This is a genomic window from Gimesia fumaroli, from assembly GCF_007754425.1.
In the GTDB taxonomy this organism is placed as follows: Bacteria; Planctomycetota; Planctomycetia; order Planctomycetales; family Planctomycetaceae; genus Gimesia; species Gimesia fumaroli.
This window is the reverse complement of record NZ_CP037452.1, coordinates 6,055,164-6,112,834: the sequence shown is the minus strand read 5'-3', so window position 1 is coordinate 6,112,834 and position 57,671 is coordinate 6,055,164. Positions and strand designations below refer to the sequence as shown.

At 48.9% G+C, this 57,671-nt stretch carries 46 protein-coding genes (2 of these 46 cut by a window edge); 26 read left to right on the top strand and 20 right to left on the bottom strand.

Annotation, left to right across the window (positions count from 1 at the left end; genetic code table 11):
* Positions 1-757: the start of a S8 family serine peptidase gene (locus Enr17x_RS23135; protein ID WP_145312048.1), read on the bottom strand. 2,975 nt of this gene lie to the left of the window's left edge; only the first 757 of its 3,732 coding nucleotides appear in the window; it begins with the start codon at positions 755-757; its stop codon lies beyond the left edge, outside the window.
* Between the two features lie 456 nt (positions 758-1,213).
* Between Enr17x_RS23135 and Enr17x_RS23130 the strand changes: the two genes are divergently transcribed.
* The 4 genes from Enr17x_RS23130 (at position 1,214) to Enr17x_RS23115 (ending at position 5,550) form a co-directional block, all read left to right on the top strand.
* A complete protein-coding gene (locus Enr17x_RS23130; RefSeq protein WP_145312047.1) occupies positions 1,214-1,429 on the top strand; it encodes a hypothetical protein in 216 nt (71 codons plus the stop codon).
* 211 nt (positions 1,430-1,640) lie between these two features.
* The gene (locus Enr17x_RS23125) at positions 1,641-3,380 is read left to right on the top strand and encodes a SulP family inorganic anion transporter (RefSeq protein ID WP_145312046.1); all 1,740 of its coding nucleotides are present in this window, start codon (positions 1,641-1,643) and stop codon (positions 3,378-3,380) included.
* Positions 3,380-4,498, top strand: coding sequence for a tRNA-queuosine alpha-mannosyltransferase domain-containing protein (locus Enr17x_RS23120; RefSeq protein WP_145312045.1), 1,119 nt, complete (start codon positions 3,380-3,382; stop codon positions 4,496-4,498). The genes Enr17x_RS23125 and Enr17x_RS23120 overlap by 1 nt, the downstream gene beginning before the upstream one ends.
* Positions 4,499-4,905: 407 nt before the next feature.
* Positions 4,906-5,550 carry a hypothetical protein gene (locus tag Enr17x_RS23115; protein WP_145220234.1) on the top strand — a complete coding sequence of 215 codons (645 nt, stop codon included), beginning with the start codon at positions 4,906-4,908 and terminating at the stop codon, positions 5,548-5,550.
* 35 nt (positions 5,551-5,585) lie between these two features.
* On the opposite strand, the gene Enr17x_RS23110 is transcribed toward Enr17x_RS23115, so the two are convergent.
* Positions 5,586-6,923: a replication-associated recombination protein A gene (locus tag Enr17x_RS23110; protein ID WP_145312044.1), complete on the bottom strand. Its 1,338-nt coding sequence runs from the start codon at positions 6,921-6,923 to the stop codon at positions 5,586-5,588.
* Between the two features lie 281 nt (positions 6,924-7,204).
* A complete protein-coding gene (locus Enr17x_RS23105) occupies positions 7,205-10,549 on the bottom strand; it encodes a PVC-type heme-binding CxxCH protein (RefSeq protein WP_232100827.1) in 3,345 nt (1,114 codons plus the stop codon).
* Positions 10,550-10,868: 319 nt separating this feature from the next.
* Between Enr17x_RS23105 and Enr17x_RS23100 the strand changes: the two genes are divergently transcribed.
* Entirely contained in the window at positions 10,869-12,149 is a 1,281-nt protein-coding gene (locus Enr17x_RS23100) for a glucose-1-phosphate adenylyltransferase (protein ID WP_145312043.1), read from the top strand.
* A 155-nt stretch (positions 12,150-12,304) separates the two neighbouring features.
* A complete protein-coding gene (locus tag Enr17x_RS23095) occupies positions 12,305-13,606 on the top strand; it encodes a PDZ domain-containing protein (protein ID WP_145312042.1) in 1,302 nt (433 codons plus the stop codon).
* 33 nt (positions 13,607-13,639) lie between these two features.
* Here Enr17x_RS23095 and Enr17x_RS23090 read toward each other — a convergent pair whose 3' ends face one another.
* Together Enr17x_RS23090 and Enr17x_RS23085 are read right to left on the bottom strand one after the other, a co-directional pair.
* Positions 13,640-14,188, bottom strand: coding sequence for a hypothetical protein (locus Enr17x_RS23090; RefSeq protein ID WP_145312041.1), 549 nt, complete (start codon positions 14,186-14,188; stop codon positions 13,640-13,642).
* A gap of 44 nt (positions 14,189-14,232) precedes the next feature.
* Positions 14,233-14,643: a hypothetical protein gene (locus Enr17x_RS23085; protein WP_145312040.1), complete on the bottom strand. Its 411-nt coding sequence runs from the start codon at positions 14,641-14,643 to the stop codon at positions 14,233-14,235.
* Positions 14,644-14,737: 94 nt separating this feature from the next.
* Here Enr17x_RS23085 and Enr17x_RS23080 point away from each other — a divergent pair, with 94 nt between their 5' ends.
* Both Enr17x_RS23080 and Enr17x_RS23075 read left to right on the top strand, forming a co-directional pair.
* On the top strand, positions 14,738-15,415 hold the full coding sequence (locus tag Enr17x_RS23080; protein ID WP_145312039.1) for a hypothetical protein: 678 nt from the start codon (positions 14,738-14,740) through the stop codon (positions 15,413-15,415).
* Between the two features lie 165 nt (positions 15,416-15,580).
* Positions 15,581-16,849: a hypothetical protein gene (locus Enr17x_RS23075; RefSeq protein ID WP_145312038.1), complete on the top strand. Its 1,269-nt coding sequence runs from the start codon at positions 15,581-15,583 to the stop codon at positions 16,847-16,849.
* A 343-nt stretch (positions 16,850-17,192) separates the two neighbouring features.
* On the opposite strand, the gene Enr17x_RS23070 is transcribed toward Enr17x_RS23075, so the two are convergent.
* On the bottom strand, positions 17,193-17,999 hold the full coding sequence (locus Enr17x_RS23070) for a GNAT family N-acetyltransferase (protein WP_145312037.1): 807 nt from the start codon (positions 17,997-17,999) through the stop codon (positions 17,193-17,195).
* Positions 18,000-18,139: 140 nt separating this feature from the next.
* Positions 18,140-19,252 carry a PDZ domain-containing protein gene (locus Enr17x_RS23065; protein ID WP_145312036.1) on the bottom strand — a complete coding sequence of 371 codons (1,113 nt, stop codon included), beginning with the start codon at positions 19,250-19,252 and terminating at the stop codon, positions 18,140-18,142.
* Between the two features lie 351 nt (positions 19,253-19,603).
* Between Enr17x_RS23065 and Enr17x_RS23060 the strand changes: the two genes are divergently transcribed.
* From Enr17x_RS23060 to Enr17x_RS30285, 4 genes are all read left to right on the top strand, one after another.
* Positions 19,604-20,608: a 6-bladed beta-propeller gene (locus Enr17x_RS23060; protein WP_145312035.1), complete on the top strand. Its 1,005-nt coding sequence runs from the start codon at positions 19,604-19,606 to the stop codon at positions 20,606-20,608.
* A gap of 107 nt (positions 20,609-20,715) precedes the next feature.
* A complete protein-coding gene (locus Enr17x_RS23055) occupies positions 20,716-21,135 on the top strand; it encodes a hypothetical protein (RefSeq protein ID WP_145312034.1) in 420 nt (139 codons plus the stop codon).
* Between the two features lie 59 nt (positions 21,136-21,194).
* Positions 21,195-22,226: a transglutaminase-like domain-containing protein gene (locus tag Enr17x_RS23050; protein WP_145312033.1), complete on the top strand. Its 1,032-nt coding sequence runs from the start codon at positions 21,195-21,197 to the stop codon at positions 22,224-22,226.
* A 77-nt stretch (positions 22,227-22,303) separates the two neighbouring features.
* The gene (locus Enr17x_RS30285) at positions 22,304-22,696 is read left to right on the top strand and encodes a phosphopantetheine-binding protein (RefSeq protein WP_145312032.1); all 393 of its coding nucleotides are present in this window, start codon (positions 22,304-22,306) and stop codon (positions 22,694-22,696) included.
* 596 nt (positions 22,697-23,292) lie between these two features.
* On the opposite strand, the gene Enr17x_RS23040 is transcribed toward Enr17x_RS30285, so the two are convergent.
* The gene (locus Enr17x_RS23040; RefSeq protein WP_145312031.1) at positions 23,293-24,069 is read right to left on the bottom strand and encodes a BPL-N domain-containing protein; all 777 of its coding nucleotides are present in this window, start codon (positions 24,067-24,069) and stop codon (positions 23,293-23,295) included.
* A gap of 31 nt (positions 24,070-24,100) precedes the next feature.
* Complete coding sequence (locus Enr17x_RS23035; RefSeq protein ID WP_145312030.1) at positions 24,101-25,399, bottom strand: carcinine hydrolase/isopenicillin-N N-acyltransferase family protein; 1,299 nt, start codon at positions 25,397-25,399, stop codon at positions 24,101-24,103.
* Between the two features lie 305 nt (positions 25,400-25,704).
* On the opposite strand from Enr17x_RS23035, the gene Enr17x_RS23030 reads away from it, so the two are divergent.
* The 6 genes from Enr17x_RS23030 to Enr17x_RS23005 all read left to right on the top strand — a co-directional run bounded on the left by Enr17x_RS23030 (position 25,705) and on the right by Enr17x_RS23005 (position 29,996).
* On the top strand, positions 25,705-26,517 hold the full coding sequence (locus tag Enr17x_RS23030; RefSeq protein ID WP_145312029.1) for a hypothetical protein: 813 nt from the start codon (positions 25,705-25,707) through the stop codon (positions 26,515-26,517).
* An 11-nt stretch (positions 26,518-26,528) separates the two neighbouring features.
* The gene (locus tag Enr17x_RS23025; RefSeq protein WP_145312028.1) at positions 26,529-27,350 is read left to right on the top strand and encodes a hypothetical protein; all 822 of its coding nucleotides are present in this window, start codon (positions 26,529-26,531) and stop codon (positions 27,348-27,350) included.
* Positions 27,351-27,372: 22 nt separating this feature from the next.
* Entirely contained in the window at positions 27,373-27,864 is a 492-nt protein-coding gene (locus Enr17x_RS23020; RefSeq protein ID WP_145312027.1) for a hypothetical protein, read from the top strand.
* 25 nt (positions 27,865-27,889) lie between these two features.
* On the top strand, positions 27,890-28,282 hold the full coding sequence (locus Enr17x_RS23015) for a HEAT repeat domain-containing protein (protein WP_145312026.1): 393 nt from the start codon (positions 27,890-27,892) through the stop codon (positions 28,280-28,282).
* Between the two features lie 34 nt (positions 28,283-28,316).
* Positions 28,317-29,039 carry an SDR family oxidoreductase gene (locus Enr17x_RS23010; protein ID WP_145312025.1) on the top strand — a complete coding sequence of 241 codons (723 nt, stop codon included), beginning with the start codon at positions 28,317-28,319 and terminating at the stop codon, positions 29,037-29,039.
* Positions 29,040-29,252: 213 nt separating this feature from the next.
* Positions 29,253-29,996, top strand: a complete 744-nt coding sequence (locus Enr17x_RS23005) for an SDR family oxidoreductase (protein ID WP_145312024.1) — start codon at positions 29,253-29,255, stop codon at positions 29,994-29,996.
* Positions 29,997-30,012: 16 nt separating this feature from the next.
* Here the strand turns inward: Enr17x_RS23005 and Enr17x_RS23000 are convergent, their stop codons facing one another.
* The 8 genes from Enr17x_RS23000 to asnB all read right to left on the bottom strand — a co-directional run bounded on the left by Enr17x_RS23000 (position 30,013) and on the right by asnB (position 39,348).
* A complete protein-coding gene (locus Enr17x_RS23000) occupies positions 30,013-31,488 on the bottom strand; it encodes a sulfatase family protein (RefSeq protein ID WP_232100826.1) in 1,476 nt (491 codons plus the stop codon).
* Between the two features lie 65 nt (positions 31,489-31,553).
* Complete coding sequence (locus Enr17x_RS22995) at positions 31,554-32,168, bottom strand: adenylate kinase family protein (protein ID WP_145220194.1); 615 nt, start codon at positions 32,166-32,168, stop codon at positions 31,554-31,556.
* 219 nt (positions 32,169-32,387) lie between these two features.
* Positions 32,388-32,993, bottom strand: a complete 606-nt coding sequence (gene rpsD, locus Enr17x_RS22990; protein ID WP_145312023.1) for a 30S ribosomal protein S4 — start codon at positions 32,991-32,993, stop codon at positions 32,388-32,390.
* Between the two features lie 350 nt (positions 32,994-33,343).
* Complete coding sequence (locus Enr17x_RS22985) at positions 33,344-34,342, bottom strand: polysaccharide deacetylase family protein (protein WP_232100825.1); 999 nt, start codon at positions 34,340-34,342, stop codon at positions 33,344-33,346.
* Positions 34,343-34,384: 42 nt separating this feature from the next.
* Complete coding sequence (gene nadE, locus Enr17x_RS22980) at positions 34,385-35,386, bottom strand: NAD(+) synthase (protein WP_145312022.1); 1,002 nt, start codon at positions 35,384-35,386, stop codon at positions 34,385-34,387.
* 89 nt (positions 35,387-35,475) lie between these two features.
* Positions 35,476-37,032, bottom strand: coding sequence for a class I adenylate-forming enzyme family protein (locus Enr17x_RS22975; RefSeq protein ID WP_232100824.1), 1,557 nt, complete (start codon positions 37,030-37,032; stop codon positions 35,476-35,478).
* Positions 37,033-37,051: 19 nt separating this feature from the next.
* Positions 37,052-37,318 carry an acyl carrier protein gene (locus Enr17x_RS22970; RefSeq protein WP_145312021.1) on the bottom strand — a complete coding sequence of 89 codons (267 nt, stop codon included), beginning with the start codon at positions 37,316-37,318 and terminating at the stop codon, positions 37,052-37,054.
* 56 nt (positions 37,319-37,374) lie between these two features.
* On the bottom strand, positions 37,375-39,348 hold the full coding sequence (asnB, locus tag Enr17x_RS22965) for an asparagine synthase (glutamine-hydrolyzing) (protein ID WP_145312020.1): 1,974 nt from the start codon (positions 39,346-39,348) through the stop codon (positions 37,375-37,377).
* A gap of 449 nt (positions 39,349-39,797) precedes the next feature.
* On the opposite strand from asnB, the gene Enr17x_RS22960 reads away from it, so the two are divergent.
* Positions 39,798-41,390 carry a P-loop NTPase family protein gene (locus tag Enr17x_RS22960; RefSeq protein ID WP_145312019.1) on the top strand — a complete coding sequence of 531 codons (1,593 nt, stop codon included), beginning with the start codon at positions 39,798-39,800 and terminating at the stop codon, positions 41,388-41,390.
* Between the two features lie 20 nt (positions 41,391-41,410).
* Here Enr17x_RS22960 and Enr17x_RS22955 read toward each other — a convergent pair whose 3' ends face one another.
* Positions 41,411-41,734 carry a hypothetical protein gene (locus tag Enr17x_RS22955; RefSeq protein WP_145312018.1) on the bottom strand — a complete coding sequence of 108 codons (324 nt, stop codon included), beginning with the start codon at positions 41,732-41,734 and terminating at the stop codon, positions 41,411-41,413.
* Positions 41,735-42,098: 364 nt separating this feature from the next.
* On the opposite strand from Enr17x_RS22955, the gene Enr17x_RS22950 reads away from it, so the two are divergent.
* Positions 42,099-43,166, top strand: coding sequence for a lysylphosphatidylglycerol synthase transmembrane domain-containing protein (locus tag Enr17x_RS22950; protein ID WP_198000755.1), 1,068 nt, complete (start codon positions 42,099-42,101; stop codon positions 43,164-43,166).
* A gap of 4 nt (positions 43,167-43,170) precedes the next feature.
* On the opposite strand, the gene Enr17x_RS22945 is transcribed toward Enr17x_RS22950, so the two are convergent.
* Both Enr17x_RS22945 and Enr17x_RS22940 read right to left on the bottom strand, forming a co-directional pair.
* Positions 43,171-44,055 (bottom strand): right-handed parallel beta-helix repeat-containing protein, encoded by an 885-nt coding sequence (locus Enr17x_RS22945; RefSeq protein WP_145312016.1) that lies wholly within the window; start codon positions 44,053-44,055, stop codon positions 43,171-43,173.
* A 102-nt stretch (positions 44,056-44,157) separates the two neighbouring features.
* Positions 44,158-45,306, bottom strand: a complete 1,149-nt coding sequence (locus Enr17x_RS22940; protein WP_145312015.1) for a citrate synthase — start codon at positions 45,304-45,306, stop codon at positions 44,158-44,160.
* A gap of 604 nt (positions 45,307-45,910) precedes the next feature.
* Between Enr17x_RS22940 and Enr17x_RS22935 the strand changes: the two genes are divergently transcribed.
* The 6 genes from Enr17x_RS22935 to Enr17x_RS22910 all read left to right on the top strand — a co-directional run.
* The gene (locus tag Enr17x_RS22935; RefSeq protein ID WP_145312014.1) at positions 45,911-46,174 is read left to right on the top strand and encodes a hypothetical protein; all 264 of its coding nucleotides are present in this window, start codon (positions 45,911-45,913) and stop codon (positions 46,172-46,174) included.
* 194 nt (positions 46,175-46,368) lie between these two features.
* Entirely contained in the window at positions 46,369-48,135 is a 1,767-nt protein-coding gene (locus Enr17x_RS22930) for a sigma-70 family RNA polymerase sigma factor (protein ID WP_145312013.1), read from the top strand.
* 199 nt (positions 48,136-48,334) lie between these two features.
* Positions 48,335-49,156 carry an enoyl-ACP reductase FabI gene (locus Enr17x_RS22925; RefSeq protein ID WP_145312012.1) on the top strand — a complete coding sequence of 274 codons (822 nt, stop codon included), beginning with the start codon at positions 48,335-48,337 and terminating at the stop codon, positions 49,154-49,156.
* Positions 49,157-49,550: 394 nt separating this feature from the next.
* Positions 49,551-50,171, top strand: a complete 621-nt coding sequence (locus Enr17x_RS22920) for a hypothetical protein (protein WP_145312011.1) — start codon at positions 49,551-49,553, stop codon at positions 50,169-50,171.
* Positions 50,172-50,175: 4 nt separating this feature from the next.
* The gene (locus Enr17x_RS22915) at positions 50,176-52,329 is read left to right on the top strand and encodes a flotillin family protein (protein WP_198000754.1); all 2,154 of its coding nucleotides are present in this window, start codon (positions 50,176-50,178) and stop codon (positions 52,327-52,329) included.
* A gap of 151 nt (positions 52,330-52,480) precedes the next feature.
* Positions 52,481-57,671, top strand: the 5' portion of a protein-coding gene (locus tag Enr17x_RS22910) for a DNA repair ATPase (protein WP_145312010.1). 140 nt of this gene lie beyond the right edge of the window; 5,191 of the gene's 5,331 nt are visible here — the first part of the coding sequence; it begins with the start codon at positions 52,481-52,483; the stop codon falls past the right edge of the window.

The window sequence follows — 57,671 nt, the reverse complement described above, 5'->3', positions numbered from 1 at the left end:
AGATATCGCCTTGTTGGAAGCCGAGTTTTTTCTCGTCGATATAGCCGGCAAAGACATATTCGTTTTCTTTGATCGTTTCGGGAAGTGCAATGAACTTATCGTGTTCCAGTTCGAATTTCCCATCCCGCTGTCTGACTTTGGTTAATTTCGTTCGTCCTTCGCCTGTGGCATCATTCCAGAAAATCACTCGGTCTTGAAAGACGGGGTGACTGGTGTCAATGCCGGTGTCGATAATGGCGACAATGGTACCTTCGCCGAGACCTTTGCCGGCCACTCGTTTTCGCAGTGCGGGAACCTTGATGTCATCCAGGGGAACGTATAGTGAATCAAAGTCGGGTTCGGGGGCTGCCTGAGGCTCGACTACATTGGCCCCGTTTGCAGCAGGTTCAGGGGCTGCCTGGGGCGTAATTTTACCGGGCTGAATTTCTTCCATCACGCCGGAAGGAAGCTTCAGAGAATCAATGAATTTTTTATCGTTCAATTTGCTCGGAGGAAGATTCACAACCAGGAAGGGAATGTCATTGCCAATGCCCAGGTTGGGATCGTAGACAATCTTTCCTCCCGCTTTCGTTACCAGCTTGGCGGTTCGCCGGACATCGTTCACTCGCAGCAGGAGCGTCAATTCGGGTGAGCAATCACATAATTCCTCTTTGAGTGATTGTGCAGCAACTCGATCCGTTGATTGGAAGATGCTGCAGACAATGACTGCCACGATCAGAGAACAACGTGTGCGACTTTGACGATTCAAAATATTCATCAGACCCTCAAGCTTTCGGGAATCAGGGCAATGGGCCCTGGTTTAATCTTTAATGTGATCAGTTTTTTAGACAGTGAGGCAGGAATCGATGCCAAGCAAAGTTCAACAGCGAGAATACGATAAGCGGTAATTCTTTCCTATCAGACCATGCTTTAATATAAGACACATTTTGTAGAAGTTGTTTATATTCTCACATGAACATCACTGAATGTGAATACCAGAGAACAAGGAAAATACGATTTAGTAATGACTTGGAAAGTACTTAGGCCTTTTACCTCTGAGGTATTTCTCTGGGCATTTCCTTATTCTAGGTTAGTTCACAAACCGGTCATTGACAAAGTAAGAAACATAAAATACGATCTATATATGCTCCAGTACTCCCGCCAATCTCTGATGTTCATTTTTTGTACAGTGTTCCTGCTGGACATCGCATTTCTATTGGCTGGACCGGTTCTCATGGATTCAATGGAATCCAATGCTGACTGGCTCTATTCTGAATTTGAGCTGGAAGAAAATGAAGAGAGCGGTGAAGAGGAGACTTTGATTCAGGACGCTGAATTCCTGATTACCTTTTCGACCTCGAATTCCGTGGTTCATTGCGTTGAATTCAGTGTCAAAGAATCTGACTACAATGAGATTCACGCTTCACGTGGCCCGCCTCGCGCCTGCTAATTAATGCTCGGCCTCTTTCCGGCATTCTCCTGCTTTTTATTTTCGTTTTTTGCTGCGCTCGCAAACCACCGTTGTTGATCAATGCTGTACTGGTATTGGCAAAATGACTGGTTCACCGTGTGTTGTTCGCGTAGCTCTTTCGAGAATGCTGCTTCTCATTCATTCTTCCTGAGAGTTATTAATCAGGCACATTAGATAATGGATCTCGTTCATGTCTCAAATTGATTCGAATCAACCCAAGTTTAACCTTAAAAGTTATCTTAACGATTTTAACCCCTGGCATAACATCAAGATTATGCATACCAATGTGCCGAACGATATCCTGGCTGGTATCACGGTTGCCGTAATCGCCATGCCACTGGCTCTGGCATTTGGTGTGGCTTCCGGGCTGGGAGCAGAAGCAGGGATGTGGGCGGCCATCTGTGGTGGAATTCTGGTGGGGCTGTTTGGAGGTTCCAATACCGGGGTCAGTGGTCCGACCGGACCGAAAGTGGTTCAGCTGGCGGCGATTATCGCTGCCACCAAGCTGGCAAGCGGGGAACCGGATATTGTATTTGCCATGTCGATGGTCTTCCTGAGCGGTCTGGTCTGTATTGTGTTGGCGCTGATGAAAATCGGTCGGTTCATATATTACACGCCTTATTCGGTCGTTTCTGGTTTCATGTGCGGGATCGGCGTGATTATCATTCTGCTCGAAATTCCGCCGATGCTCGGCTTTGCGACACCCAACTCGGTGGTGGGGGCGATCAAGCAAATTCCCTATGACATCATGCATGAGAAACCACATGCGTTGATTGTTTCACTGGCGACATTCTTCACGATTTTGCTCTGGCCTCGTGTGACAAAGAAAGAGTGGCTCCCCGCGCCATTGATGGGGTTGATTGTGGGAACCAGCATTGCGCATCTCTTTACGTTTAAAGATATCGAATACATTGGATCAATGCCCGTTGGTCTGCCTCACCTGTACTGGCCTGATTTTACTCGCTTTGGAGATATGGTGGGGGGGGCCTTCGCATTGGCGGGGCTTTGTATTTTCGATTCACTGCTGACCTGTCTGGTCGCAGACAATATGACAAACGAACGGCATAACAGTGACCGTGAAATCTTCGGACAGGGAATTGCCAACCTGGGTTGTGGGATTGTGGGTGGAGTAACCACAGCAACCGCCACCATGCGAACTGTTGCCAATATCAAGTGTGGCGGTAAAACCGGTTTGGCTTCCATTACACATGGTCTGGTTCTGCTGGCATTGATGCTGGGACTGGCGCCGTACGCCAGCTATATTCCGATGGCCTGTCTGGCCGGGATTCTGCTGAAAGTGGGCATGGATATCATCGATTACCGCGTCTTGCCTGTCTTGCATCGCATGCCTTTCATGGACTCGATCTGTTTCTGGGCCGTGCTGATTTTGACCATTTCTGTCGACTTGCTGGTCGCGATGGGCGTGGGCATTACGATTGCCTTCGTACGAATCGTGCAGGAGCTGGGACAGGCATACGAACAGAATGTTGTGAGCCTGAATGACATGGATCGAAAGTTACCAGCCGACGTTTCCATGCCGGAAGAACTGAAAGAAAAAGTTCTTAAACTGCGTTTGGAAGGACCTCTGTTCTTTGGGGTATCTGATACAATCTATCGTGCTTCTTCGGCATTAGTCGATTATAAATATCTGATTGTCCGCATGGCTCGTGTACCGATGGCTGATATGTCGGGTGCCTATCTGTTGGATGATATTATCGAAAAAGCACATAAACAGGGCGCGACTGTATTCTTCACAGGGTTACGACCCCAGGTTGATCGGACTCTGACCCGTTTGCGTGTGATCGAAAAAGTGGGACGGGAACATTGTCTGGAAACATTTAACGATGCCATCCTCAAAATTCAGGAGCTTGAATCCGATCTGGCTTCAGGCAAAACCAACATTGAAGAGGACAATCTGAGTCAAGTTTAATGCGAATTCTGGCAATCAATACGTATCATGGCGGAAGTCATCGTGAATTCCTGGAACAATGGATTTCGCATAGTTGTCACGAATTCAGCCTGCTTTCTCTGCCAGCGCGACATTGGAAATGGAGGATGCAGCATGCGGCTGTGACTCTGGTGTCTGATGTCGAGGCTCGTTTTCAAGCGGGCGAGCGCTATGACGTTTTGTTTGTCACTGATATGTTTGATCTGTCTACTTTTCTGGGGTTCGTGCGAGCGGAAATCGCGGCACTGCCCCGGATTGTTTATTTTCACGAAAATCAGTGGACGTACCCGGTTTCGGAAAATGAAATCCGTGATCTGACATACGGTTTTATAAATCTGAAAACAGCGATTGCCGCCGATGAAATCTGGTTTAATTCCGACTTTCATCGGCGGGAATTCTTTCAGGCCTCTGCTGATTTTCTAAAACGCATGCCCGATTTTTCTCTGCTGGATCTGTTTTCATGTTGTGAGCAGAAATCGTTCGTCGTGCCGCCGGGCATTCAGCAGACCGGGTTTGAAGTCGAACGCCGGAACGAACGGCCGATCCAAATTCTCTGGGTGGCCCGCTGGGAATATGACAAGAATCCGCGCCAGTTCTGTGAAGCGATTTATGAATTGGATCGGCAGGGCATCTCGTTTCGTTTGAGCGTGCTCGGCCAGACATCCCCTGAGGTTCCTGATTGTTTTGAGACGCTATGTGCGGCGTTTCCAGACCGTATCGATCATTGGGGATTTCTGGAGCGGCAATCCGATTATCAACGGGCGCTGCAGCAGGCGGATCTGGTGATTTCGACGGCCTGGCATGAGTTCTTTGGCATCTCCATTCTGGAAGCGGTCAACGCCGGCTGCATTCCGATTCTGCCTTCGCGCCTCGCGTATCCAGAAATTTTTTCAAAAGTGCCGGATTGTTTTTATGACGGCTCCACCGATTCGCTGGTGTCAAAAATCATCCAGTTTTCAAAATCGATACAGGCCGACTCACTCAATCCGGTCTTGCGCGATCAATTACAGCAGATCACGGCTCAATTCCATTGGTCCACACACGTTATGCAGTTGGATCAGGGAGTCAAAAACTGCCGGCGCCGCACTGATGTTTCGTGAAATCTGAACGTGTCGCCACCCTGTCTTTGAGCCGCCTCTACCTCGCAGAATCCGCACGGATGGTTTCAAAATTGCGATAACGCTTATAACAGGTCTAAATTTTGACGAAATGTAACGGTTGTATCAATCAGAGTCAGACTGACGATTACGTGATCTGCACGAACTATGTTTCGGTGAGTAATTTAGGCCCTGTTTTACAGTGCTGACAGAGAGTCATGCACTTTAATCAATCCACTGATTTTCGAAGTATTTTCAAAACTTTTTTATTGTGTTTGGGATACCTCTCTGGCAAAGTAATACCTGTCACTTACCAAGTGTAACTGATTTCATGACGGTGCCTGAAGGCATTTTTTAAAGTACTGCATGAAGCATCTGAGATCTACAACTTTTGCCAAGCGATTATTAACATGCTTACAATTTCCAAAGACATTCTGCCTCAAACGTTTCTGAGTTATATCGCATTCCGGATTGCTTTCATGGACACTCTGGAGCGAATCGCTCTGGCGAAGCAGGTAGGCGACGATCCATTTGACTCATTTGGTTTTCTGACCGAAGTTCCTTTTTTACGGAGCGTGCCACCACACGTTCAACTGGATCTGCTGTCAGTGACCTGGGCCAAGCATCTGGCCAGTGAGCACGTCGAAGGCGATCTCGTTGATGAGAGCGTGGTTTATGCTGTCTGTGAAACAGCGGCCCGCATCATCGACGAACAACCGGATGAAGCACGTCGTTACCTGCAGGGGGGGCCATTAGACGTGCACATCGCCGTTGATCATTTCCTTTCATCGGAAATTCGCAATCTGCATTTGAACCTGTCCAATGAAGGCGACTTTTTACTGATCAGTCAATTTCAGGATATGGCTCCAGAAGAAGCGCTGCCGATGAAAGAAGAATTTGGGATTCAAGAAGAAGCAATTGAGCCCATGTTCGATGTTTTGATGCAATGGTTCATGTCGGTTGATTTCATGCCGAACCTAGAAGGCTTATTGCAGGAACGGGAAGTCGCCAAGGCGATCACAATCGTCGGTTTAAAACAGCAGCCGTTGTGCTAGTAAAGCAAACTGACGACGATGCAACAGAGGGGGGATCAGGAACGGTTGTTATCATCCGTTCCTGTTTTTTTGCGCCGCTGCTTAAAGACTTCCAGCCGCTTGCGAATCGTGGCTTCAAAGCCCCGTTCGACCGGGCGATAGTATTCTTTCTCGACTCCCAGGTAATCCTGGTCGACCCAGCCCTCTTCGGAAGCATGGGCGTACTGATAGCCTTCGCCGTGCCCTAATTTCGCAGCACCGGAATAGTGGCTGTCTTTCAAATGGATGGGGACCGGCAGCAGAGATTTGTTTCGCACATCACTAATCGCTTCATCAATGGCGACATAAGAGGCATTCGATTTTGGTGCGGTGGCGATATAGATCACCGCTTGTGCCAGTAAAATACGACCTTCGGGCATCCCGATTTTTTCGACCGCGTTAAACACCGACATAGCCAAAGTCAGTGCGGTCGGATCGGCGTTGCCGACGTCTTCTGAAGCGGCAATCACAATTCGCCGGGCCAGAAAACGGGGGTCTTCGCCCGCTTCGATCATGCGAGCCAGCCAGTACAGAGCGGCATCAGGATCACTCCCGCGCATGCTTTTGATCAGCGCACTGGCGGAATCGTAATGTGAATCGCCGTCCTGATCGTATTGAATTGCTTTTTTCTGGATCGATTCCTGCGCGACATCGAGATCGAAAACGCGATCACTGCCATGAATCGAAAGCACGCCGATTTCCAACGCGTTCAACGAACGCCGCGCATCGCCGTCGCAGACTTCGATCAGAAAATTCAACGCTTCCGGATCTACTGTCACGTTGTAGCGGCCGAGCCCCCGTTTTTCATCGCTGAGTGCCCTCTGCATCAACGTCAGAATTTCCTCCGCAGTCAACGGCTGAAATTCAAAGATCTGACTGCGGCTGATGAGCGCCGAAACCAGCGAGAAAAACGGATTTGAGGTCGTCGCACCAATTAAGGAAACGACCCCCGATTCGACATCGGGTAACAGGACATCCTGCTGGACTTTACTGAAATGATGCAGCTCGTCGATGAACAAAATCGTCTGTTTTCCGCCGGTGGCCAGTTCGTTGCGTGCCCGGTCGAGGGCGGCGCGGACCTCTTTGATCCCGGCGGATGCGGCGTTCAGTGCTTCAAAACGGCGATGCGACTGGCGGGCGATGAGTTCAGCGAGCGACGTCTTTCCGGTGCCGGGAGAGCCGTAAAAAATCAGTGAGCCAATCCGGTCTGCAGCCAGGATGCGGCGGAGTAACTTTCCTTCACCCAGAAAATGCTGCTGTCCGGCAAATTCTTCCAGCGAAGCGGGACGCATACGGGCTGCCAGCGGCTTGGCTTTTTCCAGATTGCTGGATTCCTGCTGGTCGAATAAGCCCATGAAAAAACCTCCACCAAGTGATTCAGACGCGGGTATATTAGAACCCGTGATTGCAAAGTGGGGACCTGATAACCCGGGTTGTGTGAGCCGGATATACCGGATATACACGCAGCCGAATTTCGGGGGTCCCCAGTTTAATATTTGTAGGGTCAACTCACGATTTTGAATCAACAAGGCAGAGGCTTATTTCTCTGTTTCATTATGTCTTCATTTTAGCCAGCAGTCCCACGCAAAACAAGGAGGCGATTTTATAAATATCTTTCTGCGGAAACAACCAACGATCAACCCTCATGTTTAGTGGAAGTCGCTTTCTTTTTTTGTTTCTGACGACTCAAAAATTCCACCAGATCGCGCAAATCGTCTTTGCTGAGTTGTTTGACAATCTCTTCGGGCATGGCTGACTTTCCCGATGCCCGTTCATCAATGTCTGCTTTCAAGACGCGCGTGATCGTCCCTTTCGCATCCATCAATACGAGTTCTTTATCGTCTTCTTTTCGTACGATTCCCACCAGGACTTTACCGTCCAGCGTTACCAGCATGGTCGTTTCAAAACCTTTGGCAATTGCTTTATTCGGGGCTACGATCGCTTCCAGCAGATAACGCCGATCTTTGTCGATGCCGATCCCGGATAAATCGGGGCCAACTTCACCGCCGTTATTTTTGATCATGTGACAACGACGACACGACGTATCGCTGCGTCCGTAAAAGATCTCACGACCGCGGGCCGCATTCCCGCCGGACAGCGTTTCAATGTAACCTGAAATTGCATCGTCTTTGGGCCGGCTCTGATCGAAGGCCACCAGCAGTTGGTCCAGTTCGGGAGTCTGTTTCTGCCTGGCTGCTTTGAGTAAGTCGAGTTGAATTTCAGCGGGAACCTCGCCTTTGGCAAGTCGCTGCATCCAACGCACTAAAATGTCTGTCGCCGCGGGGAGTTTCATTTCGGCCAAGGTCTCGATGGCGCCCTGTTTTTCGGATGTCTGGCCTTTTTCAATGGCCTGTTCCAATTCTTTGATCGCGGCTTCCGGCTGATGTCGGGTCAGGACGTTTCGGCCTGTCACTCGCAGGGCTGCTTTCTTATCTTTAATTGCGGTCTTGGCGACGTCGGTGATCTGGGGGTATCCCAGCTTATCCAACGCTTTTAGAGAGGCGACACGCACATCCACGGGGCGTTTGGTATCGGCGACCATTTCTGCCAGCATCGGAGCGGCTTCCTTAATGCCGTACTTGGCAGCCAGTCCCGTACCCGCGGTTTTGACCTTCTCGGAACTCTGAAACAGATCCGGCACGATGGGGCCGACGATGCCGGTCAGTTCGATGGGTTTTCGGTTTTCAATCGGCTGCCAGCGTCCCAGTACTCGGTCGAGTGGAGAGGGCTCGTTCCACTGTCTCAGTTCTTCAATCGCTTCCAGTCGCAGTGCTTCAGGCACTTTACTGTCAGCGGCGATTTTTGCGACCGCGGCCGCATTTTCAGCACCACCCAGACGGAAGTTCGCATTCATCACACGACGTAATAACGCCTCGGATTGGTCGGGGTGAATCGAAACGGCTGCCAGATCAGAAACCGCGTCGGGAATGGGGGCGTCGTTGATTGCACGAGCTGCTTCCAACACCACCAGTGGGTCAGAATCCTGCAGGAACAGACCCACCTCTTTGCGTTTCAGCCGGCGGAGCGCTACGACGGCTCCCAGTCGTACGGCCGCTGATTCATTATTCGCGGCGGCAATCAGCTGTTCGGCGTCTCCGATTCGTGCCAACGCTAGAATCGCCGCGTGTCGCAGCATCGGGTCGTCATTGTTATTTTTCTTGAGCAGATCAAATAACGCGGGAATCGCATCGGCGGCTTCGAGATTTCCCAGTGCCACTGTCGCGAAATATTGCACGCGGGCATTCGGATCAGAAACCAGTTCGATGAGAGCCGGCACGGCGGCTTTGAAATCTGCTTCGCCGATCACTTTTGCGGTCTGCCCGCGGACTTCGCCGTCGGCGTCTTTCAGTAGGCTTTGAATGCCGGAAACGGCGGACGACGTTTTGCGACCCAGTTGACCGATGCCCCAGATGGCATGCAGGCGGGCCAGCTGATCTTTCGAATCATAGGCAACACTCTTTAAAGCTTCTAATTTATTTCGGTTGACGAGTTCAAACTGCGCTTCCATGCGAATGCGCTGGTCGGGGTGTGTCAGCAGCTTCGTTAATTCTTTAACGGAACGCTGTGAGAATCCCGCTTTCATCAGTGTGGCGGAGTGAGCGGCTTTCGCAGCTTTGGCATGTTCGGTATCGGTGAACTCATAGATCCGGCCTTTACCCAGGCCGTTCCAGCCGTTCACCCAGTCACTGACATACAGGCTCCCGTCGTAACCGAAGTCGACATCGGTGGCTAGAATCTGCCAGATGAATTCATGGGAATCGGTCAGTTCGAACGACGCCCCTTTCGGTTTCACAGCAAAGGAGCGAATCCCGCTGCGGGAAGGTGTGCCACGGAAGTCGGCCAGAAAAAAATGATCTTTGTAACGATCCGACAGACCAACACCCGGATAATGCACGAGCCCTGAAGGACCGTCGGCGAGATTGATCACGGGGGGCACCATATAAGCGGGCTGTCCTTTGTGGGCCGGGTGCCAGATCTTTTCGCGGTTAAAGGGGCCGCGATCGCTGAGATATTGATAATACATCCGCCAGCCGGTGTCGCCTCCTTCAACGACATAGACCCAGCGGGCTTTGTCGCCGCTGTCGGAATTGTTATCGCCGGTGAAGAGATTGCCATAATCGTCAAACGTCAGTTCCTGCGGATTTCGCAGGCCGTAAGCGAATTCTTCCAGTTCGGTGCCATCCAGATTGCAACGGAAGACAGCTCCCGTATCGGGTCGGAACAGATGCTTGCCTTCTTTGGTTTTGATGTTGTATCCACGGTCGCCGATGCTGAAATAGAGGCGTCCGTCAGGGCCGAGCTTCAAGCCATGCAGGTCATGACCGCGAAAGGCAACCCGGATCCCGTAACCGCTGCTTAGCTTTTCCCGCAGTGTCGCTTTGCCTTCGTTGGCGGTGTCGCTGAGTTTCCAGACATGCGGAATACACGTGTAATAGACGTATCCGCCACGTGCGAGAATTCCCGCACCAGTCCCTTCCAGAATGCCATTGAACCCATCAGCAAAAACACTGGCATGGTCGGCTTTGCCGTCTTGGTCGCGGTCTTCCACCAGACGGATGCGGTCGTGTTCGCGTGCGTATTCTTTGACTCCGTCTTTGAGATGTTTTTTGAAGAAAGCCATGCGATCTTCCAGAGTTTCGGCTGCCAGGTCATCATGTAGCCAGTTCATGTGGCCGCGATTGTCTTCGACGCCTTTTCCCTGTCGAAATGTTTCGGCGACATAAAACCGGCCCTGCTCATCAATACAAAACGCCACCGGGTTTGCCAGCAATGGCTCTGCTGCAAACAGGCTGACCGTCATCCCTTTGGGCACGCGAAATCCTTGAATCGCCTGCGCCCCTTCTTTGGAGGCTTCTGCGATCGCAGGCGTGTAAGGCGTTTCTGCAAAACCAGATTGCATACCGAAAAGCGAGAGCAGACAAACCGCAGCGACAGGGACGCGTATCAGCGACGACAATTTCAGACAGTGGACAGGCAACAAGGTAGCACTCCTCGGCGAGACAAATGATGCATCAAAATGAGTATAGATGGAGAATTTATCATATCTTAACGCTGGCGATAAGCAGTTCACAGCCTGGAATTCTCCTAATTTGCCTGATCAATACAGATTTGATTCCAACCAGGAAATTTCCTGCGCCTGACGAGTACAGCTCTTTATAAACTGGTTTGAACGCTGAAAATTAAGTAACATGAAATAAATACAAAAGGCAATTTCCAACGGGCAAACTGTTCATTAAGTTTGCTTAGAAAAATGTACGAACTCACGTTATCAGTGCGTTGCACTAGAATCAGGTTACTTTATGAAAAATGTCGTCAGCCTCATCCTGGGAGGAGGAAAGGGCACACGTCTGTTTCCGCTCACTCAGTTTCGTTCTAAACCTGCAGTACCTCTGGCGGGAAAATATCGGTTGATTGATATTCCGATTTCGAACTGTATTAACAGCGAACTGAGTCGTATCTACCTGATCACGCAGTTCAACTCGGTCAGTCTGCACCGTCACATTCGCCAGACCTACAAGTTTGATTCTTTCGGTGGCGGCTTTGTGGAAATTCTGGCCGCACAGCAGACGATGGAAGGGACCGACTGGTATCAGGGGACGGCTGACGCGGTGCGCAAAAATATCCGCTGCATCGAACAGTCGGACATTGATTACGTTCTGATCCTTTCCGGCGATCAGCTCTACCGCATGGATTATCTGGAAATGCTGCAGACACACATCAACTCGCAGGCCGATGTGACGATCGCGACGGTGCCCCTCTCCAGCGAGCAGGCTTCCGCATTCGGCATTATGAAAGTCAACGACGAAGGACGCGTGGAAAGCTTCCTGGAAAAACCACAGACAGAAGAAGAACTGGCGATGGTTCGCACACCGTCGGAATGGATTGATCAGCAGGGCATCGAAAGCCGGGGCCGCGACTGTCTGGCCAGCATGGGCATCTATCTGTTCAATCGCGATTTGCTGGTGGATCTGTTGAAGAAAACCGATTACGAAGACTTCGGCAAGGAAATCTTTCCGATGTCGATTCGCACGCACAAGGTTCACGCGCATCTGTTCGACGGCTACTGGGAAGACATCGGGACGATTCGTTCGTTCTTTGATGCGAACCTGGCGCTGACGCATCCCGATCCGCCGTTCGATTTTGTCGTCGAGAAAGCGCCCATCTATTCGCGTCCCCGCTTCCTGCCACCGACGCGCTGCGAAGGCACCAACATCAAACGCAGTCTGATCGCCGATGGTTGTGAAATTGATGAAGGCGCCGTGATTGAAAACAGCGTGATCGGCCTGCGTTGTCGTATCGGCAAGAACGTGACGATTAAAAATTCAATCGTGATGGGAGCCGACTTCTATCAGGACCAGTGTAAAGACACGCCCGATGACAGTCTGCCCCCGTTCGGCATTGATGAAGGTGCCTATATCGATGGTGCGATTGTCGATAAAAACTGCCGCGTCGGAAAAAACGTCCGCATCGAACTCAACGGCCACACCGAACAAGACTTCGACCACACCGACGTGTTGATCCGCGACGGCATCATCGTCGTGCCGAAAGGGACCGTGCTGGCGGATGGATGGAAACTGTAAACGCACCTCCATTTCCTCTTCCTCAGAGAAACAAAAAGCAGCCTTTCGGGGCTGTTTTTTTATTTGGTTGCTTGAAAATTGTTCGTATGTATATATATAGTGGGGTTGTGGATATTTTTTGTTAGTTTCGAGAACTCCCTCTCAGACAGGAGTTGATGATGCGTTATCTGCTGTTATTCGTGATGTTAAATCTCATTTGTCCGACATCTGCTCCTGCAGAGGATCCACCTTCTCAAAACTATATTGAATTAGGTTTTGACACGGTAAAGGTGTTTGATTTCAAGAAATCGCTGCGGGAAGAAGGAAAAGAGGTTCCCCGGTTTCCACTCAAGACGACCAACGCGCTGATTGTCGACGGGATCTATCGAGATTCACGTGCTAAAAAAGCAGGTTTGGAATATCAAGATTTAATTATCGAAATTAATGGGAAAGTACTCAAATCGTTCGATGAGGGCGACAAACTTCTGCAGAAAAATACCTATAAGGACGAGCTGAAATTAAGAGTGATCCGTCGCGAAGATGATAAATGGAATTGGATTGATGTGACGATCAAACCGGTTTCTGAACTTGAGCATCTTCGATCATTATTTACATGGAGATCACTATTAGATGAAAATTATCGAGAGTGTATAAATTCGACACACAATGAGGGACCTCGTTACAAATATACCGATGATAATTTCCGACTCTATCTCAGAGAGCATAATAATGAGCCATTAAAAGTTTACCTTCAGATCGTTAAGTTTCTACCCCGAGTGTCAAACGAGGTAGCTGACAAGTTCGACGAGTTGGGCAAACCAGGTTTTTTAATCCAGACTGACAAAACAAAATACCGCGTTACCGTTTTCAATCCGACTGCTGATCAGTTACGAGAATTGAACCGAAAGATCGAGGACCTGAAGAATCAGTTTGACGCGTCCATAAAAAAAGTAGAAGCTGCTAGAGAAAAGCAAGACGAAGATCAAGCCATCTATCAGAAAACAATCCGGGAATATGATACGATCGCAGCCAAATATAAGAAGATACTGAGCCAAAAGACAAAATTTATGGATAAAGTAATCGTGATAGAAGGAGCTATCGCGAGTGTAAGACGCGAAACGTTGGTGTCTTATTATGAAAGTCTTCCTAAAGGGCTGCAAAAAAAATTTATCAATCTGACGACGAAGCTAAATAAAGAGAATAATTTATCGAATGAATTCCTGTTAAACATGGAGTCATCTTTGGTCCCGAGTGTTTCGGTAGATAGGGAACGTGAAGAACGAGGTTGGAAGCAATACGATGCCCCATTGAGAAAAGAGCAACTGAAAATGATTAAAGATATCGTGAACTCTCAAAGAGTTCTGGTTGCATTCGAAAACGCTCCGGAGAAAACGTTCGAAGTCACGGCCGCACAAAAAGCACGGATGAAAGTGGTACTTGCACTTTTCGAAGCCGAAGGCGGGAAGCTGGGTGAGTAGCGATTCCGGCTGGCCACTTTGTTTTGCAGTTTTTTATGCGCGATTGTGATTAGATCGCACATTTTTCAGCAACTCGGTATGCTTGAAATCAACCGCGTAGCAGCAGGCAATATCTTCGGGAACGGGAAGATTGTTCCAGGCGGAGATGAAATGGAAACTGCTTTCGCTGCCCTTCTCTAGTCGCGGTAGAGATAGCGAAACTCCTTTCTCGCTACTTTCCAGAGGTTCAAAATCGTACTGTTGATTTTCTGGCAGTCGCGCGTTGAGGCACTCTTCGTCTTCGGTGCCGATCATCAGCACCGAATGCTCGTTTCCCCAAGTGTGCGCATACAAATGCTCTCCGCCTTCATAGTAGTGATCAGAATAGTTCCGCTCCAGCAAACGGCATTCGAAGATCAGGTCTTCTATAGCCTCATGACAGCCGACTCGTAATAAAATTCCCAGGCAGCCTTGAACCGACATCCCAGGCGGAAGCGCAGGAGACAGCGGCACCGAATCGAGATGAATCGTAACCGCCGGCGTGACGCCGAATACGAAAAAATTGACTTCACCCAGGGGCGTGTTGATGGTGAGATATTGCATGTTTTCAGATGTTATGGCTGGCTGTATTTTATGTGCGGAATCGATTATTTGTCCTCTACGAACCAGTCGATAAGGAAATGAACAAGCCCTGGAACTTCCGGCCCATATTCCTCAAATTGACCGTGACTCCCGATTGTACCAAACAGCCAGCCTTGTTTCGCATTGTACGCTTCGCAAGTCCCAGAAAAATCGTCGCCGACAATTAATATTCCTTCAAGGCCTTTGGCTGTTTCCTCATCATAGATTTCATCTGGTTCTGTTGGTATGTGGATCATATAGCTTGATGACGCAATAGAGCCATAACCCAGTGTAAGATACAACTCTTTTAAATCTTCCGGCATACGCGGATATTTGTTTTCAATCTCAGCAAGCCACTCCTCCTTAACCTCTAAGATAGAAGAATCTTTTTGGTATTGATTGAGTTGTTCTATTAATCTGGTGACGGATTTCTGCATCGACTTATAATAGGGTGTCATTTCCTAAATTGACAACACCGGACTGTGATACATGAGGTGCATTTTTTTAAAACATCTTTTGGGAAGGAACCGGATGCAATTTTACGAGCAGCATTACGCGCGATATTGTTTGCGAGAATATATTGGAATGTGGTATCCGAATATTCTTGGAGCTGTTCTTTATTGGATTATGATCAAGCTGAATATAAAGCGACTGAAGAGGAAACCATTTCCTGTGTTTCGCTCCGTTCAGGATAATCTGATGGACCTGGATCAGGTGCCAGAGATTTATCAGGCTGAAATTCAAGCAGAACTGAACCTGTTATCCAGGTATGGCTTTGTAGATCCCCTCGTTGGAGGGGTTATTTCTGGTTCCAGTTTAAATGGACTGACACAAACGGGGATTAGTTTGCTTTCACGACATCAGAAGGTAGATTCAGCAGTTTCAGTCATTATTGATTTTCATGAAGGCCAGACAACACGACGGCCTTATTTTATTTTTACATTTATTGAGGACCCACCCAGTGATATCACATCCAGTAACGGTCGATTAATGTGTTATTCAGATCCAGGAGGTGATATCGCATATTATCCAAATATTTGTTTTGAAGAACTCTTACAAGTTCATAATCAGAGAATCATGGGATTAAATAAAACCTGTTTGATAATCAATGATAATGAGGAACTCATACGGTTGTCTGATGAAAGATTGGTGAAAAGCATTGATAAGCTCATCCGTCGTGGGATTCTTGCTCTGGTAGAACCGAAATGAACAATGACAGACGGATGCGTGGTGTGCTATTTCTATTGGACCTTTGAGACGACCTGCAATATTCTATAAAAGTGTGGTAGAAAGGTCCTTATTCAATTCGGAAGGAGTTTTAGAACGTTGTCAAGGGATGTAACTTCCACTTTGTTTATTATTGGGTATTCACTCATGGCGTTTGGCTGGAGTTGGTTGTGGTTTATGGTTAGACACAAAGAAAAGTGGAATATGTTTGTAGATTGTGAAAACGCATTCTGGAGCAGAATTGGTGTATCCGCATCATTCACAGAATGGTGTGTTCAATTTGAAAAGAGTCGGAATTTCAAAATAGTTATCGGTTCAATCTCAGCAGCAGGAACTCTGTTTCTGACGATGTTGTTGCTGACTGGTTGTTCCTCAGAAGAAACAGGCGTACCGACGCCGATCGTTGAAAATCCCCCTCTCAAGCCGAACGTGGATTCGAAGTCATTTACCGAATTAGAGCCATATCGTGATACGACCACTAAGGTGTTTAGTACGGACTTTAAATCCAGTAAGACGATAACAGGAAGCTATATTCCGAACTGGAAGGCATTCTCGAACGAAATAACAAATCAAGCTCCTCCTGATCTACAGGCATGGGCCTGTCTAGTGAGAGCAGAATACCAGGCGAACTATGCGTTTCAGCAGGCCCTTGGAGATTTTGAAGAACGAGCGATAGAAACAGCAGATCAAGCGTATGAAGAGCTAAAACAGGCATTAAAGATCGACTCATCCTGTGTTGATACCAGAGAGTATGTTGCTGTGCGAGTTGTGTTGGCAAATTTGGCGCAACACGCTTCACTGATAAACACTGGACTCTGGAAGAAAATTAATGAATATCCCATCGGAACTCCAAAGACGTCAATTGTCTCAAAGCAAACAATTGCCAGTCTCTCTCATAACTCCAAAAAGTGCATGGATCTGTTGGCTCGGACAGATTTACATATTAGTACAAAAATGAAGGAATATTCAAAAGAAACATTCAGAATTAGTATTCCTGAAAAATTTGAAGAAGCTGGCACAGAGCCAGACTCTGTCTTGTCAAATTCCGATATTAATCTAAATGGATATGATTCAATCATTATTTTGTGTGGTCGAGACGTCAATTTTGAAGTGACAAATCAAATGAAGAGTACGTCACAGCACGAGTTGCTCAATGAAGTTGCAGACAAGCGAATGAAACGAATCGGAGACTCTGTGGTATGTTCCGGTGAGACGACTGTTTGTAATGTTCCTGCCAGGTTTTTTCAGACGCGAAAAATAACAATAGATGGCAGACTATTGTCTTGCCAAATCTACATTTTCATCAAGAACGAAGCCTTATATATAATGAGTTTCCGATGTGATGCAGACCTTTTTGATGAAAAACGTGAAATGTTCTCTCAAGTTCGTGCATCGTTTCAATTTCGAGAAAAATAGACTAAGTCAGCGAAATTTATTTCAATGATTCTACAATTATTCTTAATTCCCATCCTCAATCTTCTACAATGAAACGCAGTTTTAACAACTTTGATTCATCCGGGGGACAGGGTGATACGCTTATGTCTGTGGCAGTTGGCGGGAGTAATGTGCTGTGGTTTGCCTGTTAAGGTGTGGGCGGAGGAAGACGCTCGTTATTTTGTTGAGACACAGGCGACGACTCTGTTTGTGTTTGATGATGTCTCGATAACATTCCTGCACAATCTCAAGCTGGAGATGCGGTTGCCTGAGAGAAATCGAAACATCACTAACTTAAGGTGAATTGGCGGGACATTCTCCAGTGCTATGAAGCATACTCAGCCAGTAGAAACTCGTCGATGGGTTGGAAGCCGAGGGGTTCGTAGACTTTGATGGCGGGTAGGTTGTCGTTTTTGACGAAGAGGAGGGGCTGTTTGCCCAGGTCCAGCCAATGTTGGCAGACTGTGCTGACGGTCTGTTTGGCGTAGCCCTGGTTTTGGTATTGGGGGTGTGTCAGGACGCCGCCGATTTGGGCGTAGTGTTTGGAAACGCCGTGGATATTGGCTTTGGCGATGATCTGCCCCTCTTTTCTGAGCACCCATTCGTTTTCCGGCAGAATACGATCGCGTTCTTTTTGTGTCACTTCCGTCTCTGCGCTTTTGCCTTCCACTTGATATTCCAGCCGCACGATTTCATCCACGTCGGCTGGTGTCGCTTTCGTTGTTTCTCCTGTTGACCGATTGTGGAATGTTTCGTGCGTCAGGAGATAGACGGTCTCTTCATAAGTGGCTTTCGGCTCAATGCCATGCGATCGCAGGCGTTCTATTGTCTGTAACGTATATCGTTTGAATCCGACGACGTATTCCACGGGTTTGTTTCGCTGCATGAATTCATCGACGAGGGCGTTGTGGACTTCGGGATGCTGCGTGCTGATCTGGATGTCACTCCAGCGTCCGAAGTAGGTGCCCAGACCGATCAGTTTATTTTCTTTGAAGTATCCCAGGTAAGTGTTCGTTTCGAAGGGATGAGGAACGAATTCAAAGCTGCCGATGACAAACAGATTCTCCTGCTCGCGCTGGTAGACGAAATCGAGGATCGCAGGCTGATCGTCTGGAGTGAGTTCCCGAATCATGGCTGGGATTTTCCGAATGAAGATGTGTTGAAAGAGTCGTATCAAGCAACAGTACCAGACAAAAAAACGCCCGACAAGGTTCTCACCTTGCCGGACGTTTCGTCGGGGTTGCCTGGTTGCGTCATGCTTGCATTTATTCCTTAAAAGCTGGCGGCGGGGAGACGGATCATTTCGACCGTGGTTTCCATTAACGGGCCGTCCAGTTTTTCGTAGAGTTCCATTTCCAGTACCCCGCCGGATTCGGCGATGACCTGGGCTAACACTTCGTTGCTGATAATCGCGGTGCCGTTGACCTTGGTGATGACCATTCCGGGGGCCAGTCCGGCTGCGGCGGCGGGGGAATTTTCTTCCACCGATTCCACACCCACACCTTTACCGGGCAGCATCATGCCTTTCATTCCCAGGTACCAGCGAGCGTCTTCGACTACCAGACCACTGGGAGCGACATAGTCGCAGGTGGGGTAGATGTAGTTGCAGTATTGGTAATCAACGGGGCGGCAGTTTTGCAGCGGCGTGCAGTAGTTGAACCACCACCAGCAGTAGTTAGGACGAGCGTGGAACCAGGGTTTGCCGTGATGTCCGTGTCCATGATGACCGCCACCATGATGTCCACCACCGTGGTGACCTCCGTCGTGATGTCCTCCGCCATTGTTACCCTGTCCCGGATTGGGTTTGGGGTTATTCGGATTATTTGGCTTTGGTGGCCGTGGCTTCGGAGGTCCGTTGCCGACAGGTGGTTTAGGCCGTGGCCGTGGTTTCGGAGCCCCGGCTCCTGGTTTGGGACGAATGCCGCCGAACCCTGGTTTACCGTTCCCGATTCCTGGATCGATGGGTTTGATGCCGGGCCGCGGTTTCGGAGTACCATTGCCGGGACGAGGACGAATGCCTGTAAAGGGTTTCGTTTGTGGCCGCGTATTGCCGATGGGTTTCATCGTGGGTCGAGGTTTCGGCGTTGAGTTCGAAAATCGTGGTCGGGTGGTTGAACTATTCAGTTTCTGGGACGACGAAAATTTTCTCGTAGTGGTTCGCTGTGGAGACCGCGTGCTCTTTGAGCGACTTTGAAAACGTTGTGGTGAACGCGAACTTGTGGAACGACTGGAGAAATTCCGACGTGAACCGGAAAAACCTGAGCGAGACATACTTGATCGTCCTGAGCGACTTGATGAGCGACCTTTTCCCCCGGCTTGAACGTCCAGAGAAACCGTGCCGAACACCATTGCCAAGACAACCAGGCTGAGTGTGAAGCGTTTCATTGTTCTATATCCTTATCTCGTAACTGAATGAGATGAACGACATGCGGTTTGATCCGGCCGTTCCTGATTGTGTTGCAGGTCACATGCCTGCCTACCTCACTCAGCGAGAACCGCGGAAATGTGTTACAGGGAAATTGAGAAAAAATCGTTAAGTCTGTGATTTCAGCGTTTTTTGAGGCGGAAAGTGAATAGTTGCTGACTCGGGAAGTATTGGAAACGGCTTTTTGTCCCCGCTGGTTGCAAAGTGTGGTGGGGTGCTGGATACTAGAGTGATTCGCCTTATATTGAATGGGGCGATGCAAGAAAGGCTGACTTTTCAATCTAGATGATTAATAAACAGGAACCCGGATTATGAAGAAGTGCTTGTGTTCGATTGCGGCGGCTGTTGTGTTTTGTCTGGCGGTGCCAGGGTTTGCGGCGGAGGAGGTGGCTCCGGTGCGAATGGGCAGTGGAATCATGACCTTTGATACGGTACCCGGCTGGGGCTTTGATGAGCAGGGCCGTTCTGTATTAGGGCCGACGCATGGCGGCGTGGTGATCGACAAAGCGGGCAACATTTACACAAGTGCCCGGATTGGCGTGGTGGTATTTTCGCCCGACGGAAAAGTCGTACGCCGTTTTCTGGGGCCTGAATATTCCAATATTCATGACATGGAAATTCGCGACGAAGCGGATGGCGAGTTCATTTATGGGGCGCGGAATGCGAACGCGGAAGGAATCAAGTTCAATGCGTTGACAGGGGAGATGATTCTCAAGCTGCCGTTCCCGAAAGAATCGGGGCTTGATCTGAAGAAGTTCGCACCCACGGCGATCACCGTTGCACCAAATGGCGATATTATTCTATCGGACGGATACGCGAGCAATTATATTTTCAAGTTCGACAAGAACGGCAAGTATCTGTCGCACTTCGGCAAGAAGGGCAACGGGATGAAGGAATTCAACACCGCCCACGGCATGACGCTGGATACGCGATACAATCCGCCGCGACTGTTAATTTGCGACCGGAACCACAAGCCGAAAGGCCGCCTGCTGCATTACGATCTGGACGGCAACTTCATCGAAGAAGTCATCACCGGACTGGGGATGCCGACTTCTGTTGCGATTCAGGGAGATTATGTCTCTGTGCCGGACCTGCATGGTCGATTGGTGATTCTGGACAAGAGCAACACGATTGTCGCCGTGCTGGGGAATAATGAAGATCCCAAGACCCGCGGCAGTTTCAACGTTCCTCAGGATAAATGGCGCGAAGGCATCTTCAGCGGCACCCACGGATCGTACTGGGACAAAGACGGCAACCTGTATGTGCAGGACTGGAATGTCTCCGGCCGGCTGATGAAGCTGGTGCGTGTGAAGTAGGTTTAAGAACTTCTGGCTATTACCAGTTGAAACAAAAGTTATGAAAAATGTCCGGGTAATAAAAATTATCCGGACATTTTCTTGGATAGGTAATCAGGAAGAAATAGATGAAGCAGCTTCAACCGATAATCATTCTCGCGATTCTGTGTTTGTTATACGGGTGCTCCTCGTCTCATTCCGAAAACGAAAAAAATGATTCATCACCGGAAATTGTTGTTGGCGGACTGTACTATTCGCAGAACAAGGAAGGTACTTTTTCTGTTATGAAGGTGCTTGCAGTAGATGATATGAGCGTGCATATTCGTAGCTACGCCAATAAATTCACAGCGAAACCAGCAGACGTTGATCCTGCGGTGCTTACGCTTGGAGGTCTCAATGACCCGGCTGGTATCGGGATTGGACATTTTCCAATCGCAAAGGAAGGTTTTTTACAAGACAACCCTGTGTTCATCAAACAGGTACCCGTGACTGATGAAGAGCTTGAAGGTTATCGAATGTACCTGGAGGCGATGCAGGGGGCTAAATAGACAGTGGCATCAGGACAATAAGCGAGTCTGATTCTTTTCTTGATCAAAGGAGTATTCCAATGTGGCGATCACTGGTCTGTCTGATGCTGTTGAGCTCGACTGCGTTTGCATCCGAGCCGGTCTTTGATGCGATTGACTACGCAACTCCTTCAAAGTATCTCGTAGTTCCCGATTCCCTGGGCAATCAGGCAGAGATTGCCGCTCAGGCGTTGGAGTTGAAAGGCACCAGTGATCGCAAGACTGTCCTGAATGTACTGGATTGGATGACGGGGACACTCAAGTACAAGGCCGATGAAGCGTATCAATGGAGAAACTATGATTCCGTCGTCAAAGAAGGTTGTTATGGTGGGTGTGCCGATTATGCGATTGTGTGTGGCGTGCTTTTAAAAAGTGCCAGCATTCCGACCGTCTGGGTGAAGACGATGGATGTACCGTGGATCTGGGATCTGAAACAGGGGCGGCCGTTTCAATCCTGGTCGGGACATGTCTTTCTCGAAGTTTATCTCGACAAACAGTGGGTCTTGCTCGATCCGGGGGCACGCAAGATTTATCCGGGTTATTCTCCCCAGTCTCGAATCTTACCTGGAAATCGTTTTGCTTATCATAAAGGGAATGATCCCAAAGCAATGATCATGTCGCTGCAGTGGGATGAGTGGAAACAGCAAACGCGGGAGTATTTTACGAAACTCGACGCGAGTCTGCTTCCCACCGACGAGGTGGCTGCCGTCAAACTGGAACACAAGTGTTTTATCATTGGGAATGCCCCTTATTATCAAATGCTGCAGACGATGGCGCAACGCGAAGGATGGACTGTGAAACTTTCCTTCAATACGGATTACGACAAACATCTGCCACAAGCCCGGGGAAGTATTCTGCTGATTGAAACACAGCAGGGGGTTCCTACCGTACCGCTTTCCAAATTAGAACAGTATTTCTCGGGTGCTTCCCAAGGACTGAAAGCCGGGCATATCATGGTGGGAGATACAAAAATTGTGTTCGTTGATTTCAAGAAACTGCTGCATCCGGAATTTTCGAGCAGCCCGGATCAAAGCGAATCCAAGCCTGCAACGAGTTCCAATGAATCTGAGTGATTCCAATTGTCAATTATGATTTATGTTGTGAACAGCAGTTGGTATGGAAGCCGATTATAAATGGATTGGAAACGGCTATGACAGTTTCTTCCCGCACCCCTGAAGGATTTCCCAGTAATTGTCCCGTATGTGGGGCTAGTGTCAGGATTGAGTTTTCTGACCCGGCAAACGATGCGCCTTGTCCTCAATGTGGTTGTCTGCTCTGGTTCTCTACGGAACTTGTCAATTCACTCACAAACTATTCACTAGATGCGCTCGGCACTACGGCATCTTCGATCACAGTAGATTCCCGATTTGCAGAGTTGGATGGTGATTCTCTAGATTCCCTGGACCTGGTTGAACTCGTGATGAAATTAGAGGATGAGTATGATATCGTGATTCCAGATAACGACTATGATCAAATTCAGACGATCGGGGATGTCGTGCGACTTGTGAATGTCAAACGAAGAGGCAAAAGCGAGACAGAATAAGTGAACGCAGGAGATTCATTTTAATCAGGAAAGACATCAGACCCACACGCGAGGAATGGATTGATTTTCGATCCGGAACACAATCGCGTGTGGCTTTCGATCTGGGATTTCTGAGTCGTGAGTTGTTGCACGCGTTTGATTCTCCCCATCTGCGACAAAGGGGCAACTGTTAGTATGCTGACTTCAGAATGAGTACCAAATCAAACGCTTATGAAGGGGCCATGAAGTCTTGGGATGACTCGGCATCCTCTCAGGAAGTTCCTTTGAAACGCTCCGAAAGCTCCCTTTTAGCGTACTGCTCAGAGTGAACTGGGGCGGGCCGGTGATATCGAGTATACTCTCTATTTGTTGGGTGAAACGACTCTCCCATGCATTCGAAACCAGTTGTTGCATCAATTGAGGCTCCTGAATGATAATTTCACTAAGTCGAGTCAAGAACAGGAAATGCGAGCAAACGAGAAATTCGTGCCTCGCACGCGCGACGTTATCTCCGCATAGTTTCGTTCGATTCAGGAACGTGTCAAGCTGAAGATCGGGAAGTGGATTGGGCAAATCTTAGACAAAGAGCGAATGGATGAGCATGAAACTGACCGTCGTTATTCAGAATTCGCCGCCCAGTAGATGCCCGAGGCGATCAGGGAATGGGGGCCGTTTTTGACTTCGGCGTGAGGGCTGAAACAGATGACGCGACCGGAGCCGAATTGGGAGCGAATGATGGCGTGTGTGCCGATCATCGCTTCAGCGGGGGCACCGTTTCGAGCGACTTCCGTTTCAAAGTGGGCGAGGACTTCGTAGCCGGGGAGATCGGGTTGATTGTCAGGGACGAGTAAGGGGCCGTTCGAATAGTAGATCTTGAATTTCGATTGGGTTTTACTGAGGACGTCCTGACCGGCCGGAGTGAGTTGGATGGCGACCTTTTTCTGGCCGCGTTTCCAATGTGAACGATCCCAGACACGGGCGTTGATCAGATCGAGCGACCAGTCGTAATGCGAAGAGGCAAGATACGCACCGGCGCAGATGCCGACGTAGCCGCCTCCGTTTTTGACAAATATACGGACTGCTTCGCGGCCTTCCGGATTCAGGGTCTTCGCCTGTTTTCCGCCACTGCCGCCGGGCATGATGAGGACGTCAAAATCCTTGAGGGAGCCGTTCCGTATTTCCTTAGCAGTGATGACTTGAAAAGAGAAGCCATGCTCGGGTGTCAGGATGCGTTTCAGGTTTCGTGGTCCGTTCGATTCTTTCCCGTCGTAATCAAACACAGCCACACGAACCAGTTTCGTCTCAGGTTTGGCTTCCTCGGCAACAGCCGAACAGGGAAGAATCAGTAAACTGAGGACGAATAACTGGGACAGTAGAAACTTGAAATGGTGCATTAATACCAAATCCTTTTATAAGAATTCGAGGTCAGGGGATCACGATTGTCTTTTTGACCGGAGCAAACCGAGGCGCGGGTGGCGTTGGCAGAGCGAGTGCGGCCTGCTTCATATCGCGGAGCTCTTGTTGCATCGCCGCCATGGCGAGCGACGCCATTTTCTGATGAAAGCGGGTGACGGCATCGGCAGAATAACCATGCTCATGACGTCCCCGTTGAAACGCTTGGGTGAGTTTCAGGATTTTGTCTTCAACGGGCCAGAGATCGGACCAGATGCCGGGCAGGTATTCGGTTTTGATGCCTTTGCCGTCGTCGGTTTTGCTCCAGGCACGCAGCGTGATGGCGATCTCGCCGAGCTCAGCTCCTTTGTCGTCGGCGAGAGGATCGGCGACTTCCTGCACTTCGACCCAACAGGGGACGGCGATGGAAAAACTGGGATCCCCGAGGATGGTCCACATCGTGGCAAGGCTTGGATCTTCTCCCGGTTTCACGCCCTGAAAGACGGCGGCAGAAACAGTGGTCGTGCGGCTGATAGTGTTGTTGGTCTTGATGATGGCGGGCAGTTTTTGTTTCGAGCCATTCACGGTGCCGGGCCAGGGGGTGCCTGTTTTACTGGAGAGATCTCGCGTCAAATTGCGAATGAGATAGTCGACGGTGATGCCTTTTGATTTTTGCAGGTCGAGCCGGGAACAGGCCTGCGAATACCGTTCGGCGGAGTAGATTTTTCCGAGCTGTTCGGGCGTCGGATTGGCGGGGAAATCGCGGGCGGTGGTCGCGAAGTTGGAACGGACGATATAGCCGTGGGGTGCTATTTTGGGGTCGTTGGCGTTGAACATGGTATAGCTGCTGGGGCCGGTCTCAAACAGGGCGGCGCCGCCCTGTGCATCAATCACGCCGAAATTGGAAAGGGTGCGGCGGCCAGTCTCATTGGTTTCATCAAGCAACTTTTTGAAGTCGGCTACCGTCTTACAGGTTTCCAGTGCCTGTTTCATGAAGCGACCATTGGCGGGTCCTGATTTCTTGCCTTTGATACTGAGGTCTTTGCTCAACGAATTTTCGATGCAGAAGCCGGCTTCGTTCATACCCATCCATGCCGACTTGCGAGCGCCCGCATTGACAACGGCAACAGCGCGAAGCGGCCCTTTAGTCAGCAGAATGACTTCGTTATGAATGTTGGACGTGTCGCGGTTCTTCCAGAGCAGAGGACGACCGTCGGCAGTCGCTTTCCCGCTGATGACGGCTGTGGTACAGGCTTGGAGTTCAAGGGGAGCGCATTCCCAGATCAATAGCAGTATGAGCATCCGAATCAGCGAGGCCCGGTTCGCGAACATAATCGGTGTATCCTTTTCAGGGAGTTAAGCGGTTGGAATCTTCACATACAGAAGACTTCTAAAATGGTTGGATCATTGTGAGTTTGGTTCACAATTCACTCAAGCGTCAAAATGCGGGTTCATCAAACCTGCATCAAATCTTCATATTGTGCATCAGGAGAACGAAGAGTGAAATCAAAAAATCCCGATTTTGGGCCAGGGATGAAGATTTTCTGTCATCGGCGGGTGATATCTTTTATGATTTGAATTAATGAGATGAAGCTCTTGCGAATCATTTTACTGTCGCTTGTCGAAAGGGGACTTCGATGACGGAGAAGCAATTTACGGAAAAGCAGATTCTGACCGGCATTTTTGAATGCTGGTGTGATGCGATGGGAACAGAGCGTCCCTTTGATGCTGAGACACGCATTGATTTGTATATGAAAGAGGATCATTTAAGGGCCCCGGTTGATCTGCTTGATATTATTTTCCGTCTGGAAAAATTGTTCGACATCAAGATTTCGCGTAAAGAGCTGTATGAAGAGTTGGGGTTTCCAGAAACGCCTAATCTTAAAGTATGGAAAAACGAGATCGCGCCGCAGTTAACGTTTGGTGTACTGGCACGATTTCTTCAGAAGCGGGCCGTGAATACGGTTTCCTTTGAGCCCGTGATGGTGATCAACAAAGAGTGCCGACCGGCGGGTGTGTTTTATGGCATCGAGCAGATTTCAAATCAGCTGATTTCAGCGAAATGTCAGGTGACGCCGAGTGCAAACATCATTGACGCGTTTCGTGGTTATCAGCTGAATTCGTTCTGGAGTCAACTCAGCTGGAGATCAGAGGTGCGGCTGCCTCAGCTTTCGAGACACTGGGGATTTCTCACGAATTGGGGCTGCATGATTGCCTTCTGGGGTCTGTTGATCGCCTTCCCCATGGTGTTCTTAACAGGGAACTTTTACATCTTGCTTGGCGCAGTTCTGTATGTAATTACAACCTGGTTTATTAATTCCCTCTACACTCACCGTTCAGATCCACTGCCGCCAGAACTTCAGACGTTTCGCGATCTGGCAGTCTGGATTGCAGGCCATGATGGTGACGCGATACGGATTCCTGCGAACAGTAGTCCCATTAATAACTGAGAGGAGTTTTTATGAGTCAGCTCAGATATTCTGAAAAGCAGATTATGCCGCTCCTTGCAGATTGTCTGGTGGATACTTTGGGACTTGATGACGACGAAGCATTAGATCCTATGACCGATCTTGATCGTAGAATCGATCAATACCTCAAGGACATCAATGAATGGAACGCATTCGATTTTGCAGACTTTAGTTATGTCATTGAGTGCCTGTTTCATTTCGAATGTTCCCCGAAGGAGTGGAAAGCGTTCTTTGGGGTCGACTGTGGTTATCAATCGGAAGAAGAATGGGTAGAACAGGTGGGGCAGAATCTGACGTTCAAGGCACTGGTTGAATTCATTGCAGAGCGTGCGCCCTACATTAGGTTTCAACCAGTAACAGTGATTGACCGTGCGTGCGGCCCTGCCGGCGCCTTTTACGGGCTTGAAGAGTTGTCGGGCAAGTTTTTTTCCGCCACCTGTCGCGTGACTCCCTCAACTAAAATTCTGGATGCGTTTCGTGGCAGACAGCTGGAAAAGTTCTGGGGCGAATTACAATGGCGCTCAGGAGCTAAACTGACGGATCTGAAATCATTCTGGTTTCTATTAGAAGGTTGTGGCTGTCTGATGTTTTTTCTGGCTCTATTCGTTGCATTCGTGATTTTTCTTCCGAATGGTGACTATCTCTTTCTGACAGTCACCATTCTCTCTGCCTATACCATGTGGCGCGTTATTTCACTCTGTTGTTACTGGTCCAACCCGCTGCCACCAGAGCTACAGACATTTCGAGATCTGGCGGTGTGGATTGCCAATCATGACTGTGATGCGGTGCGCCCGTCTGTGAAAAGCGGACCTTAATGGAGATCCACGGAGGCGTAAGATGATTGCGATCAAAAGTCTTCTGATTCTGTTGTTTTCGTTCTGTTTGACTTCAGGTGCTGCTGCGGAGGATCAACGGGTTCGTTTGACCATTCCTCCCGAGCAGGCACCGGATCCTGCCTGGCGTCGAGAGCTGTTTAAGGACACTCTTCCCTTGAAGAATCGTCCCTCGATTGTGTCGAGAAAGAAAGTAAAGGACGAGGTGCATGTTGTTGTGAAAAACACGGGAAAAACACCCCTGGAGTATTATGGAACTTTTCGGGATCATATCCAGTTATATCAGGAGATCTTCAGGCGGGGGCTCTGGCGAAAATCGAACGTCGGCTGGTGTTGCCTGGGTAAAGAGAAACAGATGTTATTACCCGACCAATCGGTCAAATTTAGATTAACTTATTCCGATGAGGAACGAGGAGAACGACTGCTGGGAAACTTTCGTGAGGCAGGGACCAATCGATGCGGCTTGATCATCTTGGCTACGGAAGTGATGGACTAACTAAGTCGGCGAAAGGTGAAAAGGCATGTATCGTAGTTTACTTTTATTACTGCTGGTTCTGGGCTGTCAGTCTGAACCACCCGTTGATTATTCGACATTTACGATCGATCAACTGCGGACTAAAATGTCAGACCCTGATCCTGGTGTCCGCTGGAAAGCTGTTTTTGAAACAGACCGTCGTGACGGACAAGCGGTTCAGGTTGTGGAAGAATTGACTTCTCTGTTAGCAGATGAGAACGTGGAAGTGCGGCGGGTCACTACACAGACAATGGGAACGATGCTCATGGATGTGAAACCACCTTACTCTAAAGAAGTCAATCGGGCGATTGCAGCTCTGAGAGCGAATCAAGATTCGGATGCCGTAGTTCAATCGGGGATTCGAATTGCACTTGGCATCGTTGATTCAAAACAAAAATGAACAAGACTTTTCAATTTGATGAAAGGAGTCTGAAGTGGGCGGCGAGATTCAGGGGCAAGTGGCTTTGGTAACGGGGGCAAATCGAGGGATTGGTAAATCGATTCTGGAAGCGTTTCTGAAAGAAGGGGCCGCGAAAGTCTATGCGGCTGTGCGAAAGCCTGAATCGGTGGCTGCGCTCACTGGAGTGTATGGGGATCGCGTTGTTCCTTTGGAACTGGATTTGACGAAGCCGGAGTTGATCAACAAAGTGGCTGAAGTGGCCAGTGATGTAACGCTGGTTGTCAATAACGCGGGCGTACTCACCAAGACTTCAGCTCTAGATGCGGATGTGATTGAGGCACTACAGTATGAAATTGATACGAACGTGTATGGATTGATTCGGGTTGTGCAGGCGTTTGCTCCGGTATTGAAAGCGAACGGCGGGGGGATGCTGGTGCAGGTGAATTCGATTGCTTCACTGAAAAATGTGCCGGAGTTTACGACTTATTGTGCTTCCAAAGCAGCCGCCTATTCGGTGACGCAGGCATTGAAACAGATTCTGGCAGATCAGGGAACGACTGTAATCAGCATTCACCCGGGGCCCACTGCGACGGATATGGGAGACGATGCCGGCTTCGAAGTAGCTGATCCGCCGGAGTTGGTTGCCGATGCGGTTGTGGCGGCAATAAAATCAGGACAGTTTCATCAGTTTGCCGGCTCAATGGCAGAGACGATGGGGGCCGCCTATCAGAGCTTTGCAGCGGAAGTGATTGAATAGGGTTTCTAAAGTGTCGACCTGACTTCACTTCATTTTTTATCTCGTTGAAACTGTTTGTCAGCAGGAACAAATGGCTCTCTCGGGTTGGAAGATGTACCGTGAATTCGGATCGCGACTTGTCTGGTTGAAGTCGCCCCCTACAATGTTGCCGTTGCTCAGCAACTGGTTCTCCTGCAAGTGGAGAAACGTAAATTCAGATATAAGGAGTGGAACATGGGCTATGAAATTGAGGGACAGGCGGCAATGGTGACGGGCGCGAATCGGGGCATCGGCAAAGCGATAGTTGAGGCGTTGCTGAAAGAAGGGGCTTCAAAAGTGTATGCGGCGGTGCGGGATACTTCGTCGGCTTCTGGGCTGACGGAAGAATACGGGGAACGCGTAGTGCCGCTGGAATTTGATTTGACGAAGCCGGAACTGATTCAGAAAGCGGCGGAAGTGGCCAGCGATGTGTCACTGGTGGTGAATAATGCGGGAGTGCTGAAGGCGGCGACCCCGCTGTCGGCTGATGCGATTGAATCGCTGAAGTTCGAAATGGATGTGAACGTCTATGGTCTGATTCGCGTGGCGCAGGTATTCGCGCCGGTGTTGAAAGCCAACGGTGGCGGAGCGCTGGTGCAGTTGAATTCGGTCGCGTCCCTGACGAACTTCACCGATTTTACGACGTATTGTGCGTCCAAGTCCGCCTCGTATTCGGTGACACAAGGCTTAAAGGATTTGCTCAAGGAGCAGGGGACTCTGGTCGTGAGCGTGCATCCGGGGCCGATCGCCACAGACATGGGGCATACGGCCGGGTTTGATGAAATCGCGGAGCCACCGGAACTGGTTGCATATGGCATTGTAGCGGCGCTCAAAGCGGGCTCGTTTTTCGACTTTCCCGATTCGATGGCCCGGCAGGTGGGTGCCGCTTACGAAAGCTTTGCCGGGAATGTGATTGAAGCAGAGATGACAGAAGGTTAATCGTAGAAAACGGTAATCAGTCCACGCGGCCGGGTTGGCGGTTGTTTTTGCCTTTGCGTTTGGTGCCGGTGTCGCCGAGATCGTCGCGGGCCTGTTCTGCGAGCGCGGTCAGGCGTTTGACAACGTCGGGGTGCTGGTCGGCGACGTTTTTGCTTTCGCTGATATCGTTTTTGAGATCATACAGAGCGAGACCGGTTTTCTTTTGTATGTAGGGGCCGGGGGTACCGCCGGAACCGGGTTTGTCTTTCAGGCTGCGATAGGGATGAGGAAAGTGCAGTTTCCAGTCGCCGCTACGGACGGCGTTCAAATGACCGCCCCAGTAAAAAAGCAGGGCGTCGTGAGGCGACCTGGCTCCTTTTTCGCCGCTCATCAGAGGCCAGATATTTTTGCCGTCGATAATGCGATCCGTGGGAACTTTTCCGCCGGAGAGATATGCGATGGTGGGCAGGAGATCGATGGTCATGGCTGGCTGGTTGCAGACGGTGCCTGCAGGGATCTGTCCGGGCCAGGCCATGATGCAGGGTTCACGTTGTCCGCCGTCCCAGGCTGTTCCCTTCCCTTCGCGGAGCGGTAGAGCCGAGCCGGCGTGATCGCCGTAGGAGAGCCAGGGGCCATTGTCAGAGGTGAAGATGACCAGTGTGTTGTCTTCGAGGCCGTTCTCTTTGAGAGCTTGCCGGATCTGACCGACAGACCAGTCGATTTCCATGATCACATCGCCGTAGAGTCCCTGTTCGGATTTGCCTTTGAATTTATCGCTGACGAACAGGGGGACGTGAGGCATGGAGTGCGGGACGTAGAGGAAAAACGGTCGGTCATGATTTTTGTTGATGAACGAGACGGCGTGTTCGGTGTACCAGGTGGTGAGCTGGGCCTGTTCTTTGCCGGTGACTTTGGGGTTGATGACGGTTTCATTTTCGATCAGCGGTAGATCGGGAAAACGTTTGCCGGCGGTGGGATGAAAGGGCCACATGTCGTTGGAGTAGGGGAGCCCGAAATATTCATCGAAGCCGTGCCGGGTGGGGAGGAATTCGGGGAGATGACCGAGGTGCCATTTTCCATAAATCGCGGTGGCGTAACCCAATGGTTTGACGACTTCGGCGATGGTCGTTTCTTCGGCGTTGATGCCGATTTTGGATTGCGGGCCGAGTGCGCCCTGGATTCCGATCCGATTCGGATAACAGCCGGTTAACAGAGCCGATCGGGACGCAGAGCAGACGGCCTGGGCGGCGTAAAAGTCAGTAAAGCGAACGCCGTCTTTTGCCATCTGGTCGAGATTGGGAGTTTTGATATTGGGAGAGCCGAAGACGCCGACATCCTGATAACCTTGGTCGTCGGTAAAGATGACTACGAAGTTGGGATGCTGTTTGGCTGGTCGGGTAGCTGCGGTCGCGGGGGGAACAGAAGCTGCGGCGATCAAGAGGACTAGAAGACTGAGACAAGAGATCCGTGTTCGATTCAGATACGAGTGGCATCCAAGATTAAAACCGGCCATGAGCGCGCCTTTCTGGTCAATTGATTGTGTTGTTCGTTGTGGTATCCGTTCTGGTCGTTTGTGTTTTATTCGCCTCGGAAGTGGGCATCCTGAACGGGAACCAACTGTTCCAGGCAGGCAAGCAGGACGCCCGCCGGTGAGCCGATGGCGTCAATGTGTGCAATGATCTCTTCGGGGTAGCAGCTAAGAACCAGGGATGATTCTTCGCGATAGATCTCGAAGCGGCGTCGGATGACGCTTTCATTGGCATCGTCGGCCCGGTTTTCCCGAATCGCACGATGACGGATGCGGTGAATCATTTCCTCTTCGTCGCTACAGGTTAAGTGCAGAACTTTGAGGACTTCAATGTGTTGTTCCAGAATTTTTGACTGCTCGACATTTCGGGGAATTCCGTCGAGAATCAGAATGTCTTTTCTTGGCTTATACATTGAGAGCGTGGCGCGGGCATCGAGTCCCTGTTTCCAGATCCGGATACTGAGATCATCGGGAACGAGTTCCCCTCGCGAACTGTATTTATAGATTTCCTGACCTTCGGGCGATTCAATGTCGATCGAACGAAAGACGTCCCCGCTGGAGAGGTGGAAAAAACCGGGAATTTGACCGAGGATTCTGCCCTGAGTTCCTTTACCAACTCCGGGAGCACCAAACAGCAGGACGGCTTTTCGACGTTCCGTCGCCATAACTATGCCTCTATGTTTCAAGGCCGATATTGATTTCAGAAACCACGGCGGTTACTGCGTTCGAATTCAGGTCGTTCTGACCCGAGGTCAGTTTATTACAATAACGTTTCACAAATGAATTCTCACCCCAGAGGGGGAGATATTAATGAAGGTAAATAAAAAACACTCCGAAAAGCCATAACGCTTTTCGGAGTGTTGAATTGATTTTTTGAGATTCCCTTAGCGGGAGATCAGTGCCACAACCTGACCCACGTCTACCGGCAGGCTGACGTCTTCAAAGCTTGGAGCAGTGACCACGTTGGCAGCCAAGGCTTTTTTGTCCAGCGAAATCCAGGGGCATCCGGGACGGCCAGAATCAACCAGCTCACTATAGAGCTTTTTGAGATTCGGTCGATTTCGAACAGTAATGACATCACCGGGTTTAACCCAGATGGATGGCTTGTTGACAGTCACGCCGTTCAACTGGAAGTGTGAGTGTACGATACCCTGTCGGGCCTGAGGACGAGTTTGAGCAAATCCGGCACGGCAGACAACGTTATCGAGACGTTGCTCGCAGAGAATCAGCAACGCTTCCCCGGTGTTACCTTTGATGCGGCGGGCTTTATCGAAGTAGCGACGTAACTGACGCTCACGCAGACCGTAATAGAATTTGATCTTCTGCTTTTCGATCAAGGCGAGACCGTAGTTAGAGGCCTTGCGACGACGCTGTGACATTCCTGGCGGAAGATTTCGCTGGTCCAATGCGCGTGTTGCACCTGCGTCTTCGAAAACCAAAGCTCCTAAACGACGGTTAACCCGTCCTTTTGGTCCTGTGTAACGACCCATTCAGACTTTCTCCCACATTAATCACAAGCTGCCGTACTGTGTACTTGATGAACGGCAAAGAATTATTATTAGAGCCTGATCATAGTAAACTATTCTTACATAATAGTTTACAGTCAAAATGCCAAGAGGATCAGACTAGATATAGCAGTCAGGATCATGATATCCATCACATTGCTGCGCGTACCACAACCTTTAAAGCGGTCCGCTGTTATCGCAAATTCAATCAGAATCGTCAACCAACTGGACTACAGGATCACAAATTCTCAGAAAATATCACGAAAGGAGAGGCTGGAACGAGAGATTCCTGTCTGGAAAGGATGCAGTGCAACGTACTTTATGTACATACCGATTCAGCAAAAGACTTGTGGGAGTGAGATGGCGGCACGAAAGAGAGTTGCTGGTTCTTCGGATTCCACGGCGATCCGCGGGATATCCCAATTGTCAGGTGTGCCGAGTTGGGAGTAGCCGCCGTAATAACTGAAGCCCCAGCGATAACCGGTCTGCTTCAGGCAGTCTCTTGTTCGTTGATCGAAGCAGTCTTTGCCCCCGACCGGGTAGCTGAAGGCAGAGATCGAATCGTTGAGTTCCGTTTCAATTCTCTGTTTGCAGTGTGCAATTTCAAATCGCTGTTGTTCTTCCGAATGGTTTGCCAGAATGGGATGGTTGACAGTATGGCCGCCGAAATCCATGCCGGCGTCATTCATTTCCCGGACCATGTCCCAGGTCATCCAGATCTGGTTTGCGATCTCCTGCGGGCAGCGTCCGGCGCCGGTTTGCTCTGCCAGAAAGTTCAGATAGGCTTCGGTTTTCTCCCCCGATAATTTTTTGTAGACGCTGAGCAGTCTTTTGATTGACTGATCGTAGTCGTCTTCATTCAGAGAGACAGCGTCGCCTGTCCAGGAATTTTCAGGTAATGATGTTTGTGTCGCACTGTGCACCATCCAGGAGATTTCGTCCCACCAGGCTACTTTTCTTTCATCCAGGAAGCCTGTTGTCAGAAAGAACGTGGCGGGAGAGTTATAAGACTTCAGAATGGGAAAGGCACATTCATAGTTATCGAGATAACCGTCGTCGAAGGTAATCAGAACGTGGCGCCCTTTCTTCCGATTCCAAAGGTCGTCCAGATCACGAATGCGGATCAGATCAAAGTTCAGGCTGAGGAAACGTACCTGCTGTTCGAAGCCTTCGACAGAAGCGCTCCAGAGATCATGGTCAAAGAGTGACTGATTGGCTTCACCGACCCGGTGGTAATTCAAGACAATCAGTCCATTCCAGAGATGAGTCGAACGAGCCAGTTTATTGAAACCAGACCAGTCCAGTGCTTTTGCCAGGAGTTCTCTTTTACTCACGATTCTGTTTCCTGTTCGATTTCTTGACGGCTTGGGAGCACACTAAGCTTCGGCATGTTTGGATACGGAATCAATCAGCTGTGGCGGCATGTGTAAATAACGAGCCGCTTTGCGTTTGGATTCGATATCACCGTAAACCAATTCAACCTGTTCTGTGGGAAGCCCAATTCCTGCTGCGACATCTGCAGCTGGAAAGCCGTGGTTTAGTCCGTAGAGACAGCAGTCCAGTTTGTCATAAGAGACAGCGAAGAAGAATTCTTCCTGAGACTGTTCCAGAGAGTAGGTGTCGGTTGTGGGAGGCCGCATGCGAATGACTTCAGGAACGTCCAGGTAGGCGGCGAGCTGATACACCTGTGATTTATAGAGGTGCGCAATCGGTTTCAAATCGGCTGCACCATCGCCGTTTTTCACAAAGAAGCCTTGATCGTATTCGAGCCGATTCGGTGTCCCCGGGACGGCGTAGTTCAAACGGTCGGCATGATAGTATTCCATCATTTTACGGCAACGTTGTTTAAAGTTGGTCGCGGCGACGATGGTTTGATAAGCGGACAATGGGAGTCGTTTTTTGATGAATTCTCCCGAGGGGGTTTGCACAACGACAGAGAAGACGCGATAGCCGCCCTCCTTGAGCAGGTTAGGCAGAACAATTTTTGATTTCCAGTTCGGCTGATATTCCGGTATGACCTGTTTGATGGCGGCATCGCGGCGCTCGTAGCAGCCTGCTCCCTGTAGCATCGGTGAGATGTTTTCGACGATGGCTTCGACGTTAAAATGATCTGCCAGCAGTTGACCGTAGGTCAGACTTTCATCTTTTGTATCGTGTTCGGGCATCATGATTCCCAGGACGCGGTCGGCTCCGAATGCGCGGACGCACAACGCTGTGACCACGCTACTGTCGATTCCGCCGGACAAACCCAGCACGGCGCCTTTTTTGCGCATTGTTTTGCGAACCGTTTCCTGCATCCAATTGACGATACGGTCTGTTTCAGCTGCACAATCGAGGTTTAATAATTCAGGGCTGAAGGTTTTCGTCTGAGTGATCATCTTTCTCTATTCTCCTTATTCGCTGACAGAGTCGTTCAGCAAATCGTCTGATTGTTGGTTATAACGTTGTTCGTTTTGCCTCTCTCACTTCAGGGAAGTGTGAGTTGTTTTTTATCGATCTTGCCGTTCGGAGATTTGGGGAGTTCATCCCGAAACTCGATTTTTTGCGGCACCATGAAATCTTCCAAATGTTTTCGGCAGTAAGCGAGGACTTCTTTTTCAGTCAGTTTCTCTCCCGGCATCAGGGTGACGATGGCACGAATGGATTCTCCTAAGACCGGATCAGGATCTCCGATGACGGCGGCTTCTGAAATTTTCTCGTGTGTGAACAGGACATTCTCGACTTCCTTGGGGCTGACTTTTTCACCACGGCTTTTGATGATGTCATCACGTCTGCCGACAAAGTAGAGATATCCTTCCCGGTCCATGCGGAATAAATCGCCGGTATAGAGTAGCATTTCGTTTGGTAAATCGGCTGGTTTTAAACGCTCTGCGGTCTGTTCGGGAGCTTCCCAGTAACCCTTCATGACATTCGCGCCGCGGACGACCAGTTCGCCAACATGTTCCGGCGGCAGACGGTGTCCTTCATCGTCCACGATGAAAACTTCGGTATCGGGCATGGCGATGCCTACCGAGTCAGTTCTGGTATCAACCTGATCCAGAGGAAGGTACGAGACCCGTTTGCATTCGGTGAGACCGTACATCGAAAATATCTGTACGTGGGGCAGTCGTTTGCGGAAGGTGAGAATGTGTTCCGTAGGTAAGGCGGCTCCTGTATTAGTGATGTATCGCAGCTTCGAAAAATCGTATTTCGAGAGATCCATTTTCAACAGAATGGCAGACATCGTGGGAACCAGCGGAAAGCCGGTGACACGTTCGCTGATGATTTTCTGCAGGACCGCATGTGGGTATGTGAATGATTTTTCGAGAACCAGTGTCGCGCCCACGCGAAACGCCATCAGTAGTTGGTACAAGCCATAATCGAAGGAGAGCGGGAGCACATTCAGAATGATGTCCGAAGGCTCGTTCATTAAGTAGGTCGTAATGGAACGTGCCGCCGAGGTCATATTTAAGTGAGTTAGCATGACCCCTTTGGGATTTCCGGTGGAACCGGATGTGTAAACGAGGGCTGCCAGATCGATGTTGATCGTGGGGATTGCCGGCGGTGAAATGTGATCGGCGAATTCTGACTGCAGTTGATCCCAGGCATCAAACCGGGGCATTTGCAGTTCATTGTCTTCTGGTGATTCGGCAGTTGTTCCGACCGTAATTGCGTTTTTCAAATGTGGTAACAGATCGGAATTTTCGAAAACCGTTTTGCGTTTCTTCTCCGGAATGATCAGAACGTGGGCACGGCAGTTATTCAGAACGTACGTTAATTTATCGATCTTGGTGGTGGGGTTGACCATCACAAACACGCCGCCCGCTTTCAGCACTGCGAAAATTGCGACGGCAGCTTCCAGAGAATTTTCGAGATGGATAGCGACCCGGTCTCCACGCTCGAGTCCGCGCTGCAATAATGCCTGTGCCAGGCGATTACTCTGCTGTTCGAGTTCCAGGTACGTATAGCGATTCTGGTCGACAACCAGCGCGACTTTCTCGGGATGATTTTGCGCACTCTGTTCTAAAAATGATTGCAGCAACAACGGCCTGCTCCTTCGGAACTTAAGCTAATTCTTTGAGTTTTGATTCAATGAAATTGATCAGACGATCAATCGAATCCAGGTTTTCAGGAACCAGTTCATCGTCATCGACTTCAACGGAATACCTGTCTTCGATGAAGGCCACCAGTTCGAGGACACCTGTTGAGTCGATAATTCCTGTTTCCAGAAACGAATCATCGTTGTTGAGTGATTCCGGGGCTTCGCCGAACAGGAAATTGTCAGCCACAAAATTTCGTACATCAGATTGAATCGATTGGACAGAGCTCATTTTCTTACCTCTAAAGTAGTAGATATTAGTTAAGGATTATTTGTGTCAGTAAACAGTTAAGTTTGTAACGCCGCACTCTCAGTGCGCTTGTTTTCTTGAGGTGCTGGTTGTCCCTGGATCATTTGTTCCACCAGCAGTTGTGTGGAAAGAATGCCAACCAGTGCCATGTTGTCTCGCGTGCCGATGGCGCGTCCCTGTTCAATTTTCTTGACCAGGCGCTGGACGGCTGTTGGTTGAAACAGGCCACTCTCTTTCAGCTTTTCGGGTGACAATAGCCGTTCGACATATTCGAAACGGGCTTTCTGTTTGTCGGTATCGATAAAACTATGTGCGTCTGGTGCGCGATAAGGTTGTTTGGGGCGTTTCCGAATACTATCGGGGATCAAGTCGCGCATTGCGTATTTGAGCAGAAATTTCTCGTTGAGCCCGTTCATTTTGTATCGCACGGGAATTCGAGCAGCGAATTCAACGACGCGGTAATCCAGAAACGGAAAGCGACCTTCAATGGAATTGCCCATTGCCATCCGGTCACCCTGAGAAGACAAAATGTAGCCGGGCATCAGGTTGATGGATTCGAGATATTGTGCCTGACAGAAGGAAGGCCATTTTGAAAAGTGTTCCGGTAACTGGTCGGAAAAATCTGTCAACGGGTCCTGGTTGACCAGTTCCTGTTTGACGTCATCGCTGAAAAATGTTTTCAGCTTGGCGGTTAAATCCCAGCGAGGCAGGTGTGAAAAGAACGGGCTGTTGATTTCATCCTCACGGATTTTGAAAAACGCTTTGAGATAAGCGGGGGACTGTGCCTGCAGATTTTTCATGTACGGGTAGAGTCGCTTCAACAACAACGGTCGAATTTTTGAATCGGGCTGACGACTCCAGAAACGTCTGATCTTGGTCTCTTTGAATATGTCGTACCCGCCGAGCACTTCGTCGGCCCCTTCGCCGGTCATTACAACCTTGAATTGATTTTCTTTAACCAGCCGTGACAAGAGGTACATCGGCGCGGGCGCCGTTCGCAGGACCGGTTTTTCGGTGTGCTGAATTACCTGTGGGAAGATGCGACCAATGTCTTCGTAAGAGCAGCAGACGGTCTGATGATCTGTTCCCAGTTCCCGGATCATTTCCTGTTGAAACTGGCTTTCGTCGTAGTCTTTATCGTTGAAGTTTACGGAGAACGTATTCAGCGGCGCATTGGTGAAATTGCGAATGATGGCGGCTGTGACTGACGAGTCGAGCCCGCCACTCAAGTAGGCACCGACAGAGACATCTGCCCGTAAACGAAGCTGGGTAGCATTGATCAACAAGGCCCGCAGTTCTTCAGCCCAATCGTCCAGGCTTCTATGTTCTTCGTTCGGGCTGTAGTCCAGATTCCAGTATTGCCAGATCTTGATTTGACCGTTTTTGACAATCATGGAGTGTGCGGGAGGGAGTTCGGATACACCCTCAAAAAATGTACGTGGCGGCAAAGGCGACCAGAATGTAAACAGCTGGTTCATCGCGGCCAGATCGACCTTGCGTTCGACATCAGGTAGAGCAAAGAGAGCTTTGACTTCCGAGGCGAACAGGAATCGACCTGGTGTCTGCGTATAAACAAGCGGGCGGATTCCCATGCGATCTCGAGACAGAAACACCAGCTGTTGTTTCTGATCATGAATGGCAAAGGCCCATTGGCCGTTGAATTGTTGAACGCATTCGGGTCCGTATTCAGCATACATATGCAGAATGACTTCCGTATCGGAATGAGTACGGAACTGATAGCCTTTACTCGAAAGCAGTGCTCGGAGTTCAATATGATTATAAATTTCACCATTGAAGGTGACGGTCAGCATTCCGTCAGGGGACTGCATTGGCTGCAAACCGCCGGTGAGGTCGACAATGCTTAAGCGGCTATGTGCAAATCCGACGGAGCCCAATGGTGAGACGCCTGAAGCATCCGGGCCACGATGATTGAGTGTTTCAATCATGTTCTGCAATTCGGTCTGTTGGACTGGTTGTCGGTCAGACTGAATGATTCCCGCAATTCCGCACATAGTTAATCCGATACGTAGGTGAAGACAGACCTTGCCCATTCGAGAATGGGACCTCTTACAGAAGGAATCTAGGTCGCCGCGATATCAAGTCAAATCGTAAGTCTTTGATCGCACTATCGTTCATAAAAATAAACGGCCGCATCTTCTTTGCGATGCTTAATCGGGAAGAATGGTATAAACGGACTGATCGATACCCGGGCTTGAATGGGTATTCACAGGATCATCTGGGAGGGACTGCACTGAAAGAGGGGGGCTGGTTCTTTCTGTTGTCGTTCAGAATCGATTTGACTTGTGAGTTATATGACCTAAGGTTTCCTTGCATCTAAGAAAATGAAATGTCACTGCATTTTATCTGGATCATTCCTGACAGGCTTTTATTGTCAGTGCGATATTATTCAGGTGATGCAAACTGTTTATTTCAGTGCAAATTGATTGATTGTGAACCGACCATGGCAGCGAACGACTCTGAATCCGATCTTTCAAGTTTGTTAGACAAAACCAGTGATCCTGAGAAGCTGGGCAAAACTGCCTCGAATGCTGTCAACACCGAAGAATTGCTGGCTTCGCTCAGCATGCTGAATCTGACCGGTGATGGTGATTCGGACGATCCGAGTAACGAAGCTGCGCTGGAAGAGTTGGCGATCAAAACTGCGGAACAGCTTTCCGGCGAAACGGATGTCTCTGAGCCAATGCGAGTGATCGGTAAAGATCAGCACCTCAGCCAGTTGTTTAATCGTGTGCAGTCACTTTTGAAGGGCGACGCTGAAGAGCAGCAACACGGAAGCTTTATTCCTCAATGCCCTGAAACGCTAGAAGACACCGGCTTAACCCAGGATGAAATCGAACGCCTGATCCTAAAGTACCTGCTTGCCAAAGGAACACAGACCGGGCGCCAAATCAGTCAGCAGGTTAAACTTCCGTTCGGGATTATCGACCCCATTTTGAAACGTGCCAAGCAGGATCAACTGGTGGCCTATGGTGGCACGGCTGAAATGGGCGACTATGAATTTACGATTACCGAACTGGGGCGCGAGCGCGCCCGGCGCTATACACAAGAGTGTACTTATTTCGGTGCGGCTCCCGTTTGTTTCAAAGATTATCTGAAGGCAATGGAAGCCCAGAGTATTGCCAAGCAGGAAGCAACAGAAGCAGATTTGAAAGAAGCATTTTCCGATTTGATTATCAATCCGAAAATGCTGGATCGCCTGGGACCTGCCGTCAATTCAGGGCGGGGGATGTTTCTATTCGGTGAAGCCGGTAACGGAAAAACCAGTATTGCCGAACGAATTACCAAAGCCTTTGGGTCAACGATCTGGGTGCCCCGTTGTCTGGGCATTGATGGGGATATCATTCGCATTTTTGATCCCGGATTGCATGAAGAGGTCATTCAAGAAAACAATTCAGAGGGGCTGTTTGATTTATCAGGCGTCGACCCACGCTGGGTTCAGATTGTGCGTCCGACCGTGATTGCGGGGGGTGAATTGACCATGAAAGAACTGGAGATCACCCAAAACCCGCAGACCAAAATCTGTGAAGCACCCCTGCAGTTGAAAAGTAATTGCGGCACATTCGTGATTGATGACTTTGGCCGACAGAGAATGCCCGTTGACGAATTATTAAATCGCTGGATTGTGCCTCTGGAAAAACGATACGACTTTCTGAACCTTCCCAGTGGAAAGAAAATCCAGGTTCCGTTTGACCAGTTGATTATCTTTTCGACGAACCTGGAGCCGAAGGATCTTGTTGACGCTGCGTTTTTGCGGCGGATTCCGTACAAGATCGAAGCCCTCGATCCTTCGGAAGAGGAATTTCGGGCGCTGTTCGAGTTGATGGCACCGTTGATGGGCTTTCAATTTGACGAGAAGTCATACCAGTATCTGGTCGACACGCATTACAAAGCCGTCAATCGGCCGTTCCGTGCCTGTCAGCCACGCGACCTGTTACTGCAGGTGAAAAATTTCTGCGTTTACAAAGAAATGCCTAAGAAACTTTCACCAGACGCTTTTGACTTTGCGGTCGAAAACTACTTCTCAGTAATGTGATTTGCTCAATTCCCGCAAAGTCAGGCGGGCCATTCCGTATCACAGCTTTCGCATCGAAAACCGACCACAGTTGAGGTGCCGGGAATCAGGCGGTTCTTCCTGTTGAGTAAACCATCGCGTAATTCCAGTTTCTCAACAGAAGAACTGTTACAAGCGGGGCACTGTTGATTCTGGAATAGAATGCGTGCTCGCTTGAGTACCCAGTCCTCTTTCTCCAGTTTAAGAAAATGAGGTTTCTTAGGGTAACTTCGCTGGAATGGAAGAATCATAGGAGAAGATTCTTCCTGCGAGACAACAGGCTCGCAGTGTGTATTTTCGGGGTAATAAATCTTTAAAATGCTCATCCATGAGCTCCTTACGTTCAATCCCTTGAAAAATATTCCTGTAAATCCAAACGGGAATCTTTAGTGGGGTAGAGTCCCGGATGCTCATCGAATCAATAAAGTTCGACAAAACATACGAAGAGGGAAGAAGGATAAAATTCTCGTATTAAGTTGGCAAGAGGTTTTACTGCAAAGCTGTAAACATTGTAAAAAATTCATGTTAGAAGTACATCGAATTTGAGAAAATGGGAGGTTTCAGAGGTCTGGCGGTTTTTGTTTCCGTAGCTGGACTCACTGGGTTGCTGTATGATGGCCGCAAAGGAGATAGTCAAATTCATGCGATTCTACTCCGAGATTCGATTAATCTTGCCGTGTTATTTCAGGAGTGATTCAAATTAATAAATCAAAATTGATCAAGCTGGTGATCGGAATCATCATCACAGTCACCTGCCTGCTGGCAGCTGTCTGGGGAATTGATCTTGAACAGATCAAACAAAGTTTCAAACGTGCGAACTACTGGACTTTGCCAGTAATGTTAGCACTACTCTATATCTTCTTCTGGCTTAAAGCATTGCGCTGGCGGATGCTGCTGGAGCCGGTCAAAAATCTTTCCGTCTGGCAGGTTACCCCGGCGATGATGATTGGATTTATGGGAAATAACATCCTGCCTGCTCATCTGGGGGAGTTTTTGCGGGTCTATGTGATGAGCAAACAGTTTCAGATCCCCAAGACGACCGTCCTTTCGACAGTCGTTCTCGAGCGGTTGTTTGATATCGTGGCGATTTTGTGTTTTCTGGGAATTGGGGTCTATTTTGCTCCGAATGTTCCTGATGAATATCGCTCTCTCAGTCTGGTTATGGCACTCGTTATTTGTGTGACGATCCTGGTCGTAGCCGCCTATCTGATCTGGACCGATGCCGTGATTGGTCTGTTTCGTAAAATTTTCAGTTACTTGCGATTCCTGCCTGAGAAGTTGACGCATCTGGTTTTGGAAATGATGCAATCGGGGGCTCTCGGAATGGCATCGATGAAAAGCAAGCGGCTGAGTTTTGGAATCATCTGGACCTCCTTTGCACAGTGGGCCATCAATGGGCTGAGTATTTTCGTTGCGCTCTGGAGTTTTGATATTCAAGTCACGCCATTCGCAGCGCTTGTGGTGCTGGGGGTAACAGCGTTCGGTGTGACGGTACCTTCCACGCCAGGGTTCTTTGGTATTGTTCAGTTTTGCTTCTGGGTCAGTCTGCAAGGCTTTGGTGTTTCAAAGGCAGATGTTTTCGCAGCCTCCATTTACTACCAGCTTTCTCAATATATTCCAGTGACACTGATCGGATTGTATTTTTCCAATCGTGAGGGGCTGAAGCTGAGTCAGGCAGAGCGGGAAGCGGAGAAAGAGCTTGAAGAACTGGAAGGAATCGATGGCGCAGAAGCAACCCTACCGGAAACCAATGGCTGAAGCATCAGGGAGTAACTGTGCCTTTTTTGCTCAGCTTTGTCTGTTTGAGATTGGCGATCGCCTGTTCTGTTACGAGCAGGTCTTCTGCGCGATTGTTAATAAGCTTGGAGTCGATGACTTCCACTTGTGAAGTCCCATTGACTGAAAGGCCGCAGCGTCCGTTTCCTGAGCAGGTGACATTTTCCAGTATGACATTCTTACAGCGGTCGTGGACATTGATGCCATCGATTCGGAAATTTTCGATTTTCAGGTCGGAAATGGAGACTCCGTCTACATCAATCAACGAAATGCCAACGGACTTTCCCGCAAGAGAAAACGGTTCGGCAGGCGGCAGTTGATTTTTTGAGCTACGATAATAGATGGCTCCCTGGTAGACGGCCCATTTTCCTTCAGAGAGATCATCCAGGTTGACGGGCTGTCCTTTCTCGGGTTTATATTCCGGCAGAATTTTCCCATCCCGATACAGGTTAAAATATCCTTTTCGATAGGGAGAAACCTTCCAGAGATCACTTCCCAGTTGTTTCCATCCATTCATGGGGATTTTGATGCTTCCATCCAGTGTAGCACCGTTACCGAGGATGGTGAACTTTTCTTTTCCGATGCCGCTAAATCGTTTTCCGGAGAGACTGATCGATTCGTGATAAGGTATCTTGTTGTTAATGAGAATGATTTTGTCGCCTCGTCGGGCATAGTCGAGTGCCCGTTTAATCGTTTTTACGGGGCCATTGTTTCCATCAACAATCTTGGGAGAAAATCCGTTTAAGGCATTGCTCCCGGCGCGATTATCCACATAAATCACACGGGCATCGACTGGTTGGAATCCACACAGCAATAGAAGGAGGCAGAGTAACCCGGATTTGAATCTTACAAAACGGATCTCGTTTCGCATTGTTAGCTCCCTGTCTCTTACGATAACGTGTATTGTGAATTCAATCGTAGAAAAAACCCCGGTGTGAAACCGGGGTTTGAGTAATCAGTGTTCGTATTTTGCTTAACGCTCACTTACGGAAACATAAGGTCGTTCTTCGTACCCGATGTAATTTGCTTTCGGCCGGATGATTTTATTTCCGTCAAGCTGTTCAAGGATATGAGCACACCAGCCAGCGATGCGGCTGGCAGCGAAGATGCAGGTAAACAGATCGCCGGGGATTCCCATGTAGTGCTGCAGGCTGGCAGAATAGAAATCGACGTTGCAGTTGCGTTTGATTTCTGCGTAAACCAGTTTCTCCATCTCGATCGACATTTCGTACCATTTGGGTTCACCAGTTTCATTACCCAGGCGTCGTGAGAGTTCTTTTAAATGCTTGGCGCGAGGATCTTCGACCTGATAAACAGCGTGACCGAAGCCCATGAATTTTCCTTTGGCTTCTCGCACTTTTTTGACATACGGTGCGATGTTGTCTACTGAACCGATTTCAAACAGTGTTTTGAGAACTTCTGTATTTGCTCCGCCGTGCAGTTTTCCTTTTAAGGCCCCGATGGCCCCCGTGATTGCGGAGTAAATATCAGGCAGCGTTGCAATGATCACGCGGCTGGTGAAAGTACTTGCATTCAAACCGTGTTCTGCGTGCAGGGTCAGGATCAGGTCCATCGCACGTGTGGCATCTTCACTTGGTTTTTCCCCATTAATCATGTACATGAAGTTTCCGGCGTGGCACAAACCTGGATCGGGGGCAACAGGTTCAAGACCTTTTCGGACACGATGAATGGCAGCGACGATGGTGGGGATCTGCGAAATCAATTTGATCGAGATCTGCATCCGTTTTTCGTCTGTTTCTGATTCTGCATCAGGATCATAAACTCCGGCCATCGAGGTGAGTGTTCGCAACAGTGCCATGGGTGATGCTGAGGTGGGAAGCTGCTTGAGAGCATCGATCAGTTCGCCCGGGATACTGCGATATTTCTTCAGGCTTTCCTGATACTCCGACAGTTGGCTGGCGTTGGGAAGTTCTCCGTTCAGCAGCAGATAAGAGACTTCTTCAAATGTCGCATTTTCTGCCAGATCGTCGATGTTATAACCACGGTACAGGAGTTTCCCCACAGTTCCGTTGACTAGACAGATCGAACTGTCAGCCGCAATGATTCCTTTAAGCCCTTTGACAGCTTCGCTTGATGTTTTCTCTACGTCGTCTGCGCTCATTTGAACTGATTCCACTTTCTCAACTACAGCCAATAAATTTACAGTAAGGTTTGCGATCACAAACCAGGGCTCTGGTTTAGACAGTAATCCTCGACCGACTTTTATTAAACAAACTATTGAAAATTCGCAGACTCCAGTATATCAAGCCCCGCCATAAGTTCAATCAAGCGAAATTGTTTCCTCGAGAGAGTGAGGGGAGTTTCTGACAGGATTCAGGGGAACAGTTTAAACGCCTTGTTTAATAAATGTTCATCTATGCTTCACAAGGTTTGGAATCAGGGGATTGACTATTTACCAGAGGGTGTGAAAATAGAGGTAAGAGGCAGGGGTGTGCTGGTTTTAGTCCGGAGCGGTTCTGCAGCTTAAGGTACTGTCGCCTTGTGATTTAACCAGAATGGCTGGGTTCGCGACCAATTCTGCTTTTTAAAATGAAGGGAAAACCATCAGCTGACGTAAGTTGTTAGCTGGTAACGTGACAGAGGTTTTTTAAGATTTTTTAAATCGTCGTTGTGGATTTCCGTAGACGTTACGAAAAGTTGTGGTAGGATGGGGCTATATGAGCTGGAGGCTTATTAGCTTTTTCAGGTTCTCGGGAGAAGTAAGGATGCCTTGGGAGAGAACCCTCTTGATTAATTTTGTTGGCGAACCGGATGCTCCGACTAAGAGCGTGAAAGCGTATTTGAGCAACATAGTTTTTCAGATGCTCTACGCGATGCCCACTTTACCGCTGACGATCAGGCTGTATTTAAAAGATCGTTCTTCTTCCATCTTCGGTTATGGGGGAAGGAATCTGGAGCCGGTTTACAAACTGCTGTCAGGTTTTGGTGTTTTTGCAATTATTTCATTGCTCTATCGCTATAGGAATTGATGGGTGCAGAGTAGAGTGACAGTTATAAATAACGAGTGAACTCAGTAACAAAATTTTGGAAAAGGATAGTGAGAGGAGCAGGCTTAATGTCTTCTGGAAATACGATCCTTTTATTCTCATAAACTGAAACGCCGTGGTTACACACGGACGTGTGGCCGTAATTTTTTTGATAATACATATTAAGGGAGTGACCCGTGCACCGTTTCGATGCAAATCTGAATTCACTATTTCAGGAAGCGGAAAAACAAGGTTTTTTAACATTTCAACAGGTTCATACGTTTCTCCCTGACGAAGGAGGCGATCCTGCCCTGATCGAGTATATTGTAGTGGGGCTGGAAGAACGTGATCTCGATCTGATCGATGATCCCAATGCAGATATTGATGAAGAGGAAGTAGCAGCCGTTGATGGAGCGGCTGGTGCTGAAGCTGGTTCGACCACGGAATCAGATGATGATTCTGAAGAAGCTTCCTCATCAATCGTCGAGCCGGAAACCTCTCTCTCTTCCCGCGATCCGATTCGCATGTATTTGAGTCAGATGGGAAATATCCCACTGCTGAGTCGTTCGCGTGAAATTTTTCTTGCCAAGAAAATTGAAATCACCCGTAAACGATTCCGCCGGACTGTGCTGGAATCCGATTTCGCTCTGAAGATCGCCATTGATACTCTGGAAAAAGTCTATGCCGGCGAACTTCCTTTTGAACGAACTCTGAGGACTTCTGATACAGAAGATGCGACCAAAGATCAGATCATGGGGCGCATGCCTTATAACATCGCTACTTTGAAAGCATTGCTTGAGAAAAGTTCAAGCGATTTTCAGTTGCTTTATTCTGGCGAACTGACAAAGCCACAGCAGCGTGAAGTACAAAAGCGAATCAAAGTCCGCCGTCAAAAAATGGCCACACTATGTGAAGAGCTTTGCTTGCGTACACAGCGTCTTCAACCGGTACTGAAGCGAATTCATCAAATCGCCGGACGTATTCGGGAAGTCGAAGAACAGCTCAATGATTTCAAATCGCTGCGGCATAAGTCGACCGACACTCGCCTTCTCGAGCGTGAGCTGTCGGAATTAACCAGCATGGTTGCCGAGTCTTCGGAAGATTTCCAGACACGTTCTCGTGAAATTAAACGCCGCTTCGATGACTGGACGGAAGCCAAACAGCAGCTTTCCGGCGGTAACCTGCGGCTGGTCGTCTCAATTGCCAAGAAATACCGAAATCGTGGTTTGAGCTTTTTGGATCTGATTCAGGAAGGAAACGCCGGTTTGATGCGTGGCGTTGAAAAATATGAATATCGCCGCGGGTACAAATTTTCAACATACGCAACATGGTGGATTCGTCAGGCGATCACCCGCGCTGTTGCAGACCATGCCCGGACCATTCGAATTCCCGTGCACATGTTCCAGAGTATCTCAACTCTGAAGGCTCGCAGCGAGCAGATCCGTCAGGAAACGGGTCGCGAACCAACGATGGAAGAGCTTGCAGATTCTGTTGGTCTTGGAGTCGAAGAGACCGAACGGATCATGAAAACCTGGAAGCATCCGATCAGTTTGGACACTCCGGTTGGGGAAAGTGAAGACAGTAGCTTTGGCGATTTTCTGGAAGATGGCCATGAGTCTTCTCCCGCTGATGCCGCCATGCGTGAAATGCTGAAAGATAAAATCGAGCATGTTCTCAAGAGCCTGACCTACCGTGAACGGGAAATTATCCGTCTGCGTTACGGTTTAGGCGACGGTTACAGTTATACGCTGGAAGAAACAGGCCGGATTTTCAAGGTGACGCGCGAGCGTATTCGCCAGATTGAGTCGAAAGCCCTACGTAAATTACAGCATCAGACTCGTAGTGCTCACCTGAGAGGTTTCGTCGACGCCATCTTCCCGAACAAGGAAGATGAGGAAAATGAAGTGGAAGAGGGCGCTCAGTCTGAGCAGGAGTCTTCCACGATGGTGGGGGCGCTTGAATAGTCTCTGACAAGCCATTCAATAAGTTCCATATTAAAGGCGGTTTGCTGTTTTCACGAACAACAAGCCGCCTTTGACTTTTCTATTTCGCGCAATTCGAATAGTTTATACGGAATCAGCGAAATCTGACATCAGCAACAGGTTGGACGTTCTGCGAACTTCAATCTTCTTAGATCTCATAATATTTACGGAGTACCACAGTATGGGGCTTTTTGAAGGCAAAAAAGGTCTGGTTTTTGGAATTGCGAACGACCATTCAATCGCATGGGCCATTACGGAGAAACTTTACGACGAAGGGGCCGAGATCGCATTCACGCACCTTCCCGACAAAGATCCTGAACGACCACGTATGGAACGGCGTTTGAGAAAGCTCGTTGAGCCCAAGGGGGCCAAGATCATGCTTCCCTGTGATGTCACCAAAGACGAAGACCTGGATCGCGTCTTTGAAACGGTTAAGCAAGAGTATGGCGAGATTGACTTTGTGCTGCACTCCATTGCCTATGCTCCCATGGATGACCTGAAGGGGCCCGTCTACAACGTGAGTCGCGATGGCTTCAAACTGTCGATGGAAATCAGTGTCTATAGTCTGCTGGCGATTGCCAATCGGTCCAAAGAGATTTTGAAGCCCGGCGGAAGCATTTTGACTCTCAGTTACCTGGGCGGCGAAAAAGTGATCCCCGGTTATAATGTGATGGGAATCTGCAAATCCGCCCTTGAGAATTCCGTGATGTATCTGGCGAATGAACTCGGCCCTGAAGGCATTCGTATTAACAGTCTGAGTGCCGGACCTTTGAAGACACTCAGTTCCTCTGCCGTCGGCGAGTTTGATATGATGATGAAATTGTATCAGACCATGTCGCCGCTACGCAAAAATATTACTCCGGAAGATGTTGGCAAGGCCGGCATGTACCTGTTAAGTGATCTGTCGAGTGGTGTCTCCGGCGAAAATCATCACGTCGATTCGGGCTACCACATTATGGGCGCCCCGCCGATTGAATTGCAGCAACAGCAGGCTGAAGCTTAGCAGCACCTGCGATTCACATAATACTATCAAGCCACCTGTTGAACATAACCGTTACAACAGGTGGCTTTTTTCACGCCTTGATCTCCCCAGTTTCGTGACTGACAGAAATGAAATCTTGAGCAAATCTTGCCTCACAGGAACAAATTTTCCATTTTGCTCATTCGCTTGTCTTACATTGAATGTTCTCTGAACAACTCGCTTTTTGCTAACGATTCCGACATCGAGAAAAAATCTGCCGGTTTCGCAGGTTTTCGTGATCCAATCGGGGAAAATTGCGTTCTCAATGCGATAGACCCGTTTTTAGGGTTCATACTGGAGTAATCATACTCGTTGGATTCTATCCAGAACGAGCTCGTAGGATCATTTCACATCCCCTTATTGTCCGGTGAAAATCGTGAGCGAATTGATACACGCTGCAATAAACTGGCCCACACTGCCGGCAACGGTGCTGGTCGCCATTTGCGTGTTGTATTGGCTAAGCGTGATCGTGGGAGTATTAGAGATCGATTTTCTCGATATCGATCTGGACTTTGAAATCGGTTCAGATAGTCCTTCAGTTCTTGATTTTGGTTTCATCGGTTTGCGGTTTCTCAATCTGGGCGAAGTGCCGGTGATGTTGTGGCTCAGCATTTTTTCACTCAGCATGTGGATGCTTTCGATCAATTTCGATTCCGAGATCGAAATCAATACTTTGATGGATTATCTGCCTCTGTTTTTGAGAAACGCGGGGATCAGTCTGGTGGTCACAAAGTTGATTACACAGCCATTTAAAGGGTATTTCCAGTTTACGCCCCCTAATCAGATCGAGACGTTATTGGGGAAGTCGTGTCGTGTTACCAGTAGTACGGTTACTGATCAGTTCGGTCAGGCAGAATTAGAAACAGAGGGAGCTCCTCTGAAGCTGCATGTTCGTTCGGAAGAGGAGGCAATCCAGAAGGGAGATCTGGTGCGTTTAGCTGACTTTAACACAGAACAACAGGTTTTTTACGTCGTAAAGATTAACCAGGAGTCCTAAGATTATGTCCATTTCATTGTTCCATCTTCCCACAGTTCAACTGCTGGGGGCCGATCTCTTCGGTTGGTCAATCTCGTTCGGGGGCGCCGTAATTTTAATAGGCGTTATCGGTTTCGCGGTAGCGGTAACAAGGTTTTATCGTAAAGTCGGGCCGGAAGAGGCTCTGGTGCGTACTGGTGTCAGGAAACTGCAAGTTGCAACTGGTGAAGGAATCTTTGTGATTCCGGTTCTGCATCAGGCTGATAAGATGGACCTGTCTGTTAAGCGGATCGAAATCGCTCGAAAAGGCGAAGTGGGTTTAATTTGTCGGGACAATATCCGGGCTGATATTGAAGTCGCCTTCTTTGTACGTGTGAATAATACGGCTGGCGATATTCGCAACGTAGCTCAATCACTGGGGTGTAAACGGGCCTCCAGCCGGGAAGCCTTGGTGGAATTGTTTGATGCCAAATTTTCCGAAGCATTGAAAACCGTTGGAAAGCATTTCGATTTTGTAGAACTCTATAATGAACGGGATAAGTTCAAGGAAGAGATTCTGAAGATTATCGGAACAGACCTGAATGGTTATGTTTTGGATGACTGTGCGATTGACTATCTGGAACAGACTCCTCTGGAAAAACTAAGCCCGACGAATATTCTCGATGCGGAGGGGATCAAAAAGATCACCGACCTCACGGCTCGTGAGCATGTCTTGTCGAATAATATTACGCGTGAAAAAGAAAAGACCATTAAGAAGCAGGACGTAGAAGCCCAGGAAACCATTCTGGAACTGGAACGCCAGCGAGTCGAAGCTGTTGAGAAACAAACGCGGGAAATTGCTTCATTAACGGCTCGAGAGCATGCAGAAGCACGCCGTGTCGAGCATGAAGAACGCCTGAAGGCAGAATCGGCCCGGATTCGCACAGATGAAGAACTGGCGATTGCCGAGGAAAATAAACTACGACAGGTGATCGTGGCTGAAAAAAGTAAACAGCGGACTGACGCAGTCGAAACGGAACGTGTCGAAAAAGACCGGTTACTGGAAGTCAAGGAGCGCGAACGTGTCGTGGGTGTGGCTGACATCGAGAAAGATAAAGCCATCGAAGTAGAAAAACGTAATATTCAGGAAGTGATTCGCGAGCGTGTGATTGTAGAACGTGCGGTTGTGGAAGAGCAGGAACGAATCAAGGATACCGAAGAGTTCGCCGGCGCAGATCGACTCAAGCAGGTCACCGTGACCAAGGCGGAAATGGAAGCAGAAGAAAATCTGGTCAAAGAAGTCAAAGCAGCGGAAGCACAGAAAACCTCAGCCGAACTGCTGGCTGAAAAAGTGGTCATCGAAGCCGAGGCTGAGAAAACGGCCACCGAAAAGAAATCGGACGCGATCAAAGTCATGGCGGAAGCCAAGACAGCAGACGGTGCTGCGATCGGACTGGCAGATGCCCAGGTCATGATTGCCAAGGCCACCGCGACCGAAAAGGCTGGTCAGGCAGAAGCCAATGTTATGATTGCGAAAGCGGAAGGCGTACAGAAAACTGGTGAAGCCGAAGCCAATGTCATGATTGCCAAAGCCGATGGAGCCGAGAAGGCCGGAACGGCGGAGGCGACTGTTATGAAGCTCAAGTTCAGTTCTGAAGCGACTGGTATTGTAGAAAAAGCCAAGGCGATGAAACTGTTCGATGGTGTTGGTCGAGAGCACGAAGAGTTCAAGATTAAGATTAATAAAGATAAGGATATCGAACTGGCGGCCATCGCTGCTCAACAGGAAATCGCAGAAGCACAGGCTGGTATTGTTGGGGAAGCACTCAAGTCAGCCCGCATCGACATTGTTGGTGGCGAAACGACCTTCTTCGATAAGATTGTCGATTCGATCAAGAGTGGTAAATCCATCGATCGCTTCGTGCATAACAGCGAAACATTGACCGATATTAAAAATACGTTCTTTAATGGAAACCCTGATTACTTCGAAGATCAACTCCAGACGTTTATTTCCCGGTTTGGTATGTCCTTTGAAGATGTGAAGAATCTTTCCGTGGCAGCTTTGATTTCTCAACTGCTCGTCCAGGCAGACAGCGATGAAGACAAGTCCGTCTTGAATCGTCTGTTGGAGACTGTGAAAAACCTCGGGATTTCAGACAAAAAAGTTTCTTCCTTTATCAATGCAAAAGTCAAAAAGTAGAAAAGTGTAAACCTCAACTTTCGACTTTTTATAGTTGTTCTGTCGGCTTGCTCTCCATCTGAAGTGTGAACTTCAGTGGAGAGAGCCGATTGAATTCAGGGCAATGGCCTGTAAGAATTAACGATATCAGGTGCCACGGGAAATAAGATCAATGGCCGATTTGGAAAATAATTCAGAAGAGACTGCCGGCGGCAATGCAGATGCGATTGCCCTCGAAAGCAGTACATATGAAATTATTCAAAATCGCTTACAGAGCCATGGAAAAGAGCTGAAGGCGCGACTCGGAAAACTGAATGAGTTGCGTAAAGAGGTCTTCGGTTCCATTGAAACCCAGCTGCTGGGTAGTGACCGCATCACAACCGAGCATAATTGCATCCCCCGTGATATGCTGGCGGTGGGGAACCAGTTTCTGTTCGGTTACAACGTGCACTTTGGCCTGAAATCAGAAACACATCTGAGTGACGTGTTCTCGGTCTACGAATTCAAAGAGGGCACGTATCATGCGTTGCCACTCGATCTGATTCAGAATGCCGAGTTCGAAAAAGACTTCAAGGACATCTACCGCTATTACAAAAATGCCACCTTTGCCAAGTTTTTTGTCAAAGGTCCTTTTTTGTATATGTTGTTTAAGGTCGGGGATGGCCCCAAGGATTTCAAGTCGTTCAAGTGGGCGATTCAGGGTAGCGAACTCGTTTATGTAGATAACCGGAGTGACCACGAGGTCCAGTATCCGCCTCAGCAGGAATTTGAATGGACGCGTACTCATCGCGATCTGCATTACACAGGAGCACATCCTCATATTTCGATCGATGATCGTTTGTTTGTCGAAACCATCGGCGGCGACCTGACAATCAAAATCGAAAACAATACCGAATCGGGCGAGGGAATCTATTCCGAACCCGTTGATGATCCCGATCAGGTTCTGGACGATGCCGAGATTTTCTATGCGATCATCGGCTCATTAATTCTGCTGAAAATACGCCCGTATAAAGAAACAAAATTCCGGTATTTCATCTACAACGAGAAATTGCAAAAAGCCCAGCGGCTGGATTCAATTCAAGATGCCTGCATTTTGCTCCCTGATGATCATGGTCTGGTTTTTTCAAACGGCTATTATTTGCAGAACGGAGAATCAAAAACCTTCGACACCGAACTGCAGGACATGCTCTATCAGGAACGCATTGCGTCTCCGAACGGCGAAGACTTTCTGTATGTGTTCTATCAGCCGGATCAGGGAGCCTATGTTCTTCTCCAGTACAATGTGATCGAACAAAAGCTCGATACTCCTTTAATCTGCCACGGTTTCACCCGCTTCGAAGGGGGAGAGTTGATCTGTTTTTCCGGCCAGGATGAGCCGCAAAAACATCACATGATTCAGCTTTGGAAGACCCCTTACATCAGTGAATCATTTCAGGTTCCACACAAAACTGATTCTTATCTCGATAAAATTGGTAATAAAGATATCGTACGCGGCATGGCCGAATGCCATGAGCTTCTCGGGTTGATCTACCGAAAAGATGCTTACGAAAATCTGTATGTTGATTTGGTGAAACAGGCCAGTGTTGTGCTCGATTCCTATTTCTGGATCAATCACCAGGAAACGTTTGTCTTAGGCGAGGTCGTACTTGAGATCAAAAAGGCTGCGGAAGCGGCCGTCTCTGAGTATGAAAAAGTTCTGCAGCTCAGGCAGAATACGAAAAAAACAACAGCCGAGATTGAGTCAAAGACAAAGAAAACTTTCACTGACATTGATCATCGACGTTTTGATAAGATTGATGACTTTGTCCAGAGTCTGGCAAGTTTACGAGGTTTGCGCGGCGATGTAATTTCGTTACGTGATCTGAGATATGTCGATCATGGGCTGGTCGATCGGATGGAAAAAAATGTCGGCGAGCGAACCGAAAAACTGGCGACCCGCTGTGTTTCGTTCCTGCTGAGAGAGGATGCACTTAAGCCCTACGCAGATCGAATCACAGTTGCGACAGAACAGATTCAAACTGTAGAAAAGGTTGCCGACGCACGAAAAGTCGAGCAGGAGATCGAGGCCAGCTCGAACGAGCTCGAAATGTTGATCGATATTGTCAGTAATCTGAAAGTCGAGGACACAACACAGCGCACCGCGATCATTGACAATATTTCCACGAACTTTTCGCGGATCAATCAGTCCCGAGCTGCTTTGAAACGACGCATCAAGGAATTGATGTCCGTGGAAGGAGTGGCGGAATTCAATGCCCAGATCAAGCTGTTGAATCAAGGAGTGGTCAATTATCTGGACGTTTCCGATTCACCTGAAAAGTGTGATGATTTTCTCACCAAACTAATGATTCAGGTAGAGGAACTCGAAGGTCGATTTTCGGAATTTGATGAGTTCGTTGAACAGTTGACCGAGAAGCGGGAAGAAATCTACGCCGCCTTTGAGACGCGCAAACTGGCGATTGTCGAAAGTCGCAATAAACGGGCGAATTCTCTGGCGAAGTCGGCAGACCGAATTCTGACCGGTATCCGCAGTCGTGCAGAGCAGTTGGAATCGATCAATGAGATCAATGGCTACTTTGCTTCTGACCTGATGATCGACAAGGTCCGGGACATCGTTCGGCAGTTGGGTGAGCTGGAAGATACGGTTAAAGTCGATGATATTCAGAGCCGTCTGAAAAGTATTCGCGAAGATGCCGTCCGGCAGTTAAAAGACAAGCAGGAATTGTTTGTTGATGGCGAAAATATCATCAAGCTCGGCAATCGCCAATTCACCGTCAATCGTCAGCCGCTCGATTTAACAACCGTCTATCGTGATGATGCCCTGCAGCTGCATTTGACGGGAACCAATTTCTTTGAAGTGATCGAAGACGAACGTCTGTTAGCAACCAGAGAAGTCTGGGATCAGGAAGTCGTTTCGGAAAACTGTGATGTGTATCGGGTGGAATATTTAACGTACTGTCTGATGAAATCTTTGGAGTCGGATCCGGAACATTCCGTGGAATCGCTTGCCAAACTATCTGATGAAGAGCTGCTGGCATTCATTCAGAAATTCATGGGGCCGCGTTACAGTGAAGGTTATGTCAAAGGGGTCCACGATCAGGATACCTTGTTGCTGTTGCGGTCACTGCTGAAAGTGAAACCGGCGCTCGGGCTTTTGCGATATCAGTCGGGCGCACGCGCATTAGCGTCACTCTACTGGGAATATTTTTGCGAGCCGGAAACAAAAGCACTTTTTGCCACGAAATTAGCCGGATTTGGCCGGATCATGCAGGTCTTTCCCCAAACAGGCCAACAACAGTATTACATCAATGAATTACAGCAACAGCTTTCGCAATTCGTACAGCAAATATCCTGCTGTGATCAGGCATTGATTCCGGAAGCTGCCGAGTATCTATTTCAGGAACTGGTACGCGGAGAGGCGTTTGTAATCAGCAAGCGGGCCGCTGATCTCTACCAGGAGTTTGAAAAATATTTAAAACACAATAACGCGTTGGAACGACTGCAGGAAAGTCTAGAGGCCACGAATGAAAATCCGGCGGACTGGTTCCTCCTGGCTCGCGACTGGGTTCAGGCGTATCTGGATCATCTGGATTCAGACGAAGATTTTGATTATCTGGATGAAGTGGCGCTGCTGTTGCTTCAGGACAAACTCGATCGCAGTCGACTGATTGATGCGACCGTGACCGCACAGATTTCCGGTCTGTCAGGCTCACATCCACGCATTCAAAATGGAGAATATCATCTGCACTTCAATCGCTATATGAAGCGGTTAACCGAGTTTGAGTCGGTGAACGTTCCCCGGTATGAATCGTATCTGGCATTGAAAAAAGAGATCGTAGATCGATCCCGTAATTCCCTGCGGCTTGATGAATTCCGACCGCGCGTACTGACTTCATTTGTTCGAAACAGACTACTAGACGAAGTCTATTTGCCAGTCATTGGTGATAATCTGGCCAAGCAGATGGGGGAAGCAGGCGAACAGAAACGGACTGACCGCATGGGATTACTGATGCTGGTCTCTCCCCCCGGTTACGGAAAAACGACGTTGATGGAATATATCGCCAATCGGTTGGGAATCATCTTCATGAAAATCAACGGACCGGCTCTCGGGCATCAGGTAACTTCGCTCGATCCGGCGGCTGCCCCCAATGCCGGCGCCCGAGAAGAGGTCAAGAAGCTCAATCTGTCTTTGGAGATGGGGGACAATGTCATGATTTATCTGGATGACATTCAGCACTGTAATCCAGAGTTCCTGCAAAAATTCATTTCTCTTTGTGATGCCCAGCGGAAAATTGAAGGCGTTTATAAAGGCGAGACACGTACCTATGACTTACGCGGTAGAAAAGTCGCCGTTGTGATGGCGGGTAATCCTTATACGGAAAGCGGCGAGAAATTCCAGATTCCCGACATGCTCTCCAACCGGGCCGACATTTATAACCTGGGAGAAGTGATCGGCGAACACGCGGATGCCTTTGAAATGAGTTATCTGGAAAACTGTATCACGTCCAATCCAGTGCTGAATCCGCTTTCTTCGCGCAGTCAGAAAGATGTTTATACGATCATCCAGATGGCAGAGGATGGATCGGGTGAACGCGGAGATCTGGAAGGCAATTACTCGGTGGAAGAGCTCAACGAGATGGTTTCCACCATGAAAAAACTGATCCGCGTACGTGATGTGATTTTGAGCGTCAACCGGGAATACATCCGCTCTGCGGCCCAGTCTGATGAGTATCGGACCGAACCTGCGTTTAAATTACAGGGCTCGTACCGAAATATGAACCGCATCGCCGAAAAAGTGTTTGCGGTGATGAACGAGAAAGAACTCGAAACGCTGATTGTTTCCAATTACGAGAACGACGCCCAGACATTGACTTCGGATACCGAAGCCAATCTGCTGAAGTTCAAGGAGTTGATGGGGATTTTAACCGAATTCGAGCTCGAACGCTGGAACGATATCAAGAAATCGTTCCGCAAAAATCAACAGCTCAAAAGTGTGGGAGGTGAAGATCGTCTGGCGCAGGCAGTGCTGCAGCTCAGTAATGTCGGCGAGGGACTTCAGGACATCCGCGAAACGATGGACGCTGGCATGAATCGGTTGACGGAAAAGAAAGAAACCAACCTTGATCTCTATGCCAAAGATTTTTCAGAGCGATTTCAACATCTGGCTGAAAGTCTGAACGCGATCCAGGCAGCACTCTCTTCCGGCACCAGAGATGTGGCGACCCTCTTTGAGCAGTCGCTCCAATCACGGACTGCACAAACCGCGCCTGGTTCCCAAGCTGAGGAGCGAGCACCCACAACTGACGATCGAATTACAGTCGTCAATAAAATTCCCCGCTCGCTGCTGAATGTGCTGGAAACACAAT

Coding starts and splice junctions, on each gene's coding strand:
- Enr17x_RS23130 (WP_145312047.1), top strand. CDS start 1,214: ATGGATTCAATGGAATCCAATGCTGACTGGCTCTATTCTGAATTTGAG.
- Enr17x_RS23125 (WP_145312046.1), top strand. CDS start 1,641: ATGTCTCAAATTGATTCGAATCAACCCAAGTTTAACCTTAAAAGTTAT.
- Enr17x_RS23120 (WP_145312045.1), top strand. CDS start 3,380: ATGCGAATTCTGGCAATCAATACGTATCATGGCGGAAGTCATCGTGAA.
- Enr17x_RS23115 (WP_145220234.1), top strand. CDS start 4,906: ATGCTTACAATTTCCAAAGACATTCTGCCTCAAACGTTTCTGAGTTAT.
- Enr17x_RS23110 (WP_145312044.1), bottom strand. CDS start 6,923: ATGGGCTTATTCGACCAGCAGGAATCCAGCAATCTGGAAAAAGCCAAG.
- Enr17x_RS23100 (WP_145312043.1), top strand. CDS start 10,869: ATGAAAAATGTCGTCAGCCTCATCCTGGGAGGAGGAAAGGGCACACGT.
- Enr17x_RS23095 (WP_145312042.1), top strand. CDS start 12,305: ATGATGCGTTATCTGCTGTTATTCGTGATGTTAAATCTCATTTGTCCG.
- Enr17x_RS23090 (WP_145312041.1), bottom strand. CDS start 14,188: ATGCAATATCTCACCATCAACACGCCCCTGGGTGAAGTCAATTTTTTC.
- Enr17x_RS23085 (WP_145312040.1), bottom strand. CDS start 14,643: ATGCAGAAATCCGTCACCAGATTAATAGAACAACTCAATCAATACCAA.
- Enr17x_RS23080 (WP_145312039.1), top strand. CDS start 14,738: ATGCAATTTTACGAGCAGCATTACGCGCGATATTGTTTGCGAGAATAT.
- Enr17x_RS23075 (WP_145312038.1), top strand. CDS start 15,581: ATGGCGTTTGGCTGGAGTTGGTTGTGGTTTATGGTTAGACACAAAGAA.
- Enr17x_RS23070 (WP_145312037.1), bottom strand. CDS start 17,999: ATGATTCGGGAACTCACTCCAGACGATCAGCCTGCGATCCTCGATTTC.
- Enr17x_RS23065 (WP_145312036.1), bottom strand. CDS start 19,252: ATGAAACGCTTCACACTCAGCCTGGTTGTCTTGGCAATGGTGTTCGGC.
- Enr17x_RS23060 (WP_145312035.1), top strand. CDS start 19,604: ATGAAGAAGTGCTTGTGTTCGATTGCGGCGGCTGTTGTGTTTTGTCTG.
- Enr17x_RS23055 (WP_145312034.1), top strand. CDS start 20,716: ATGAAGCAGCTTCAACCGATAATCATTCTCGCGATTCTGTGTTTGTTA.
- Enr17x_RS23050 (WP_145312033.1), top strand. CDS start 21,195: ATGTGGCGATCACTGGTCTGTCTGATGCTGTTGAGCTCGACTGCGTTT.
- Enr17x_RS30285 (WP_145312032.1), top strand. CDS start 22,304: ATGACAGTTTCTTCCCGCACCCCTGAAGGATTTCCCAGTAATTGTCCC.
- Enr17x_RS23040 (WP_145312031.1), bottom strand. CDS start 24,069: ATGCACCATTTCAAGTTTCTACTGTCCCAGTTATTCGTCCTCAGTTTA.
- Enr17x_RS23035 (WP_145312030.1), bottom strand. CDS start 25,399: ATGTTCGCGAACCGGGCCTCGCTGATTCGGATGCTCATACTGCTATTG.
- Enr17x_RS23030 (WP_145312029.1), top strand. CDS start 25,705: ATGACGGAGAAGCAATTTACGGAAAAGCAGATTCTGACCGGCATTTTT.
- Enr17x_RS23025 (WP_145312028.1), top strand. CDS start 26,529: ATGAGTCAGCTCAGATATTCTGAAAAGCAGATTATGCCGCTCCTTGCA.
- Enr17x_RS23020 (WP_145312027.1), top strand. CDS start 27,373: ATGATTGCGATCAAAAGTCTTCTGATTCTGTTGTTTTCGTTCTGTTTG.
- Enr17x_RS23015 (WP_145312026.1), top strand. CDS start 27,890: ATGTATCGTAGTTTACTTTTATTACTGCTGGTTCTGGGCTGTCAGTCT.
- Enr17x_RS23005 (WP_145312024.1), top strand. CDS start 29,253: ATGGGCTATGAAATTGAGGGACAGGCGGCAATGGTGACGGGCGCGAAT.
- Enr17x_RS23000 (WP_232100826.1), bottom strand. CDS start 31,488: ATGGCCGGTTTTAATCTTGGATGCCACTCGTATCTGAATCGAACACGG.
- Enr17x_RS22995 (WP_145220194.1), bottom strand. CDS start 32,168: ATGGCGACGGAACGTCGAAAAGCCGTCCTGCTGTTTGGTGCTCCCGGA.
- rpsD (WP_145312023.1), bottom strand. CDS start 32,993: ATGGGTCGTTACACAGGACCAAAAGGACGGGTTAACCGTCGTTTAGGA.
- nadE (WP_145312022.1), bottom strand. CDS start 35,386: ATGATCACTCAGACGAAAACCTTCAGCCCTGAATTATTAAACCTCGAT.
- Enr17x_RS22970 (WP_145312021.1), bottom strand. CDS start 37,318: ATGAGCTCTGTCCAATCGATTCAATCTGATGTACGAAATTTTGTGGCT.
- asnB (WP_145312020.1), bottom strand. CDS start 39,348: ATGTGCGGAATTGCGGGAATCATTCAGTCTGACCGACAACCAGTCCAA.
- Enr17x_RS22960 (WP_145312019.1), top strand. CDS start 39,798: ATGGCAGCGAACGACTCTGAATCCGATCTTTCAAGTTTGTTAGACAAA.
- Enr17x_RS22955 (WP_145312018.1), bottom strand. CDS start 41,734: ATGAGCATTTTAAAGATTTATTACCCCGAAAATACACACTGCGAGCCT.
- Enr17x_RS22945 (WP_145312016.1), bottom strand. CDS start 44,055: ATGCGAAACGAGATCCGTTTTGTAAGATTCAAATCCGGGTTACTCTGC.
- Enr17x_RS22940 (WP_145312015.1), bottom strand. CDS start 45,306: ATGAGCGCAGACGACGTAGAGAAAACATCAAGCGAAGCTGTCAAAGGG.
- Enr17x_RS22935 (WP_145312014.1), top strand. CDS start 45,911: ATGCCTTGGGAGAGAACCCTCTTGATTAATTTTGTTGGCGAACCGGAT.
- Enr17x_RS22925 (WP_145312012.1), top strand. CDS start 48,335: ATGGGGCTTTTTGAAGGCAAAAAAGGTCTGGTTTTTGGAATTGCGAAC.
- Enr17x_RS22915 (WP_198000754.1), top strand. CDS start 50,176: ATGTCCATTTCATTGTTCCATCTTCCCACAGTTCAACTGCTGGGGGCC.